Genomic DNA, 57,671 nt, shown 5'->3' with positions numbered 1-57,671 from the left:
GTGCCGATCTTTCCGACGGAGAGGGTACTCAGGTGCTTGGGGAGGCCGGCCATGCTCGTCTGGTTTTCGGAACGGAGCCAGGGCATTGCCAGCAGGTGGCGCGCCGTCTCCGTCCTGGAGCGGCACGCGGCCAGACGGGACCTCGCCTCCCTCAGGGTTCGTCGCAGGTGGCGTCGTTCGCGTGCCAGAACGCTCAAGCGCTGCAGGGCCGAGTAATAGCAGGTGAGCTGATCATCTTGTGGAAGGGAGTCGATCTGCCGACGGGTCTCCTCGATCTCCGTGTCGTTGTGGCGCAGGGCGGCTTCACGTTCGAGGCCCGACTCCATCCCGTATATGATTTCGTTACGAGCGCGCATCACCGATGCGAAAAGGAGTCTGTTCGCCTCCCGTTTCGCGGTCAAGATCGACTGTAGTTCACGTCGCATGTCTTCCAGTTGCGACTCGAGCGCTTCTATTTCACTCACTTTTCTATCGAGTCGTTGCTGAAGGGATGACGCTTCGGCGGACAAGCTCGCCTCGTCTGTCTCTCCAGTCGCGATCCGTGCAAAATAGCCCGAGTTCAGCAGGGCCCGATCGTGGGGATCGGTCCTGCGGAGCCACGACTCGATCCATTCGCTGTTGTTCCGTTGGTTCCACTCGCTCATCCCACCGCGCCAATGAGGCAGCTTCTCCCGGAGAATGTCCACCAGATCGTCCGGTATCAGCGCTGAGGCCAGGGAGAGAGGGCTGTAGAGCGATCCCAGAAGCGTTCTGAGTCGATGAGCGGCGGTCTTGTCAGCTCCGTCCTCCCAGGATTCAGGCGCGAACGTGGCCACCTTGTCCTGATACAGGATGGATGGAATCAGCCATTCCAACGGCGGGCTGACGTCCGGCTCCCAGAGTGCGGTGATGAGTTCACGCATGAGTAGATCGAAGCACGTACGAGGCAGCGCCGAGACCGTGTTGCACGAGTCCGGCCTGTCTGGGAGGGGGCCGACTCGGCCTGCTTCCTCCGTCGTCAGTAGCGGCCTCTCCGGTTACTGCAAGCGACGCCGAGAGGCTGTAAATCCTGACCGCAGGTTGGCCGCACTGGTCAAAGGTGGGATCCCGGCGACTCGAGGTGAGACAGGATGAACGTTAGGAGGGGTACCCCTCGCCGGAGGGACACCCTTCGTGCCAGCGAGCACACGCGGTTGCACTGTCCTGACATCCACGGGTGACATCAAGGCCCGCCGGACGCCAGCACTCCTCGGTGGTCCAGCACAGCCAGTGTGGCCGGGCAGCTCGCCAGCAGAACCAGGCAGCGATCGAACTCCCAAGGCGGGTGTCGCACCTATCTGCGGCGCCGGATGTACCAAGCCGCCACCAGTACGATGAGAATGGCAACGGCGAAGGCCCACACGGTTGTTGCGCCGTGGTACGAGCGGTAGGCGATTAAAGCAAGCATGTTCAGGCGGATACCCCGGGCGTGCGGGCTTCAGCCGACCCGTGTCGCCCGCGCCTCTGTCGAATGCGTGTCGAAGGCGCCGAAATTTCGCGCTTCGCCTCCGAGAAGCGCCAGGTCAGAGGAGATGCGCCAGTGATCTCGCCAGGCGCCTTCCAAACGCTCGGTCGTTTCGGAACGTGTCACTGCCGTGCCACATCGTGTGGTCAACCACGGTCAACGACGGCTCGCTACAGTCGAGATGCGCCGTTCACCCGGGCTGGCGCTACGGCGGTAGTGACCTGGACGGACACGCAGACGACCATGTCCGCCCTTACAAGGCGGCTGTCTCCCTCAACGCACGAGCGCCCTCCCGGGCCGTCCTGGGGCCGTGGAAGGGCGCTCGATGGTGACCAACGTCGACAGGTGCCGACAGCTCGGCAGCAGGTCAGAGCGGTGATCGATTGGACGGCCGCAGGTCACGGCCGCCCTTGATCAGTTGTGGCTGTGCAGGACCTCGTTCAGGCCGCCCCAGACCGCGTTGTTCGGGCGGGCCTCGACGGTTCCGGTGACCGAGTTGCGGCGGAAGAGGATGTTCGAAGCCCCGGACAGTTCGCGGGCCTTGACGATGTCGCCGTCGGGCATCGTCACGCGCGTCCCGGCGGTGACGTAGAGGCCGGCCTCGACCACGCACTCGTCACCGAGGGCGATACCGACGCCCGCCTCCGCGCCGACGAGGCAGCGCTCGCCGATGGTGATACGGACGTTGCCGCCACCCGAGAGGGTGCCCATGGTGGACGCGCCGCCACCGATGTCCGAACCGTCGCCGACGACGACACCGGCGGAGATGCGGCCTTCGACCATGGAGGTGCCGAGCGTGCCCGCGTTGAAGTTCACGAAGCCCTCGTGCATGACGGTCGTGCCCGCGGCGAGGTGCGCGCCGAGGCGGACCCGGTCGGCGTCGGCGATACGGACGCCCTTGGGCACGACGTAGTCCGTCATGCGCGGGAACTTGTCGATGGAGGTCACCTGGAGGTGCAGGCCCGCGGCGCGCGCGTTCAGCCGGACCTTCTCGACGTCGTCGACGGCGACCGGACCGAGCGAGGTCCAGGCGACGTTGGTGAGCAGGCCGAAGACGCCGTCCAGGTTCTGGCCGTGCGGCTCGACCAGGCGGTGCGAGAGAAGGTGCAGGCGCAGGTACGCGTCGTGCGCGTCGAGCGGCTTGTCGTCCAGGGACGCGATGACCGTGCGGACCGCGACCACCTCGACTCCCCGGCGGGCGTCCGGGCCGATCGCCTGCGCCGCTCCCTCGCCGAGCAGTTCGACGGCCCGCTCGGCGGACAGCCGCTCGGTGCCGGCCGGACCGGGCTCGGCGGACAGCTCGGGGGCGGGGAACCAGGTGTCGAGAACAGTGCCGTCGGCGGTGAGGGTGGCGAGCCCGGCGGCGACGGCGCCGGTGGTACGAGAAGCAGTCGTGTCGGTCATGAGTGCAACCTAACTTGACGGGGCCCGCCCGGGCGAACCGGGCTCGGGACGTCTCAGGAACCGGGCGTCCGGTCGCCGCCCGGGACCGCGCCCCTCCGCCCCGGGGCACCCCGGAACCACCGCCGCCGACCGGCCCGCCCCGGTCCTCGAACGCCGTCGCCGACCGCCCCACCCCGGGCTCGAACGCCACCGCGGGACCGCCCACCGCTCCGGACGCTCCAGGTGCGCCGGGTGCTCCAGGCGCACCCGGTCCGCCGGGCGCTCCCGGTACGCCCGATTCAGTCCAGCAGCGACGTCTTCGGCCTCAGTACACAGAACTCGTTGCCCTCGGGGTCGGCGAGGACGACCCAGCTGATGTCCTCGCCCTGTCCCACGTCCGCCCGGCGCGCCCCGAGGGCGAGGATCCGCTCGACCTCGGCGGCCTGGTCGTCCGGCGCGAGATCGATGTGGAGCCGGTTCTTGCCTGTCTTTCGCTCGCCGACCGGCACGAAGCAGAGCCCGGGCCTCGCGTGGATGTCGGAGCCGATGACGATCTCGTCCTCGGCCTCGAACAGCACCCGCCAGTCGAGGACTCGGCACCAGAAGCGTGCCAGCGCAGGCAGGTCGTGGGCGTCGACGACGAGTTGATGGAAGGAGATCGCCATGACCGGCAGTCTCCCCCGACTCCAGGACGCACGCCACCTGGATTCACCGGACCACGCACCGGTGCGTCCCCGCACACCCGGGCGCTCCCTTGCCGCTTCGGCGCCTGCCCGCCACCCGCGCACTTCAGCCGGGCCGCGGACCACCGGGCGGCCGGACCACCGGGCTACCGGGCTACCGGGCTACCGGGCTACCGGGCCGTCGACTGTAGACCACCGGACGGAAATCGAGGGGCGGTCAACTCCCGATCGCCGAAGGGCAATTACCGGAAACGTCGGACAACCCATCCGTCCGACCCGGGAATCCTTCGGCTACATCGGACAACTCCCCGATATCGCCAGGCGATTCCTCGATATCACTGAGGGAAACGACTGCTCAGAAGTCACCGGTTCCACTACTGTTTCACCAGTCGCGCACCGGGCCTCCATGACCACCCGCTCCGTGTGCTCGCGTCCTCCACCTCTCGCGTCGCCCGCTCGTACGCCTGCCCCCCTTTAGGAACGTGTATGCCCGAAGTGACGCCCGGGTCCGGGCCCGACCAGCCCGGTCCCTCCAGGGAGATAGCACCCTGGCGCCCCACCCCGCACGGCCCGCCCTACCCGATGACCACCGACCTCGTCCACGTGCCCAGGGCTCCCTGGGAGCCGGCCGGAGCCGATGACGGGGGCAGGTTGCCCGGAACGCGCCGGCTCTGGCTGGCCGGCGGCCTCGCGGTGGCCGTGACGATCGCCGCCGTGACCGCGGTCACCGTACAGGGCAATCGTTCTGACGACTCGTCACGGAATCGGGCGGACAACAGGACCGTCGCCGACACGACGAACCCCTTCGCCCCCGGTGCCGCCGCCCCCGGCGGGGCGAACACGGCTCCGCCGGGCAAGGACGCGTTGTCCTCGCCGGAGGCCACGGGCTCGGCGTCGGGGGATTCCACCGCAAGGGGTTCCGCCTCGCCGGAGCCTTCGGACCGGGGTTCGGACAGCCGGCCCGTCCCCGGAGCGTCGGCACCCGCGGCGTCGGGGACCGCTTCCTCGCCCCGGCCCGCCTCCTCGCGGAAGTCGGTCCAGGCGGTCAACTACCCCGACCGCTTCTGGCATGTGAGCGGCGGTACGGTCCGGCTCGACCCGGTGGGCCCGGACAGTTCGGCCGCGACCCGGAGCTCCGCCAGCTTCACGGTGGTCCCGGGACTGGCGCAGCCGGACTGCTACTCCTTCGCCACCACCGACGGCACCTACCTGCGCCACCGCGACTTCGTGCTGCGCGCCGACCGGGCGGACGGCTCCGACCTCTTCCGGAAGGACGCCACGTTCTGCCCCCGCGTGTCCCGCCGCTCGGGCGCCGTCAGGCTTGAGTCGGTCAACTACCCGGGCCGTTTCCTGCGCCACCGCGACTTCCAGCTCCGCCTCGATCGTTCCGAGAACAGCAGGAGCTTCCGGGCGGACTCGGCGTTCCGGCTGACGCGGGGCCTGGCCTGAGGTCCCGCGCTCCACGAGGAAACGCCGTGGGGCGGCACCCCGAAAGGTGCCGCCCCACGCGACGTGACCGCCCACCGAGGTCCCGGACCGCCGAAGCGGTCAGGTCCCCGACGCACCCCGGCATACCCCGACGTCCCGAAGCGCCCGAAGGCTCGGACGTCGACGCCGAAAGACTCCGGTGCCGAACGGCGCCGACACCGAAAGGCGCCGGAACCGAACGGACTCGTGCCGAGGGATCAGACGTTGAACCCGAGCGCCCTGAGCTGCTCGCGGCCGTCGTCCGTGATCTTGTCCGGGCCCCACGGCGGCATCCAGACCCAGTTGATGCGCAGCTCGTTGACGATGCCGTCCGTGGCGGACTTCGCCTGGTCCTCGATGACGTCGGTGAGCGGGCAGGCCGCGGACGTCAGGGTCATGTCGATCGTCGCGATGTTCGCGTCGTCGACGTGGATCCCGTAGATGAGGCCGAGGTTGACGACGTCGATGCCCAACTCGGGGTCGACGACGTCGTAGAGCGCCTCGCGGACCTCTTCCTCGGAGGCCGGCGTCGTCGTCAGGGTCCCGTCCGTCGTCGCAGCGGTCACAGCCGCAGCGGCGGTCTCGTCCGACGTCACAGCGGTCTCTTCCGATGTCACAGTGTTCTCGCTCATGCCGTCTTCCTCACAGCGGTCTCGGGCCCGTCGCCCAGAGCCTGGGCCGTCGCGTCCTTCCACGCCATCCAGCTGAGGAGGGCGCACTTGACCCGGGCCGGGTACTTGGAGACACCGGCGAACGCGATCGCGTCCTCCAGCACCTCCTCCATGGCGTCGTCGGGCTCGATCCGGCCCTTGGACTGCATCAGTTCCAGGAAGGTCTCCTGGATCTTCTGCGCGTCGGAGAGGTCCTTGCCCACCAGCAGGTCGTTCAGCACGGAGGCCGAGGCCTGGCTGATCGAGCACCCCTGGCCCTCGTACGAGATGTCCTCGATCCGCTCGCCGGCGTACTTCACCCGCAGCGTGATCTCGTCACCGCACGTGGGGTTGACGTGGTGCACCTCGGCGTCGCCGTCCCTCAGACCGCGCCCGTGCGGGTGCTTGTAGTGGTCCAGGATGACTTCCTGGTACATCGAATCCAGCTTCACGTTCCCAGCCAGCCCCTCAGCCGAAGAAGTTCCGTACGTGCTCCAGGCCGTCGACCAGAGCGTCGATCTCGCCGGGCGTGGAGTACAGGTAGAACGACGCTCGCGTGGTCGCAGGAATTCCGTACCGCAGGCAGACCGGACGGGCGCAGTGGTGCCCGACCCGGACGGCGATGCCCTGCTCGTCGAGGACCTGGCCCACGTCGTGCGGGTGGATGTCGCCCAGCGTGAACGAGATCGCGGCGCCGCGGTCCTCGGCCGTGGTGGGGCCGATGATCCTGAGGTCGGGGACCTCCGCGAACCGCTTCACCGCGTACTCGGTGAGCGCGTGCTCGTGCGCCAGGATCTTGTCCATGCCGATCGCGGAGAGATAGTCGATCGCCGCGCCCAGACCGACCGCCTGCGCGATCGGAGGGGTGCCGGCCTCGAACTTGTGCGGGGCCGGCGCGTACGTCGACGAGTGCATCGACACGGTCTCGATCATCTCGCCGCCGCCGAGGAACGGCGGAAGGTCCTCGAGGAGTTCCTGGCGGCCCCAGAGGACGCCGATGCCCGTCGGACCGCACATCTTGTGACCGGTGAAGGCCACGAAGTCGGCCTGGAGCGCCTGCACGTCCATCGGCATGTGCGGCGCGGCCTGCGAGGCGTCGATGCAGACCAGGGCACCGACCTCCTGAGCGCGGCGCACTATTGCCTCGACCGGGTTGACCGTGCCCAGGATGTTCGACACCAGCACGAAGGAGACGATCTTCGTCTTCTCCGTGATGATCTCGTCGATGTTGGACAGGTCGAGGCGTCCGTCGTCGGTGAGGCCGAACCACTTCAGCTTCGCGCCCGTGCGCTGCGCCAGCAGCTGCCACGGCACGATGTTGGAGTGGTGCTCCATCTCCGTGATGACGATCTCGGTCTCGTGGTCCACGCGGTAGGGCTCGTCGGCCCAGCCCAGCATGTTGGCCACGAGGTTGAGCGACTCGGAGGCGTTCTTGGTGAAGATCACCTCGTCGCGGCTCGGCGCGTTGATGAACGCGGCGACCTTGTCGCGCGCGCCCTCGTACAACGCCGTGGCCTCCTCGGCGAGCACATGCACACCGCGGTGGACGTTGGCGTTGTAGCGCTCGTAGTAACCACTGAGGGCGTCCAGTACCTGGCGCGGCTTCTGCGAGGTCGCCGCGTTGTCCAGGTACACCAGCTTCTTGCCTTCGTGGACCTGTCGGTCCAGGATGGGGAAGTCCTTGCGGATCGCCTCGGTGTCGAGGAGGCCCGGCAGTTGCGTCACGCTGATACGCCACCCTTCGCGTCGACGGCGTACGACTCGTAGCCCTCGTTCTCCAGCTTGTCGGCGAGCTCGGCGCCGCCGGACTCGACGATGCGGCCGCCGGAGAAGACGTGCACGAAGTCGGGCTTGATGTAGCGCAGGATGCGCGTGTAGTGGGTGATGAGCAGGGTGCCCACCTCACCGGTCTCGCGGACGCGGTTGACGCCCTCGGACACGACGCGCAGGGCGTCGACGTCGAGGCCGGAGTCGGTCTCGTCGAGGATCGCCATCTTCGGCTTGAGCAGCTCGAGCTGAAGGATCTCGTGGCGCTTCTTCTCGCCGCCGGAGAAGCCCTCGTTCACGTTGCGCTCGGCGAAGGCCGGGTCCATGGAGAGGCGCTCCATGGTCTCCCGGACCTCCTTCACCCAGGTACGCAGCTTGGGCGCCTCGCCGCGGACGGCGGTGGCGGAGGTGCGCAGGAAGTTGGAGACCGAGACACCGGGGATCTCGACCGGGTACTGCATCGCCAGGAACAGGCCCGCGCGGGCGCGCTCGTCGACGGACATCTCCAGGACGTCCTCGCCGTCGAGGGTGACGGTGCCGCCGGTGATCGTGTACTTCGGGTGACCCGCGAGCGAGTAGGCGAGTGTCGACTTGCCGGAGCCGTTGGGGCCCATGATGGCGTGCGTCTCGCCCTGCTTCACGGTCAGGTCGACGCCCTTGAGGATCTCCTTCGTGGCGTTGTCGGCCTCGACGGTGACGTGCAGGTCGTGGATTTCAAGCGTTGCCATGGGTTCCTCAGGACTCCTGGTTGAGGGAGACGAGCACGTCGTCCCCTTCGATCTGTACGGGGTATACGGGGACGGGGCGCGTCGCGGGAAGGCCGGACGGCTTGCCCGTGCGGAGGTCGAACGCGGAGCCGTGCAGCCAGCATTCGATCTGACAGTCCTCCACCTCGCCCTCGGAGAGCGAGACGTTCGCGTGCGAGCAGACGTCGTTGATCGCGAACACCTCCCCCTCGGTCCTCACGAGCGAGACCGGCGTGCCGTCGAGTTCCACCCGCTTCGGGGTGTCCTCCTCCAGCTCGCTCAGGCCGCAGACGCGCACGAAGGTGCCGGGCATCAGAGCGACGCCTCCAGCTCCTGGTCGATCTTCACGAGAAGGCGCTCTTCGATGTCGTCGACACCGATCTGCTGGACCAGTTCGGCGAAGAAGCCGCGGACCACCAGTCGGCGGGCCTCGTCCGCCGGGATGCCGCGGGCCATCAGGTAGAAGAGCTGCTCGTCGTCGAAGCGGCCGGTCGCGGAGGCGTGGCCGGCGCCGACGATCTCGCCGGTCTCGATCTCCAGGTTCGGCACGGAGTCGACGCGGGCACCGTCGGTCAGAACCAGGTTGCGGTTCATCTCGTAGGTGTCCGTGCCCTCGGCCGCGGCCTCGATGAGCACGTCACCGATCCACACCGCGTGGGCGCCGTCGCCCTGGAGCGCGCCCTTGTACATGACGTTGGACTTGCAGTGCGGGGTGTTGTGGTCGACCAGGAGGCGGTGCTCCTGGTGCTGGCCGGCGTCCGTGAAGTACAGGCCGAAGAGCTCGGCCTCGCCACCGGTGCCGGCGTACGCGACGCGCGGGTGCAGTCGTACGACGTCGCCGCCGAAGGTGACCACGAACGACTTGAAGGTGGCATCGCGGCCGATGAGCGCGTTGTGCTGGCCCACGTGCACGGCCTTGTCGTCCCAGTCCTGGACGGAGACGACGGTGAGCTTGGCGCCGTCGCCCAGGACGTAGTCGACGTTGGCGGCGAGCACGGCGTCACCGGTGTGGTCGATGACGACGACGGCCTCGGCGAAGGCTTCCAGCTCGATGACCTGGTGGCCGTAGGCGACCCCGCCCTCGCCGTGCACGGCGATCCGGATGGGCTCGGTGAGCACCGTCTCCTTGGGGACGGTGACGACACCGGCCTTCTCGAACGCCGAGAACGCCTGGGCGGCCACGCGGTCCACCGGGGTGCCGGCCCTGCCGAGCCGCGCGTCGCCGCGGGCGACCGTCTCGACGGTGACGCCCTCGGGGGCCTCCACGTCGATCCGTACGCCTTCGCCGGACGCGACGGCGGTGCCGTCGTGCAGCCCGCGCAGGCGCTCCAGCGGGGTGAACCGCCACTCCTCCTCACGGCCGTGGGGGACCGGGAAGTCCGCCACGTCGAAGGAGGGCGGCGCGCTCATGCGCGTGGCGACGGTCGACTCGGCGGCCACCGCGATCTGGCCCGCGGTGGTCGAGCCGCCGGGGATATTCTGAGCCTCAGCCATGGCTGTCGGTCTGCTCGCTTTCTTACGTGAGTGGCTTGACGGGGAGGGTGTTCGGCGTCAGCCGACCGACCCTTCCATCTGGAGCTCGATCAGCCGGTTGAGCTCGAGGGCGTACTCCATGGGCAGTTCCTTGGCGATCGGCTCGACGAAGCCGCGCACGATCATCGCCATCGCCTCGAACTCGGTCATGCCGCGGCTCATCAGGTAGAAGAGCTGGTCCTCGGAGACCTTGGAGACGGTCGCCTCGTGGCCCATGGACACGTCGTCCTCACGGACGTCGACGTACGGGTACGTGTCCGAGCGGGAGATGGTGTCGACGAGCAGCGCGTCGCACAGCACGTTCGACTTGGAGCCGTGGGCGCCCTCGCCGATCTCCACCAGGCCGCGGTAGGACGTACGGCCGCCACCACGCGCCACGGACTTCGACACGATGTTCGAGGAGGTGTTCGGCGCCATGTGGACCATCTTGGAGCCGGCGTCCTGGTGCTGGCCCTCGCCCGCGAAGGCGATGGACAGGGTCTCGCCCTTGGCGTGCTCGCCCATCAGGTAGACGGCCGGGTACTTCATGGTGACCTTGGAGCCGATGTTGCCGTCGATCCACTCCATGGTCGCGCCCTCGTACGCCACGGCGCGCTTGGTGACCAGGTTGTAGACGTTGTTCGACCAGTTCTGGATGGTCGTGTAACGGCAGCGGGCGCCCTTCTTCACGATGATCTCGACGACCGCGGAGTGCAGGGAGTCCGAGGAGTAGATCGGCGCGGTGCAGCCTTCGACGTAGTGGACGTAGGCGTCCTCGTCGACGATGATCAGCGTCCGCTCGAACTGGCCCATGTTCTCCGTGTTGATACGGAAGTAGGCCTGGAGCGGGATCTCGACGTGCACGCCCTTCGGCACGTAGATGAAGGAGCCGCCGGACCAGACGGCCGTGTTCAGTGACGCGAACTTGTTGTCACCGACCGGGATGACCGTGCCGAAGTACTCCTTGAAGAGCTCCGGGTGCTCCTTGAGGGCGGTGTCGGTGTCCATGAAGATGACACCCTGCGCCTCCAGCTCCTCGTTGATCTGGTGGTAGACGACCTCGGACTCGTACTGGGCCGCGACGCCCGCGACGAGGCGCTGCTTCTCCGCCTCCGGGATGCCGAGCTTGTCGTACGTGTTCTTGATGTCCTCGGGCAGGTCCTCCCAGGACTCCGCCTGCTTCTCCGTGGAGCGCACGAAGTACTTGATGTTGTCGAAGTCGATGCCCGACAGGTCGGAACCCCAGTTGGGCATGGGCTTCTTCTCGAAGAGGCGCAGCCCCTTGAGACGGAGCTTGGTCATCCACTCCGGCTCGTTCTTCTTCGAGGAGATGTCCTTGACGACGTCCTCGTTGATGCCGCGCTTGGCAGAGGCGCCGGCCGTGTCGGAGTCGGCCCAGCCGTATTCGTACTTACCCAGGCCCTCGAGTTCGGGGTGAGCAGTCTCCGTGGGGAGAGTCATGCGGGGTTCCTCCCGGCCGTGCTTGCAGATGCGTGATCAGTGGTTTGCGAAATCTTGGGGATGAACGTGGTGCACACCCCGTCGCCGTGGGCGATGGTGGCCAGCCGCTGGACATGCGTGCCGAGCAGCTGGGAGAAGAACTCCGTCTCCGCCTCGCACAGCTGCGGGAACCGCTCGGCGACATGGGCGACCGGGCAGTGGTGCTGGCAGAGCTGCTCGCCGACCGGCGCGCTGCGCGCCGTAGCAGCGTACCCGTCGGCGCTCAAGGCCTTGGCCAAGGCTTCGGTGCGCTCTTCGGGGGTCGCGGCCTCGACGGCCTCGCGGTAGGCGCCGGCCTGCGCGGCGATCCTGGCTCGGGCGAAGGAGAGGACCGCCTCGTCCCCGCCCTCGCGCTCGGCGATCCAGCGCAGCGCGTCCTCGGCGAGTTTGTCGTAGGACTGGTCGAAGGCGTCCCGGCCGCAGTCGGTCAGGGCGAACACCTTGGCGGGGCGGCCGCGCGTACGCGCTCCGTAGACCCGCTGCTCGCGTGCTTCCACGACGTCGTCGGCGACGAGCGCGTCCAGATGACGGCGTACGGCGGCCTGGGTCAGTCCCAGTCGGCCCGCGAGGTCCGCGACGGTCGACGGGCCGTGGTCCAGGATGGACCGCGCGACCCGGGTGCGCGTCGAGCGCTCTCCGGTCGCGAGTTCCTCCTGCGGGGCCCCCGCGGGGGTCTCCCGAGCCTCGCCAACGTATTTCACAACACCATTGTTGCGTAATTCCTCAGGCCCTGACAAGCCGCGCCCTCCGGGGTGGACGGTGCACTGCATCACTTAGGCATACCTAAGATGACCTGCGCGAACGATCTTTGATCGATCAATTCACTGGCGCCCCGAGGGGGTCTCGGGAAGACTCCGGGACCATGTCGACACCCCCTCCGACCGGCCCACTCGTCACGCGGGGCACCCTCGCGGCGGACCTGCGCACCCTCGGCGTACGCACCGGAGAAACGCTTCTTGTGCACTCCTCGCTCAGCGCCCTCGGCTGGGTGAACGGCGGTCCCGTGGCCGTGGTCCAGGGACTGCTCGACGCACTCGGTCCGGACGGCACCCTGGTGGTGCCGACACAGTCCGGCGACCTCTCGGACCCCGCCCTGTGGAACCGCCCGCCGGTGCCCGAGGAGTGGTGGCCGACCATCCGGGCGACCATGCCCGTCTACGACCCGCGCCTGACGCCCTCCCGCGGCGTCGGCGTCGTACCCGAGACCGTCCGCACCTGGCCCGGCGCCCTGCGCAGCGCGCATCCGGAGACCTCGTTCGCGGCCCTCGGACCGGGCGCGGCGGCCGTCGTCGACGGGCACGCGCCCGACTGCCGCCTCGGCGAGCGCAGCCCGCTGGCCCAGCTGGAGGCCGGCGGCGCCCGCGTACTGCTGCTCGGCGCGGGCTACGCCACCTGCACCAGCTTCCACCTGGCCGAGTACCGCGTCCCGTCACCCGTGGTGGAGGTCGGGAGGCCGTCCCCGACGGGCTGGGAGAAGGTGCGGGAGGTCTCGATCACCTCCGAGATGTTCGAGGAGCTGGGCTCCGACTTCGAACGGGACCGTCCCGTCGTACGCGGCACCGTGGGCGCGGCCCGGGCGCGGCTCTTCCCGGTGGCCGACGCGGTGGCGTACGCGCAGCGGTGGCTGCCGCTGCACCGGCCGCGGGACCTGTACGTCGAGACCGCCGCGGCCCCCGGCGGTTCCGCGCCGCGCGGACGTCCCTAGACTTGCTCCTCATGCGAAGCGAGCCCGTGGTCCAGGTCCAGGCCCTGGTGAAGCGGTACGGCACGAAGACCGCGGTGGACGGCCTCGACCTGGTGGCCACGGCGGGCATCACCGCCGTACTCGGACCCAACGGCGCCGGCAAGACGACCACGATCGAGACCTGCGAGGGCTACCGGAGGCCGGACTCCGGCATGGTGCGCGTCCTGGGCCTCGACCCGGCGAGACAGTCCGGGGAGCTGCACACCCGCATCGGCGTGATGCTCCAGTCCGGCGGCGTCTACTCGGGCGCCCGCGCCGACGAGATGCTCCGCCACGTCGCGAAGCTGCACGCCCACCCGCTGGACGTGCCCGCGCTCATCGAGCGGCTCGGTCTGGAGAGCTGCGGCCGGACGACGTACCGGCGTCTGTCGGGCGGCCAGCAGCAGCGCCTCGCGCTCGCCATGGCGGTCGTCGGCCGGCCCGAGCTGGTCTTCCTGGACGAGCCGACCGCCGGCCTCGACCCGCAGGCCCGCCGCGCCACCTGGGACCTCGTGCGCGACCTGCGGCGCGACGGCGTCTCCGTGATCCTGACCACGCACCACATGGACGAGGCCGAGCAGCTCGCCGACGACGTCGCGATCGTCGACGCGGGCCGGGTCGTCGCCCAGGGCTCCCCCGAGGAACTGTGCCGCGGCGGCGCCGAGAACACCCTGCGCTTCGGCGGCCGCCCCGGACTCGACGTGAACTCCCTGCTCAAGGCCCTCCCGCCGGACTGCACGGCGGCCGAACTGACACCGGGCGCGTACCGGGTCGGCGGCAAGGTCGACCCGCAGTTGCTGGCGACGGTCACCACCTGGTGCGCCCAGCACGGCGTGATGCCGGAGAAGATCTCGGTCGAACGCCACACCCTGGAAGACGCCTTTCTGGAGCTGACCGGCAAGGAGCTGCGCTCATGACCACCGCCGGTACCCACGTCCCAAAGCCGGGCGCCGCCCCGCTGTCCCGCATGATCGGCGCCCAGGCGGCGCTGGAGACGCGGATGCTGCTGCGCAACGGCGAGCAGCTCCTGCTCACCGTCGTCATCCCGACGCTGCTGCTCGTCCTGTTCGGCTCGGTCGACATCATCGACACGGGTGCGGGCGAGGCGGTCGACTTCCTGGCGCCGGGCATCCTGGCCCTCGCCGTGATGTCGACGGCGTTCACCGGCCAGGCGATCGCCACGGGCTTCGAGCGCCGGTACGGGGTCCTGAAGCGGCTGGCCGCCTCCCCGCTCCCCCGCTGGGCCCTGATGACCGCGAAGACGGCGTCGGTCCTGGTCACGGAGATCCTCCAGGTGATCCTGCTCACCGCGATCGCCTTCGCGCTGGGCTGGTCGCCGCACGGCTCCCCGCTCTCCGTCCTGCTGCTGCTGATCCTCGGCACCGCGGCGTTCTCCGGGCTCGGCCTGCTCATGGCGGGCACGCTGAAGGCCGAGGCGACACTCGCCGCCGCCAACCTGGTCTTCCTGCTGTTCCTGATCGGCGGCGGGGTGATCGTGCCGCTGGACAAATTCCCCGCGGGGGTCCAGGACGTGCTCGGGCTGCTGCCCATCTCGGCGCTTTCCGACGGGCTGCGGGACGTGCTCCAGCACGGCGCCGGGACGCCCTGGGCCGACCTCGGGATCCTGGCCGTCTGGGCGGTCGTGGGCCTCGGCGCGGCCGGCCGCTTCTTCCGCTGGGAGTGACCGGGCGGTCCACCCCGGGGCGGACCCTCGTGAACGCGTGCACAAGCGGCCGCCTACGATGGTGCGCGTGCCGAACCTGACCCGAGCCGACGCCCTCAGCGCGGTGCGCAACCCGCTCGCCCTCATCGCCGAACGCTGGACCCCGACCACCCGGACGGTGCGCCGTGCCGCGCTGGCCGCACTCGTGATGTCGGTGGTCATCGTGGTCACCGGCGGTGCCGTGCGGCTCACCGGTTCCGGCCTCGGCTGCCCGACCTGGCCCAGGTGCACCGACGACTCGCTCACGGCGACGCGCGAGATGGGCGTCCACGGCGCCATCGAGTTCGGCAACCGCATGCTGACGTACGTGCTCTGCGCCGCCGTCGGGTGGGCGATCGTGGCCGCCCGCGCGCAGAAGCCCTGGCGGCGGAGTCTCACCCGGCTCGGCTGGGCCCAGTTCTGGACCGTCATGGGCAACGCCGTCCTCGGCGGCATCGTCGTCCTGGTCGGTCTGAACCCGTACACGGTCGCGGCCCACTTCCTGCTCTCGACCGCGCTCATCACCGTCGCCACCCTCATGTGGCAGCGCGCCCGCGAGGGCGACGCGGCACCGCGGCCGCTCGTCGGCAAGTCGGTGCAGCAGCTCGTGTGGTTCCTGGTCTCCGCCGCCGTCCTGCTCATCGCGGTCGGCACGGTCGTCACCGGGGCCGGCCCGCACGCCGGCGACCCCAGCAAGGTCACCCGCATGAACGTCGACTGGGAGACCGTCACCAAGCTGCACGCCGTGCTGGCCTGGATCGTCGTGACGCTGACGTTCGCCCTCTGGTTCGTCCTCAAGGCGGTCGACGCTCCCCGGGGTCCTCTGACCCGTACCCGCGAGCTGTTCCTGATCCTGCTGTCCCAGGGCGTCATCGGCTACGTCCAGTACTTCACCGACCTGCCCGAGATCCTGGTCGGCCTGCACATGCTCGGCTCCTGCCTGGTGTGGATCGGGGTGCTGCGGGTGCTGCTGTCCCTGCGCGAGCGTCCCGAGGTCGTGGCGGATCTGCCGGGTCCCGCGACGGCCTCGGCGCTCACGCGCGCGTAGTCGCCCGGGGGCCCCGGCCCGCGGGCGTGCGCTCACGGCACGACCGGGCGAGGCGGGCGGGGGACGCACGGGCCCTCCCGGAGAGGGACGGCTTCGTCCAGGGGACGCCGCCTCACTCCACGGCGTACACCCGCCGCGCGTTGCCCGCCGCGATCAGCGCCGCCACCCGCTGCGCGTCGGCCAGCGACCAGGCCCCCTCGGAGACCCAGTTGCCGAGCACCCGTGCGAGCGCCTCGCGGAAGAGACGCGCTCCGATCACGTGGAGCTCTGGCAGGCCCTGCGCCCCGCTGGAGAAGAGGAGCTTCCCGAAGGGCGCCAGCTCCAGGATCTCGGCGAGGACGGCCGCCGCCCGCGCGCCGGTCCGCACGAGGGCGGCGCCCAGGTCGGCGTAGACGTGCGGGAAGGCCCCGGCGAGGTGGGCGGCGTGCCGGTGGTACGGGTAGCCGTGCAGGAGGACCAGGTCGGTGCCGAGGCCCGCGGTGGCGCGGGCGAAGTCGGTGAACAGGACGGGGTCGGTGCGGTCGATCCGCAGGCCGGGCTCACCGAGTCCGGCGTGCAGCTGGAGCGGCAGACCCGACGCGACCGCGATCCACAGCAGATGGCGGAGCAGGACGGGGTCGCTGAGGGTGCCGCCCACCCGGCGGCCCGCCAGCCAGCGGCCCGCCGCGCCCCGTACCTCGCCCGGCCCCGGCGGCTCGGGCGCGAGCGCCAGACCGTGCCGCACGCTCGCCACCGACGTGAAGGCCACGGCGTTCGCGGCGGCTCCGTGGACGGACTCGGCGAGGTTGGCGAGAAAGGACTCGACGGTTCCGGAGGTGTCGGCGACCTGTTCGGCGAGCAGTTCCAGGCGGACGATCTCGTGGGCCCGGGCGGCTCCCGTGGAGGCCATCTCGCCCGGCCCGGTCAGGTCGCCGGGCAGCCCCGTGTCGACGAGGTACGTGGTGATGCCGCTGCCGCGCAGGAGCCTGCGGCCCGATTCCAGCACCCCGAGCTCGCGGCGCCTGGCCAGGTAGCGGGCGGGCGTGCAGTGCGGTTCGAGTCCGAGCAGCGGAGGACACCAGCGTCGTACGGCGAACCCGGTCTGGGTGTCGAAGAAGGTGGTGCCCGGGGCCGGTGGCCCCTCGGTTCTGGCGAGCTGGGCCTCGAACGTGCCGAGGCCCAGCTCGGTCCGCAGTACGCCGTGGCAGTACTGATCCACCAGGGAAGGCGTTTCGATCATCCGGACTCCCCGCGACTGGACCGTTGCTTCTCAGGTCCTAACGGTCGAGCCGGGTGTCAGGTGTTGGTCCCGCACACCCCGTGCGAACAGCCGAGGATTCTCGGCCGTCCGTGCGACGGGTGACCCGTCAGCCGTTGGAGGGGCCTCCGACCTGGATGCCCGCCATGCGCTTCCACTCGTACGGGCCGGTCTTCACCTTGGCCGCGAACTCGCCGTCGAAGGCCTCGTGAACGGTGATCCCGGCCTTCTTCACGGCGCTCTCGGCGATCTCGTGGCTCGGGGCCACGAGGTCGCCCCAGCCGCCGTCCTCGCCGACGAGGACGATGCGGGCGCCGCGCTGGCCGATGTACGCGACCTGGGCCTCGGCCCCACCGTGCGCCTTGGAGAAGGCGGTGATCCGCTGGGCGAGCTTGGCGGCGGCGCGCTCGGTCTTGGGGTCCTGGACGGCGCCGGGGGTCTCGTCGATCTGCTGGGTGTCTGCCATGGCCAGGATGCTACCGACGGGTAGACCGGGCGGCGACGGGAGGGGTGCGTGGCCTTGACCACGCTCCGCGGGCTCCCAGTTTCACCCGGACAGGGGACACCCGGGTCACCCGCCGGGAGGAACCGGGCGTGTGCAGGCGCCGCGGGGCAGGCGGGAAGGTGACGACAGGACCTAGCGGAGGAAGGGGTCCACCGCGACGGCGACGAAGAGGATCGACACGTAGGTGATCGACCAGTGGAACAGCCGCATCTCCTTGAGCTTGCCGCCCGAGACCTCGGCCTTGGCGCGGTTCTGCAGACCGTGCGCCTCCCACAGCCAGAACCCGCCCGCGCCGAGCGCGACGGCGGTGTAGAACCAGCCCGTGTAGCCGAGCGGGGTGAGCAGCAGCGAGACCGCGACCATCACCCAGCTGTAGATGACGATCTGGCGGGCGACCACCTTGTTGCTCGCAACGACCGGCAGCATCGGCACGCCCACGCGCGCGTAGTCGTCCTTCACCTTCATCGACAGCGGCCAGTAGTGCGGCGGCGTCCAGAAGAACATGACGAGGAAGAGGATGACCGGCGCCCACGACATGGAGTTCGTGACGGACGACCAGCCGATGAGCACGGGCAGGCAGCCGGCGATGCCGCCCCACACGATGTTCTGCGAGGTACGGCGTTTGAGGATCATCGTGTAGACGACGACGTAGAAGAGGAGCGCTCCGAGTGACAGCCAGGCCGACAGCCAGTTGACGGCGAGACCGAACAGCAGCGTCGACACGACGGCCAGCGAGATGCCGAAGACGAGGCACTCCCGCGGGCTGACCATTCCGGTGACCAGCGGGCGCTGCGAGGTGCGCTCCATGAGGGCGTCGATGTCGCGGTCGATGTACATGTTCAGCGCGTTGGCGCCGCCCGCGGACAGGTAGCCGCCGAGGCAGGTGAGGAGGACCAGCTTCAGATCGGGCACGCCCTGCTGGGCCAGGAACATCACCGGAACCGTGGTGATCAGCAGCAGCTCGATGATCCGCGGCTTGGTCAGCGCCACGAACGCCTTGAGACGGGCCCCGAACGGCCGCTGACCCCGGCTGCTGCTCGTCCCGAGCACACCGGCTGGACGGGATTCGACGGCCGTCACGCACACCCCTGACAGAGACATCCCAGCGAGCCCCCGGATGAATTCCCCGTAAAGGCCCGCGCGTACCACGCCACTGTAGACGTTGCCCAGACCCCGGCATTCGCGGGGGTGGGCTCGTGTTGAGGAGTGCCTCTGGAAGAGCTGATCACCACTCGATTGAGCACTCGGACGAGCGGCTCCGTATTCACTTGCCGAACAAGGAACGAGCCAGTCGGGAGGCGGATCCCGATGAGTCCCGGCAGTCTGGAATGACTCGAAAAAACGCACGTACTCACGGGGGTAGGCTCGACAACGGCCGGGGCGCCCAGTGCACCGGCATTTCGACATGTGTGACATGTGGAGAGGAGCCCTGACTCAGGGTGAGCACCAAGCCGACCACCACAGACCTCGAGTGGACCGAACTGGATCAGCGGGCTGTCGACACCGCCCGCGTCCTGGCCGCCGACGCCGTACAGAAGGTCGGCAACGGCCATCCCGGTACGGCCATGAGCCTGGCGCCCGCCGCCTACACCCTCTTCCAGAAGGTGATGCGGCACGACCCGGCGGACACCGACTGGGTTGGCCGCGACCGCTTCGTGCTGTCAGCCGGCCACTCGTCCCTGACGCTGTACACCCAGCTCTACCTGGCCGGGTTCGGCCTGGAGCTGGAGGACCTGGAGTCCTTCCGGACCTGGGGCAGCCGGACCCCCGGGCACCCCGAGTACGGACACACCCCGGGCGTGGAGACCACGACCGGGCCGCTCGGCCAGGGTGTCGCCAACGCGGTGGGCATGGCGATGGCCGCCCGCTACGAGCGTGGCCTGTTCGACCCGGACGCGCCCCAGGGCGAGTCCCCGTTCGACCACTTCATCTACGCGATCGCCGGTGACGGCTGTCTCCAGGAGGGCATCTCCGCGGAGGCCTCCTCCATGGCCGGGCACCAGAAGCTCGGCAACCTGGTCCTGCTGTGGGACGACAACCACATCTCGATCGAGGGCGACACGGAGACCGCGGTCTCCGAGGACACCGCCAAGCGCTACGAGGCCTACGGCTGGCACGTCCAGCGCGTCGCCCCGAAGCCGGACGGCGACCTCGACCCGCACGCCATCTACAACGCCATCGAGGCCGCGAAGAAGGTGACGGACAAGCCGTCGTTCATCGCGATGCGCTCGATCATCGCCTGGCCCGCCCCGAACGCGCAGAACACCGAGGCCGCGCACGGCTCGGCGCTCGGTGACGACGAGGTCGCGGCCACCAAGCGCGTCCTCGGCTTCGACCCGGAGAAGTCCTTCGACGTCGCCGCCGAGGTCCTGGCCCACACCCGTCAGGCCCTGGACCGCGGTGCCCAGCAGAAGGCCGAGTGGGAGAAGGGGTACGCCGCCTGGCGCACCGCCAACCCGGAGCGCGCCGCCGAGTACGACCGCATCGCCGCGACCGAGCTGCCGGCCGGCTGGGAGGAGAAGCTCCCCTCCTTCGAGGTGGGCAAGGGTGTCGCCACCCGCGCCGCGTCCGGCAAGGTGCTGCAGGCCCTCGGCGCGGTCATCCCCGAGCTGTGGGGCGGCTCCGCCGACCTGGCCGGCTCGAACAACACCACGATCGACAAGACGAGCTCGTTCCTCCCGGCGGACAACCCGCTTCCGGAGGCGGACCCGTACGGCCGCACGATCCACTTCGGCATCCGCGAGCACTCCATGGCCGCGGAGATGAACGGCATCGCGCTGCACGGCAACACGCGCGTCTACGGCGGCACCTTCCTGGTGTTCTCCGACTACATGCGCAACTCGGTCCGGCTGTCGGCCCTGATGCACCTGCCGGTGACGTACGTCTGGACGCACGACTCCGTCGGTCTCGGCGAGGACGGCCCGACGCACCAGCCGGTCGAGCACCTGGCCTCGCTGCGCGCCATCCCCGGCCTCAACGTCGTCCGTCCCGCGGACGCCAACGAGACGGCGATCGCCTGGCGCGAGATCCTCAAGCGCTACACCAAGGTGTACGGCAAGGGTGCCCCGCACGGTCTCGCCCTGACCCGTCAGGGTGTGCCGACGTACGAGGCGAACGAGGACGCCGCCAAGGGCGGTTACGTCCTGTTCGAGGCCGAGGGCGGCTCGCCCGAGGTCATCCTCATCGGCACCGGCTCCGAGGTGCACGTGGCCGTCGAGGCGCGCGAGCAGCTCCAGGCCGCGGGCATCCCCACCCGGGTCGTCTCCATGCCCTGCGTGGAGTGGTTCGACGAGCAGGACCAGGCATACCGGGACAGCGTCCTGCCGCCGTCGGTGAAGGCCCGTGTCTCGGTCGAGGCCGGTGTCGGTCTCACCTGGCACCGGTTCGTCGGCGACGCCGGACGCATCGTCTCGCTGGAGCACTTCGGTGCCTCGGCCGACGCCAAGGTGCTCTTCCGCGAATTCGGATTCACCGCCGAGAACGTCGCCGACGTCGCCCGGGAATCGATCGCCGCAGCTCAGCGCTGACGCCGACATACGACACGTAGGAGATGGAATTTCCATGACAGACGCACTCAAGCGCCTCTCCGAGGAAGGCGTCGCGATCTGGCTGGACGACCTGTCGCGCAAGCGGATCACGTCCGGCAATCTCGCCGAACTGATCGACCAGCAGCACGTCGTGGGCGTCACCACCAATCCGTCGATCTTCCAGAAGGCGATCAGCAGCGGCGACGGCTACGAGCAGCAGCTCACCGAGCTCGCCGCCCGCAAGGTCACCGTCGAAGAGGCGATCCGCATGATCACCACGGCGGACGTCCGCGACGCCGCCGACATCCTGCGCCCCGTCTTCGACGCGACCGGCGGCCAGGACGGCCGGGTGTCGATCGAGGTCGACCCGCGGCTGGCGCACAACACGGCGGCGACCATCGCCGAGGCCAAGCAGCTGGCCTGGCTGGTGGACCGCCCCAACACGCTCATCAAGATCCCGGCCACCCGGGCGGGCCTGCCGGCGATCACCGAGGTCATCGGCCTCGGCATCAGCGTCAACGTCACGCTGATCTTCTCGCTCGAGCGCTACCGCGAGGTCATGGACGCCTACCTCGCCGGCGTGGAGAAGGCCAAGGAGCGCGGCCTGGACCTCTCGAAGATCCACTCCGTGGCCTCCTTCTTCGTGTCCCGCGTGGACACCGAGATCGACAAGCGGCTCGACGCCCTCGGCACCCCCGAGGCCAAGGCCGCCCGCGGCAAGGCGGGCCTCGCCAACGCCCGGCTCGCCTACGAGGCGTACGAGGAGGTCTTCTCCTCCGACCGCTGGACCGCCCTGGACCGGGCGCAGGCCAACAAGCAGCGTCCGCTGTGGGCCTCGACCGGCGTCAAGGACCCGGCGTACAAGGACACCCTGTACGTCGACGACCTGGTCGCGCCGAACACGGTGAACACCATGCCGGAGGCCACGCTGGAGGCCGCCGACGACCACGGGCAGATCACCGGCAACACCATCGCCGGCACGTACGCGCAGTCCCGCGCCGAACTCGACGCCGTCGAGAAGCTCGGGATCGCGTACGACGACGTGGTCCAGCTGCTGGAGGACGAGGGCGTCGAGAAGTTCGCGTCCGCCTGGAACGACCTGCTCAAGTCGACCGAGGCGGAACTGACGCGCCTCGCCCCTTCGGAGGGCTGAAATCTTGTCGAGCAGCAACCCGCTGCGTGACCCCGCAGACCGACGGCTCCCGCGTATCGCGGGGCCGTCGGGCCTGGTCATCTTCGGCGTCACGGGCGATTTGTCACGTAAAAAGCTGATGCCCGCGGTGTACGACCTCGCCAATCGGGGACTGCTGCCGCCGGGCTTCTCCCTCGTCGGCTTCGCCCGCCGCGAGTGGGCGCACGAGGACTTCGCCCAGGAGGTCCACGACGCGGTCAAGGAGCACGCCCGCACGCCCTTCCGCGAGGAGGTCTGGCAGCAGCTCGTCCAGGGCATGCGCTTCGTCCAGGGCACCTTCGACGACGACGACGCCTTCGACCGGCTGCGCTCCACCATCGACGAGCTGGACAAGGCGCAGGGCACGGGCGGCAACTTCGCCTTCTACCTGTCCGTCCCGCCGTCCGCGTTCCCGGTCGTGATCCAGCAGCTGAAGAAGCACAAGCTGGCCGACCAGTCGAACGGCTCCTGGCGCCGCGCGGTCATCGAGAAGCCCTTCGGTCACGACCTCAAGTCGGCCGAGGAGCTCAACGCGATCGTGCACGAGGTCTTCGCCCCGGACCAGGTCTTCCGCATCGACCACTACCTGGGCAAGGAGACCGTCCAGAACATCCTGGCGCTCCGCTTCGCCAACACGATGTTCGAGCCGATCTGGAACCGGTCCTTCGTCGACCACGTGCAGATCACGATGGCCGAGGACATCGGGATCGGCGGCCGGGCCGGCTACTACGACGGCATCGGCGCCGCCCGTGACGTCATCCAGAACCACCTGCTCCAGCTGATGGCGCTGACCGCCATGGAGGAGCCCTCGTCCTTCGACGCGGACGCGCTCGCCGCCGAGAAGACCAAGGTGCTCGGCGCGACCAGGCTGCCGAAGGACCTGGGCGCGAGCACGGTCCGCGGTCAGTACGCGACCGGCTGGCAGGGCGGCGAGAAGGTCGTCGGCTACCTCCAGGAAGACGGCATCGACCCCAAGTCGAAGACCGACACGTTCGCCGCGATCAAGGTCGAGGTCGACAACCGCCGCTGGGCGGGCGTCCCCTTCTACCTGCGCACCGGCAAGCGGCTCGGCCGCCGCGTCACCGAGATCGCGGTCGTCTTCCAGCGCGCCCCGCACTCCCCCTTCGACCACACGGCGACGGAGGAGCTGGGCCAGAACGCGATCGTCTTCCGCGTGCAGCCCGACGAGGGCGTCACCGTCCGCTTCGGCTCCAAGGTCCCCGGAACCTCCATGGAGATCCGGGACGTCTCGATGGACTTCGCGTACGGCGAGTCCTTCACGGAGTCGAGCCCGGAGGCGTACGAGCGGCTGATCCTCGACGTGCTGCTCGGCGACTCGAACCTCTTCCCGCGCACCGAGGAGGTCGAGCTCTCCTGGAAGATCCTCGACCCGATCGAGCAGCACTGGGACAAGCACGGCAAGCCCGCCCAGTACCCCTCGGGGACCTGGGGCCCGGTCGAGGCCGACGAAATGCTCGAGCGAGACGGACGGAGCTGGCGTCGCCCATGAAGACCGATCTCACGGACACCACGGCCAGCAAGATCAACAAGGCGCTCGTGCTGGGCCGCCGCGCCATCGGCACCCCCGCCGTGGGCATGGTGCTCACCCTCGTCATCGTCACCGACGAGGAGAACGCGTACGACGCCCTGAAGGCCGCCAACGAGGCCTCGCGCGAGCACCCCTCGCGCACCCTCGTGGTCATCAAGCGGGTCTCCCGCTCGCCCCGCGACCGCACGAAGTCGCGTCTCGACGCCGAGGTGCGGCTCGGGGCGGAGGCGGGCACCGGTGAGACGGTGGTGCTGCGCCTGTACGGCGAGGTGACCAACCACGCCCAGTCGGTCGTCCTGCCGCTGCTGCTGCCGGACGCGCCCGTCGTCGTCTGGTGGCCGGTGAACGCGCCGCTCGACCCGGCGAAGGACCCACTCGGCTCGCTCGCCCAGCGCCGCGTGACCGACACCTACGCCTCCGAGGCCCCGGTACGGGAGCTCAACGCCCGCGCCGACGCCTACACGCCCGGCGACACGGACCTGTCGTGGACCCGCATCACGCCCTGGCGTTCGATGCTGGCCGCGGCCCTGGACCAGGTCACCACCTGCGACGTGGACGCGGTCGAGGTGGAGGGCGAGGAGTTCAACCCGAGCTGCGAGCTGCTCGCGATGTGGCTCGCGGACCGGCTGGACGTCCCCGTCAAACGCTCGCTGTCCTCGGGCCCCGGCCTCACCGCGGTCCGGCTGGACACGAGTTGCGGCCCGATCGTCCTGGACCGGGCCGACGGCACGCTCGCGACCCTGTCCATCCAGGGGCAGCCCGACCGCGCGGTGGCGCTCAAGCGCCGCGACACGGCCGAGCTGATGGCGGAGGAACTGCGCCGTCTCGACCCGGACGACACCTACGCCTCGGCGCTGCGCTACGGACTCGACCGGCTGAACGCGACCAAGGACACCGCCGAAGCCGCCGCCCCGGGCGGCACGGCGACCGCCGTGAAGACGGCCCCTGCCGCCAAGGACTCCCCCGCGGGGGTGGCCGAGAAGGCGCTCGCCAAGAAGGCCGCGGCGGACAGGGCGGCCGCCGAGTGAACACTCCGCAGCTCGTCGTGCACCGCGACAAGGAGCTGATGGCCCAGGCCGCGGCGGCCCGGCTGATCACGAAGATCGTGGACGCCCAGGCCTCGCGCGGCCACGCCTCGATCGTGCTCACCGGCGGGCGCAACGGCAACGGGCTCCTCGCGGCGCTCGCCTCGGCACCCGCCCGGGACGCGGTCGACTGGGCGCGCCTCGACCTGTGGTGGGGGGACGAGCGGTACCTCCCCGAGGGCGACCCCGACCGCAACGACACGCAGGCCCGCGCGGCCCTGCTCGACGCGGTGCCGCTGGATCCGGAGCGGGTGCACCCGATGCCGGCGTCCGACGGTCCGTACGGCGCCGACGCGGACGCGGCGGCCCAGGCGTACGCGGCGGAACTCGCGAAGGCCGCCGGCCCGGAGAACCACGGTTCGGTTCCCGCCTTCGACGTCCTGATGCTGGGCGTCGGCCCGGACACCCACGTGGCCTCGCTCTTCCCGGAGCTGCCCGCGGTGCGGGAGACGGAGCGGACGGTGGTCGGCGTGCACGGAGCGCCCAAGCCGCCGCCGACCCGGATCTCGCTGACCCTGCCCGCGATCCGCCGCGCCCGCGAGGTGTGGCTGCTCGCGGCGGGCGAGGACAAGGCGCAGGCGGCCGCCATCGCCCTGTCCGGCGCGGGGGAGATCCAGGCCCCGGCCGCCGGCGCCCGCGGCCTCGCGCGCACCCTGTGGCTCCTGGACGCGGCGGCGGCGTCCCGGCTGCCGCGGTCGCTCTACCCGCCGGCTTCGGCCTGACCGCCTGACCGCTCCCGTTCCCTCGAAGGCCGGAGAAGCCCGCCCAGCGGCTTCTCCGGCCTTCGAGGTTCGGGGGTGGGTCGTCTTCGGGGGCCGTGTCCGGACTGCCGTCGACGTGATCGCCCGAGCCCTACGGGAAGCGGGCGGACTCCCACCGCCCGCTTCCCCTCATGCGGGCCTAACGACCGCGCAACTGCCGGTACTTGGCGACCAGGGCCTTGGTCGACTCGTCCAGACCGGGGACGTCGGCGCCTTCGGTGAGGGCGGGTTCGACGCGCTTGGCGAGGACCTTGCCGAGCTCGACGCCCCACTGGTCGAAGGAGTCGATGTTCCAGATCGCGCCCTGGACGAACACCTTGTGCTCGTAGAGGGCGATCAGCTGGCCGAGGACCGAGGGGGTCAGCTCGCCGGCGAGGATCGTGGTCGTGGGGTGGTTGCCCGCGAACGACTTGTGCGGCACCAGCTCCTCGGGCACGCCCTCGGCGCGCACCTCGTCCGGCGTCTTGCCGAAGGCCAGCGCCTGCGTCTGCGCGAAGAAGTTCGCCATCAACAGATCGTGCTGGGCGACCAGGCCCGGCAGCAGATCGGCGACCGGCTCGGCGAAGGCGATGAAGTCGGCGGGGATGAGCTTGGTGCCCTGGTGGATCAACTGGTAGTAGGCGTGCTGGCCGTTGGTGCCGGGCGTGCCCCAGACCACCGGTCCGGTCTGCCACTCGACGGGGTTGCCGTCGCGGTCCACGGACTTGCCGTTGGACTCCATGTCGAGCTGCTGGAGATAGGCGGTGAACTTCGACAGGTAGTGCGAGTACGGCAGCACGGCGTGCGACTGAGCGTCGTGGAAGTTGCCGTACCACACCCCCAACAGGGCCAGCAGGAGCGGCGCGTTGGCCTCGGCGGGAGCCGTGCGGAAGTGCTCGTCGACGAGGTGGAAACCGTCGAGCATCTCGCGGAAGCGGTCCGGACCGATCGCGATCATCAGCGACAGGCCGATCGCCGAGTCGTACGAGTAGCGCCCGCCGACCCAGTCCCAGAACTCGAACATGTTCGCCGTGTCGATCCCGAAGTCCGACACCTTCTCGGCGTTCGTGGACAGCGCCACGAAGTGCTTCGCGACCGCCTCCTGGCCGGCCTTCAGCCCGGTCAGCAGCCAGTCGCGCGCGGAGGTGGCGTTGGTGATCGTCTCGATCGTGGTGAACGTCTTCGAGGCGATGATGAACAGCGTCTCGGCCGGGTCCAGGTCCCGCACGGCCTCGTGCAGGTCCGCGCCGTCCACGTTCGACACGAACCGCAGCGTCAGACCTCGGTCGGTGAAGGAGCGCAGCACCTCGTAGGCCATCGCCGGACCGAGGTCGGAGCCGCCGATCCCGATGTTCACGACGTTCTTGATCCGCCTGCCGGTGTGCCCGGTCCACTCGCCCGAACGGACCCGCTCCGCGAAGCCCGCCATCTTGTCCAGCACCGCGTGCACGGCCGGCACCACGTTCTCCCCGTCGACCTCCACCACCGCGCCCCGCGGCGCCCGCAGCGCCGTGTGCAGCACCGCCCGGTCCTCGGTCGTGTTGATCTTCTCGCCCTGGAACATCGCGTCCCGCAGCCCGAACACGTCGGTGGCGACGGCCAGCTCGCGCAGCAGTCGCAGCGTCTCGTCGGTGACCAGGTGCTTGGAGTAGTCGACGTGCAGATCGCCGACCTGGAGCGAGTAACCCGAACCGCGCCCGGGATCGGCCGCGAACAGGTCGCGCAGATGGGTGTCCGCGAGCTCCTCGCGGTGCTTGGCCAGAGCGGTCCACTCGGGCGACTGGTTGAGCCGGGTACGGCTTTCTGCGTTCATCTCGGACTTCCGCCTTCTTTCCTGCCTGTGCTGCTGCGTACCTTGCCCCGCTGCCGGTCCCAACCTAATTGATCAGGGCTGGACGCGAGCTGTCGTGGTCTCGTCCTCCGGCTCGACAACAGATACGTCCCGCTCGACGGGAGGTATCAGCGCGATGACAGTGAGGCCGAAGAGCACGGCGGCCACGCCCCCATGGATTTCCTGGCCGCGCTGCTGCATCAGCGTGACCGGGCCGGCGTTCCCCACACGATCATCGCCCCGCGTGTCCCCGCGTGCGGCCGGCCCGGCACGTGCCCACCGGGGTCTCGACGGGGCGCGCCCCCGCCGAGGTCACACAGGGGGTGGTCGTCCACACCGCCCGCGGCACCCGGTGGCTCCGCAGGGCGCGTGGTCCTCCCTCGTCTCCGTACGCAGGTGCTCGCGCGTGGGCGCCCGCGCGCTCCGGCATCCGGCCCAGCGAGGCGGGCCACCAGCGAGCCCCGCACGGCGTCGAAGGCTGCCCCCACCGCGTGCCGTCGATCCACCCGGTCGGTACCTGACGCGACGCAAGGTCCGCGCCCGACACCGGGGTTCGGGCTCCGAACAGGCACCCCGGCGCACGACCGGGCGTTCGGGTGCGGAACCATGACCAGGAGCCCGCCGGCGGCGCTCGCGTCAGCCTTAGGTACCGGTGGCCGGCACCGTACGGGCGGCCCCGGGCGCGCGGGCACGGCTCGCGCGGATGGCCGGGCAGCGCACAGGCCTCGTGGGCACAGCGGTTCCCGTGACGGGGCGGTGCCCGTCCGCGAAGTCGCCGCGATGCCGTCGTGAAACGGCTCCGGCCAGGCACCCGTGGGGTGTCCGGCCGGTTCTCAAGTTCTAGATCTCGCCCCGCAGTTTGGCGAGCGCCTCGGCGAGGATCGCCTCGCCGTCCGCGTCGCTGCGCCGCTCCCGTACGTACGCGAGGTGCGTCTTGTAGGGCTCGGTACGCGGCGGGTCCGGCGGGTTGTCCCGGTCCTGTCCGGCGGGGAAGCCGCAGCGCGGACAGTCCCAGGTGTCGGGGACCTGCGCGTCGCTGGCGAAGCTGGGCTGCGTCTCGTGCTCGTTGGAGCACCAGAAGGAGATGCGCAGCCGCGGCGCGGACTCGCCGCGCTCGGCCTCGCCCATCGGCCCCGCCCCGACCCGGCTTCCTCGGATCGCGTTGCCACTTGCCACGGTCGTAACTCCCTGCGTGATGGTGCCGCGAAGCGAGTCGGCGTGACGCTTCGCTGCGAGCGCCTCAGTCTACGTAAGGCCCAACGCGCGTCCAGTGATTGGAGTTACATCCCACCCCTAGACGCAAGCCCCATGATAGGCGGCGCCTGAGGGCGCGTACCGGACATGGGGCCTTACGTGCGGAATGTGCTTGCGTAATGTGCAGTTGTGCTGTCGTACCGGTGTCGGCCGGTGATCAGTTGTTGATCTTCATCAGAATGCCGAGCACGACGATGCACGCGAACCAGAGCAGACCGAGCACCACAGTGATGCGGTCCAGGTTGCGCTCGGCAACCGAGGAACCACCGACGGACGACTGCATGCCGCCACCGAACATGTCGGAGAGGCCGCCGCCCTTTCCCTTGTGCATCAGCACCAGCAGCATCAGCAGCAGGCTGAAGACGATCAGGGCGATCGAGAACCCCAAAACCACGGCTGGACCAACTTCCTCGGAACTGGATGGACGACGGGGGTCCGGCGCAACGGCACCAGACCCCCGCAAGGGTACGACGAATCGCCGCTACCGCATACTTACTGGTCGCGGAACCGGACGATCTTGACGAACTCGTCGGCGTCGAGGGCCGCGCCACCGACCAGAGCGCCGTCGATGTCGGGCTTCGCCATGATCTCGGCGACGTTTCCGGACTTCACCGAGCCGCCGTACTGGATGCGGACCTGGTCGGCCAGCTCCTGGGAGTACAGCTCGGCGAGCTTGGCGCGGATCGCCGCGCAGACCTCCTGGGCGTCGTCGGCGCCGCAGACCTTGCCGGTGCCGATGGCCCAGACGGGCTCGTACGCGATCACGACGGACTCGGCCTGCTCGGCCGGCAGGTCCGCGAGACCGCCCTCGACCTGCGCAAGCGTGTGCGCGACGTGGTTGCCCGCCTCGCGGACGTCCAGCTCCTCGCCCACGCACAGGATCGGGGTCAGACCGTGCTTGTAGGCGGCCTTGACCTTGGCGTTCACGATCGCGTCGGTCTCGTTGTGGTACTGGCGGCGCTCGGAGTGGCCGATGGCCACGTACGTGCACTTCAGCTTCGCCAGCATCGCGCCGGAGATCTCGCCGGTGTAGGCACCGGAGTCGTGCGCCGAGAGGTCCTGGGCACCGTACTTGATCTTGAGCTTGTCGCCGTCGACCAGGGTCTGCACGGAGCGCAGGTCGGTGAAGGGCGGCAGGACGGTGACCTCACAGGCCTCGTAGTCCTTGTCCGCCAAGGCGAAAGCGAGCTTCTGGACGTGGGCGATGGCCTCGAGGTGGTTGAGGTTCATCTTCCAGTTGCCCGCCATCAGCGGCGTGCGCGTGCTCATCTAGGTCAGTCCTCCAGTGCGGCAAGGCCGGGGAGCGTCTTGCCCTCGAGGTATTCGAGGGAGGCGCCGCCACCGGTCGAGATGTGGCCGAATGCGTTCTCGTCGAAGCCGAGGGTGCGCACCGCGGCGGCGGAGTCACCACCACCGACGACGGTGAAGCCCTTGGACTCGACGAGGGCCTGGGCGACCGCCTTGGTGCCCTCGGCGTAGTCGGGGTGCTCGAAGACTCCCATGGGACCGTTCCAGAAGACGGTCTCGGCGTCGGCGAGCTTGGCTGCGTACAGGGCACCGGACTTCGGGCCGATGTCGAGGCCCAGTTGACCCTCGGGCATCCGCTCCGCGTCGACCACCGTGTGCTCGGTGGCCGCCTTGGCCTTCAGGTCCGGGAATCCGGGGGCGACCACGACGTCGACGGGGAGCACCAGCTCGACGCCCAGCTTCTCGGCGCGCTCCATGTACTCGGTGACGGCCGGGATCTGGTCCTCCTGCAGGAGGGAGCTACCGACCTCGTAGCCCTTGGCCTTGAGGAAGGTGAAGGCCATGCCGCCGCCGATGAGCAGCTTGTCGGCCTTGCCGAGCAGCTGGTCGATGACGGCGAGCTTGTCGGAGACCTTGGAGCCGCCGAGCGCGACGACGTAGGGGCGCCGGACGTCCTCGGTGAGCTTCTTCAGGACGCCGACCTCGGTGGCGATGAGGTAGCCGGCGTAGTGCGGCAGGCGGGCCGGGAGGTCGTACACGGAGGCGTGCCCCCGGTGCACGGCGCCGAAGCCGTCACCCACGTAGACGTCGGCCAGGGCCGCGAGGCTGTCGGCGAACTCGCCGCGCTCGGCGTCGTCCTTGGACGTCTCGCCGGCGTTGAAGCGGAGGTTCTCGATGACCGCGACCTGGCCGGGCTCGAGGCCGTTCACCGCGTCGTGTGCGGCGGGGCCGACCGTGTCCTGCGCGAACGCGACCGGCGCGCCGAGCAGTTCACCCAGTCGCTCGGCGGGCTGGAGGAGGGAGAACGCCGGGTCCGGGGCGCCCTTGGGGCGGCCCAGGTGCGAGGCGACGATCACCTTGGCGCCCGCCTCGGCCAGCGCCTTGACGGTGGGGAGGACGGCGCGGATGCGGCCGTCGTCGGTGATGCGGCCGTCGGCCAGCGGGACGTTGAGGTCGGCGCGGACGAAGACCCGCTTGCCGTCCACGCCTTCGGCGAGAAGCTCGTCGATCGTCTTCATAAAGGGACTCCTAGGGAAGGCTCTTCGGTACCGAGAGGGCTGGTCGATCAGGCTGGTCGACCGGGCTGCCCGACCACGCCGATCGATTCACTACGTGGCACAGGGCTCGGGCAGCGCGCTGCCCGAGCCCTGGCTCACATCGAGGTGCCTGCTCCGGGTACTAGAGCTGGCCGCCGACGAAGACCGTGAGGTCGACGAGGCGGTTGGAGTAGCCCCACTCGTTGTCGTACCAGCCGAGGATCTTCACCGTGTTGCCCTCCTGGACCATGGTCAGGGAGGAGTCGAAGGTGCAGGAGGCCGGGTCGCTGACGATGTCCGAGGAGACGATCGGGTCCTCGGTGTACGCCAGGAAGCCCTTGAGGTCGCCGTCCTCGGAGGCCTTCTTGAACGCGGCGTTGACCTCGTCCTTGGTGACCTCGCGCTGCAGCGTCACGACCAGGTCGGTGGCCGAGCCGGTCGGGACCGGGACGCGCATGGCGATGCCGTCCAGCTTGCCCTTGAGCTGCGGGAGGACCAGGGCGGTGGCCTTCGCGGCACCGGTCGTGGTCGGGATGATGTTCTCGGCGGCGGCACGGGCGCGACGCAGGTCCGAGTGCGGGAAGTCCAGGATGCGCTGGTCGTTCGTGTACGCGTGAACCGTCGTCATCAGGCCCTTGACGATGCCGAAGTTCTCGTCGAGAACCTTGGCCATCGGCGCCACACAGTTCGTGGTGCAGGAGGCGTTGGAGATGATGTTGTGGTTCGCCGGGTCGTACTTGTCCTGGTTGACGCCCATCACGATGGTGATGTCCTCGTCCTTGGCCGGAGCCGAGATGAGGACCTTCTTGGCGCCGCCGGCGATGTGCTTCTCGGCGTCGGCCTTCTTCGTGAAGATGCCCGTCGACTCGATGACGATGTCGACGCCCAGCTCGCCCCACGGGATGTCGGCGGGGTTGCGCTCGGACAGGACCTTGATGGTGTGGCCGTCGACGGTGATCGTGTCGGCGGTGTGCGACACCTCGGCCTTGAGGCGGCCCAGGATGGTGTCGTACTTCAGAAGGTGGGCGGTGGTCGCGGTGTCACCCAGGTCGTTGACAGCCACGATCTCGATGTCAGCACCCTGCTCCAGCAGCGCGCGGAAGTAGTTACGACCGATGCGGCCAAAGCCGTTGATGCCTACGCGGATCGTCACGAACCGATCTCCTCGTTAGGTGTGCCGGCTCAGTTGCCGGCGAGTTGTATGGGATGTCCCCGACCGCCTCCGACCCTACCTCCCTGAGACCTCCTGAGTGACATCGACTACGTCCATACACGGCAGGGCGGTCCGTACCCGCCAGTAGGGGTACGGACCGCCCGCACTGTTCATGCGATTGTCACGGACAGTCAGCCGCCCAGTGCCGAGAGCGCCTTCCCGATCAGGGCCGCGCGATCGGCCGCCGTGGTGACGTGTTCCAGGCCGAAGCCCAGCAGGACGGAGTCGTCCGTGGTGACCGCTCCGTACGTCTTGAAGAGTTCACCCGTGCGCGCCCAGTCCCGCAGGACGGCCGGGCTGCCCGCGGGCGGCCCGGGGACGCTCCAGGCGCCGAGGGACGACTCGAAGCCCTCCGTCTGGGTCGCGGTGCCGCCGACCACGAGGGCGGCGTCGTCGACGAGCAGGCCGTGGCCGCCCGAGCTCGGGTCACTGATGTAGGTGAACGAGAGCTCGATCGACTTGCCCGCGTAGGCGCTCAGGTCGAAGTTCACCTGCTGCCAGCCGCTGGAGGCGCCGGTGAAGCTGTTCCACGCGCCGCTGGTGCCGGTGGCGGCGCAGCCTCCGGTGTTCACGGTCAGGTAGTGCTTGATCCACGGGTGTTCCCTGGCGAGGAAGGCGGCCTCGCACTCGGTGGGAACGGTCGCCGAGGTGGCCCCGCCCGCCTCGGGAAGCGTGGTCCAGTCCTCGGCCCCGGTCGTGTGGACCTCGACGATCGCGTGGTCGTAGCCGGGTTCGGTGTCCCACAGGATCTGGGAACGGAGGGTCGGCTTGTCGGCGGCCGAGACACCGGTGAGGTCGATGGTGCGGGTGAGGCGCTTGTAGGCGTCGTCGGTGTGGACCGCGGCGGCCATGTAGGAGCCCGCGTAGGGCCCGTACGGGTTGACCGTCCCGGCGAACTGGCCCGCGCCCGAGCTGGAGGCGAACTGCGGGTACTGCGTGGCGGAGAGCGAGTCCGAGGTGACGCCGTAGGTGCCCGCCGCGTTCAGCGGGTTGCCGGGCGCGCCGGTGAGCGCTCCCGAGGCGCCGGTGAGCGCGCCCGAGCCGGCGAACCCGTTCGCGCCCGGGGTGGACGTACGGGAGTAGGCGCCCAGGTAGTACTGGCTGAAGTCGTTCGACAGGGTGCCCCCGCCGAGGTCGACGCTGCCCCCGGCCAGCTCGCCCGCCTCGACCAGCTTGCCGCCCTCGTTGAGGTAGGCGCGCAGCTGGAGCTGGGTGGCGTTGCCGGGCCGCAGGGCGCCCGTGTAGTGGACGACGGTCCCGAAGTGGCCGAGGACACCGAGCGCGTCCGGCGCGCCCTGGGTCGCGACGTCCCAGACGAGGGCCTTCTCGCCGTTGGCCTTCAGCGCGTCGACGTACGTCTGCGCCTGTGTGGCGGTCGCGCCCTCCTCGGCGACCACCAGGACGTCCGCCCGGGGCCGTTCGGCCACGGTGTACGTGAAGTGCGGTCCGGCGGTGGGCTTCCCGCTCCTGGTCTCGCCGGTGGCCCAGACCTCGACCTTGTCGCCGGGGCTGCCGTCCTTGACCTTGGCCCGGTACTCGTCGAAGTAGAGGTTGTCCTCGCCGCCGAAGGTCTCGCCGCCCTGCCAGGGCTTGAGCGCCATGTCCAGCGTGCGGCCGCCGTTGACCCGGTACTTGAGCTCCTTGTCGCGCACCGACCGGCGGGCGACGACGGAGACCTCCTGGTCGGCGCCGCGGGAGTAGGACGTCGAGAAGGCGGCCGGGGTGAAGTCGGGGGCGTCGATGCCGACCGAGGAGGAGGGCCGGTCGGGATGGGCCGCGGTCTCGGCGACGGAGAGCGCGAACGGGACGTTCTTCTCGAACTCCTGCTCGATCAACTTCTCGTCGTCCGGGAAGGTGAAGACGGAGGCGCAGTCCGCCGCGTTCCAGGCGTCGTCCGGGTCCTGGCCGGACACGGTCTGGCAGGTCGACATCTCGGGGGTGAACATCGCCATGCCGTTGACGTTGCCCGCGTGGCCGTCCGCCTCGCCGTTGGTGGTGTAGAGCTCCGAGGAGACCTGCGGGTGGTACCCGGGGACCGCCGAGTTCTCGGGGGTCCCGGCGAGTGCCTTGTAGAGCACGTCGTCCGGGGTCGGTGTCGCCACCTGCCAGCCGACTCCGTAGAGCAGGAGTTCGGCGGCGGAGTGGTAGTTGATGCCGTACGAGAAGCCGACGCGCTTCTCGAAGGCGTCGAGCGCCTTGGTCTCCGGCTCGGAGGCCGGAGTCGTGCCGCGGTAGGTCTCACTGGTGGGGTTCGGTGACGATCCCTCGTCGTCGTAGCCCCACTTGTAGGCGAAGTTCCGGTTGAGGTCGACGCCGTCACCGGTGGAGATGACACCGTCGCCGTTGACGTCCCGCAGGTTCTTGCGCCACTGGCGGGCGTCCTCGTCCTGGAACGTGTGGTCGTAGCCGTCGGGGTTGGCCGACAGGACGAACCACAGCTCCGTGGAGTCGACGATCTTCTTGACGCGCTTGTCGGTCGCGTAGTTGTCCAGGTAGTAGTGCATCAGCCGCCGCGTCATCTCGGGCGTGATCCACTCGCGCGCGTGCTGGTTGGACATGTACAGCACCGACGGCTTCGCGCCGTCCTTGGTCTTCTTCGCGCCCTTGGTCAGCTTGAGCGCGAGGATGTCCTGGCCGTTCACGGTCTTGCCGATGGAGACGACCTTGGTCAGCCCGGGGTTGGCCTCGCCCGTCCTGACGATCTCCTCCTGGAGGTTGCCCTTCCCGCTGTACGGGCGGAAGACCCCCTGGGCGGCGTCCGCGACCCGGTCCTCCGCCTTGGCGGACAGGGTGTGCTCGGTGAGGCCGACGCCCTGCTTCTCCAGCTTCCGGGCCTGCTGGTCGGTGACGTAGACCTCTACGGTGCTCCTGCCGTTCTTCCAGGTGGCGTCACCGAGTTCGTGACCGTCCTGGCCGGCCGCGAGCAGCAGGGGTACCTGCTGCTTCGTGACCTCCGCGCGGAACACCTTCACGGCGTTCGCGTCGGGCCCGGGTGAACCGCCGCTCCGCGCCTGGGCGACGGGCGCCATCGCCGCACCGCCCAGCAGGAGCGCGCCGGTAGCGAGGATCGCGCTCGCTCTTCGTCTCATGAGCCCCCCTTGCACTGGTTCGCCACAGCAGCGAACAGATGCCAGGCTCATGACACTTCATGGTCAAGTCAAGGGTGCCTCGCCGAAGACGAACGCCGGTGCCGATCTCCCAAGTGGGGTTCGGCACCGGCGTGGTGACCTTCCGTCAGGTTCTCCCGCACGCTTCTCACGTCGTGCCGAGGAAGCCGGTCAGCCCGCGAGGTTGTCCGCCATCTCCTCGGACAGGTTCGACTCGGTCCCGGGGACGCCGAGGTCCTGCGCCCGCTTGTCGGCCATCGCCAGCAGCCGGCGGATACGGCCCGCGACGGCGTCCTTGGTCAGCGGCGGGTCGGCGAGGGCGCCCAGCTCCTCCAGGGAGGCCTGCTTGTGCTCCATGCGCAGCCGGCCCGCGGCGGCCAGGTGCTCCGGCACCTCGTCGGCGAGGATCTCCAGGGCACGCTGGACGCGGGCCCCGGCGGCGACTGCGGCGCGCGCCGAACGGCGCAGATTGGCGTCGTCGAAGTTGGCGAGCCGGTTCGCGGTGGCGCGGACCTCGCGGCGCATCCGCCGCTCCTCCCAGGCCAGCACCGACTCGTGCGCGCCGAGGCGGGTCAGCAGCGCGCCGATCGCGTCCCCGTCGCGGACGACCACCCGGTCCACTCCGCGCACCTCACGGGCCTTCGCGGCGATCGAGAGCCGACGGGCGGCGCCGACCAGCGCGAGCGCGGCCTCGGGACCCGGGCAGGTCACCTCCAGGGAGGAGGAGCGGCCGGGCTCGGTGAGCGAGCCGTGGGCCAGGAACGCCCCGCGCCAGGCCGCCTCGGCGTCGCAGGTGGCCCCAGAGACCACCTGCGGCGGCAGCCCGCGGATCGGGCGCCCCCGGCCGTCCACGAGCCCGGTCTGGCGGGCCAGCTGGTCCCCGCCCGCGACCACGCGCACGACGTAGCGCGAGCCGCGGCGCAGTCCGCCGGGGGCCATCACGATCAGTTCGGAGCTGTGGCCGAAGATCTCCAGAATGTCCCGCTTGAGGCGGCGCGCCGCCATGGCGGTGTCCAGCTCCGCCTCGATCACGATCCGGCCGCTCACCAGGTGAAGGCCGCCGGCGAACCGCAGAACGGCGGAGACCTCCGCCTTCCTGCAGCAGGTCCGGGTGACGGGGAGCCGGGAAATCTCATCCTTCACCGCTGCCGTCATCGCCATGGGCCGATCCTTCCATGCATCCGAAAAATACGGTCGTACGCAGCGGCCAACAGCTCCGGGTCGTGCCGCGGAGATCCATCGGTCCGGGCCACCGGCGCCAGCTCGACCGCGGCGCCGAGCCGCTGGGCGGCGTCGGCGAGAGAGTCGCGGTCGGGCACGGCGGCCTCGTCGGCCAGCACCACGTCCAGGGCGAGTTTAGGGGCGTGTCGTCCCAAAACCTCCAAATGACGCTGCGGGGAGAACCCTTCGGTTTCTCCGGGCTGCGGGGCGAGGTTCAGGGAGAGTACCCGGCGGGCCTTCGTCTGGATGAGGGCGTCCAGGAGTTCGGGCACCATGAGATGCGGAATCACCGAGGAGAACCAGGAGCCGGGGCCGAGGACCACCCAGTCCGCGTCGAGGACGGCGGCCACGGCCTCGGGCACGGCCGGCGGATCGCGCGGCACGACGTGCACGGACTGCACCTCGCCGGGCGTGAGTGCCACGTTGGCCTGGCCCCGGACGGTGCGGATCTCCTCGGGCCGGTCCGGATCGTGCCCCTTGACCAGGGCCTGGAGCTCCAGGGGCACGGCGGACATGGGCAGCACCCGGCCGTGCGCGCCCAGCAGTCTGCCGACCAGGTCGAGGGCCTGGACGTGGTCGCCGAGCTGCTCCCACAGGGCCACGATCAGCAGGTTGCCGACCGCGTGTTCGTGCAGGTCGCCCTTGGACTGGAAGCGGTGCTGGATCACCCGCGCCCAGGTCTGGCCCCAGTCGTCGTCGCCGCACAGCGCCGCCAGCGCCTTGCGGAGGTCGCCGGGCGGGAGGACGCCCAGCTCGTCGCGCAGGCGCCCGCTGGAGCCCCCGTCGTCGGCCACGGTGACGACGGCGGTGAGGTCGCCGGTGATCCGGCGCAGCGCGGTGAGCGAGGCGGACAGCCCCATGCCGCCGCCCAGGGCGACGACCTTGGGCTGGGCGCCACGGCGGCGCGGCTTGGCGCCGCGCGCCGTGGCGGGCTGGGTGGCGCGGTACCCGGGGATCTCCCGGCGCAGCCTGCTCAGCCGCAGGGTGGTACGTCCGCTCACTCGCGCCCCATGTCCCGATGCACGATCACGGTCTCCACACCCTGGGAGGCGAGCCGGGCGGCGAGCTTCTCGGAGGTCGCCACCGAGCGGTGCTTGCCGCCGGTGCAGCCGACCGCGATGGTCACGTAGCGCTTGCCCTCGCGCCGGTATCCGGCGGCGATGAGCTGGAGCAGTTCGGTGTAGCGGTCAAGGAACTCCTTGGCGCCGGGCTGGTTGAAGACGTACGCCGACACCTCCTCGTTCAGGCCGGTGAAGGGGCGCAGCTCCGGGACCCAGTGCGGGTTGGGCAGGAAGCGCATGTCCACGACCAGGTCGGCGTCGACGGGAAGGCCGTACTTGAACCCGAAGGACATGACGGTGGCCCGCAGCTCGGGCTCCTCCTCGCCCGCGAACTGGGCGTCCATCTTGGCGCGCAGCTCGTGCACGTTCAGGCTGGAGGTGTCGATGACCAGGTCTGCGTCGCCGCGCAGCTCGCGCAGCAGCTCACGCTCGGCGTCGATGCCGTCCACGATGCGGCCGTCGCCCTGGAGGGGGTGCGGCCGGCGCACGGACTCGAAGCGGCGCACCAGGGCCTCGTCGGAGGACTCCAGGAAGACGATCCGCCGGGTGACCTGCTTGGCCTCCAGGTCGGCGAGCGACTGGCGGAGGTTGTCGAAGAACCGGCGGCCGCGTACGTCGACGACGACCGCGATCCGTGCCACGTTGCCCTGGGAGCGGGCGCCGAGCTCCACCATGGTGGGGATCAGGGCGGGCGGCAGGTTGTCGACGACGAACCAGCCGAGGTCCTCCAGACACTTGGCGGCCGTGGACCGGCCGGCTCCGGACATGCCGGAGATGATCACCAGCTCGGGGATGGCCGCGTCCAGGACTCCGGTTCCCGCGGTCTCGATGCCCGTACCCACTTGTGCTCCGTCTTCCCGTGGTGCTTCACGCTCCGCGTGATCCTCGCTCGGTTCCCTGTGTTCCACCTGGCCCTGCGCCAGGCGTTCCGCGTCACGCGCGTCGTTCTCGGTCATGTCTCCTGCCCCCGTCGCTCGTCCGAGGCGCCTGCGGTCACGGGCTCCTCCGCGGGGCCCGCCGTCGTCCCGGGCACCGCGTCTTCGTCGTCTTCCATGATCTCTCCAGTCGCCGTGTTCACGGCGGGTGCGGCCGGAGCCGCCTGGGCGAGGGCCACGGCGATGGTCTCCGCCGTCTTTCGGCCTATGCCGGGAACCTCGCAGATCTGGTCGATCGTCGCGGACCGCAGCTTCTTCACCGAACCGAAGTGTTTGATCAGTGCCTGCCTGCGGGAGTCGCCGAGGCCCGGCACGTCGTCCAGGGGGCCCGCCCTGAAGCGCTTGGCCCGCTTGGCCCGCTGGTAGGTGATCGCGAAGCGGTGGGCCTCGTCCCGGACCCGCTGGAGCAGGTACAGACCCTCGCTGGAGCGCGGCAGGACCACCGGGTCGTCCTCGTCCGGCAGCCACACCTCCTCCAGGCGCTTGGCGAGTCCGCACACGGCGATGTCGTCGATGCCGAGCTCTTCGAGGGCCCTCCGGGCGGCGGCCACCTGCGGCCGTCCGCCGTCGACGACGACGAGCTGCGGCGGGTAGGCGAAGCGCTTGGGGCGGCCGTCGTCCTCGGAGGAGGCGCTCACGGAGAACGGGTCGCCCGAGGCGGGGGCCTCGGGGACGATCCCCTCGCGGAGGGCGGCCTCGGCGGCGGTCCCGGGGGCGTCGGCAGCCGTCCCGGGGACGGCGGCACCCGAAGCCGCTTCCTCGCCGTCCGTCCACTCCCCGGTCCGCTCCTTCTCGAGGAGGTAGCGCCTGAAGCGGCGGGTGATCACCTCGTGCATGGACCGGACGTCGTCCTGACCGGCGAAGCCCTTGATCTGGAAGCGCCGGTACTCGCTCTTGCGCTGGAGCCCGTCCTCGAAGACGACCATCGAGGCCACCACGTCGTCGCCCTGGAGGTGCGAGATGTCGTAGCACTCGATCCGCAGGGGCGCACTGTCCAGATCGAGCGCCTCGGCGATCTCCTCCAGGGCGCGGGAGCGCGTGGTCAGGTCGGAGGCCCGCTTGGTCTTGTGCAGGGCGAGTGCCTGGAGCGCGTTGCGCTGCACGGTCTCCATGAGCGCCTTCTTGTCGCCGCGCTGCGGGATGCGCAGCGACACGTTCGACCCGCGGCGCGCGGTGAGCCACTCCTGGACGGGCTCCACCGGCTCGGGCAGCGCCGGGACGAGCACTTCCTTGGGGACGGAGTCGCCCGTCTCCTCTCCGTAGAGCTGCTGGAGCGCGTGTTCCACCAGGTCGCCCGTGGTGACCGCCTCGACCTTGTCCGTGACCCAGCCGCGCTGGCCCCGCACGCGGCCGCCGCGCACGTGGAAGATCTGCACGGCGGCTTCCAGCTCGTCCTCGGCGACGGCCATGAGGTCGGCGTCGGTCGCGTCGGCGAGCACCACCGCGCTCTTCTCCATGGCCTTCTTCAGGGCCACGATGTCGTCGCGCAGCCGGGCCGCGCGCTCGTACTCCATCTCCTCGGCCGCGGCCGCCATCTGCTGTTCCTGACGGCGGATGTACGTCCCCGTACGTCCTGCCATGAAGTCGCAGAACTCCTCGGCCAGCTCGCGGTGCTCCTCGGCCGGGACCCGTCCGACGCAGGGGGCGGAGCACTTCCCGATGTAGCCGAGGAGGCAGGGGCGGCCGGTGCGGGAGGCGTTCTTGAAGACGCCCGCGGAACAGGTGCGGACCGGGAAGACGCGCAGCAGCAGGTCCACGGTGTCGCGGATGGCCCACGCGTGCCCGTAGGGGCCGAAGTAGCGCACGCCCTTCTTCTTCTGGCCGCGCATCACCTGCACCCGCGGGAACTCCTCGTTCATCGTCACCGCGAGGTAGGGATAGCTCTTGTCGTCGCGGTACTTGACGTTGAACCGGGGGTCGTACTCCTTGATCCAGGAGTACTCCAGCTGAAGGGCCTCGACCTCCGTGGACACGACCGTCCACTCCACGGACGAGGCCGTGGTGACCATGGTGCGGGTGCGCGGGTGGAGGTTCGCCAGGTCCTGGAAGTAGCTCGCCAGGCGTTGGCGCAGGCTCTTCGCCTTTCCGACGTAGATCACCCGGCGGTGCTCGTCGCGGAACCGGTACACCCCGGGAGAGTCCGGGATCTGTCCCGGCTTGGGGCGGTAGCTGGAGGGGTCGGCCATGTCACACACCCTACTGGCGCGGGCCGACAGCGCGGTCGGCTCCCGGCCCGCCTGTGGACACAGGCCCGGGGACCGCACGGCCGCGGCTCCGGGAAGGTCGGCCCGCCGGAGTACGGCCGACGCCAAACCGCGGCCGACCGACGCCCGACCGGCGACTGGGCCCGTCCGGAGCGCCCCGGACGGGCCCCGCGACGGGTGCCCCCTCGCGGGCTCGGCCCCGGCCTCGGCGCAGGGCCCGCGGGACGCTCGGGACGAGCGCGACGAGGGCTCCCCCGCCGGCCGTCGCGGACACCGTCCCACCGAGGGGATCGACTCCGGTCGGCACCGCCTGTTCCGGCCCCTCGCGGTCGGTCACCGGGGTGATCGTCCGCGCGTCCGCCCGCCACGGTCGCCGGGGCGGCGCCCGGAGCGGCCGGGACCGCGGCGAGGGCGGCACCTCGTCGGCGTCGGGCGCATCGCGTTCGCTCCTGGACGGGGACGAACGGCGACGGAGCGCCTCCAGGGCTGCGACGAGGCATGTTGAGCATCAGGTGTTGTCGGGACTTGGTCAACACGCTTCAATGCGGGGGAACTCGGGGCGTGAACGGCGAAACCCGCGGGTGGACAGCCCCCGCGCGCTCACGGGCGGCCCCGACAACCCGCACGAACGGCCTGACCAGCCGTAGTGAACCTCCACAGAAAGGCCCCTGCATGCGGCACGGCACACAGCACGCGGACGTCGCCACGGCGGAACTGGAGACGGCCCTGCGGGGCGGCCCCTTCCATGTCGCACTGCGCGCCGCGATCACCGCCCGCGGCCTGCCGCTGCAACGCGTCCAGCATCATCTGTCGCGCTACGGCGTCAAGGTCGGGGTGACGAGCCTGAGTTACTGGCAGCAGGGCGCCCGGCGCCCGCAGCGGCCCGAGTCGCTGCGGGCCGTTCGCGCCCTGGAGGAGATCCTCCAACTGCCGGACGAGTCACTGATCAGGCTGCTGGCCAAGGCCGAGGAACACATGGGTCCACAGCGTCCGGCGGGGCGGTCCTACCGCTCCCTGGTGGAGGCGTCCAGCGTTCTCGAACGACTGCTGGCCGAGCTGGATTCACCGGTCGACGGCGGCCTGCACACGATCGGCCATCACGAGCGGGTCCGCATAGGCGCCGATCGCCAACTGCTCGGCCGGGAGTCGCACCACATAGTGCGCGCCCACAAGGACGGTGTGGACCGCTATATGGCCATCCACCACGGTGACCCTGGCTGCGCGCCGGAGCGTACGGCGGTGCGGGCTCTGGAGAACTGCCGTACGGGCCGGGTCCGCTGGCACCGCGACACGGGGGTGCTCGTCGCCGAACTGCTCTTCGACATCCGGCTGCGGGCAGGCGATACGTTCCTCTTCCGCTACGGCTTCGAGGACGGCACGGCCGGTTCGTCCAGCGAGTACGTCCGAGGGTTCGGCTTCGCCGGCGGACAGTACGCGCTCCAGGTGCACTTCGCCGAGAACGCGCTGCCCGTACGCTGCCACCGCTTCACCCAGCACTCGGCGGCCGCGCCGCGCAGCGGCCGCCAGGAACTGGCCCTGAGCGGACGTCATCACTCCGTGCACCTGGTCGAGCCGCGTGTGCGGTCGGGGATCGTGGGGATCGGATGGGACTGGGAGTGACCGTCCGCCCGGTCGCGGCGCGTCGGCCAGTCCGGTCCCGGTCCTGATCCGGCGCCCGCTCAGGCGCCGGGCCCCGCGACGATCTTCCCGGCCTTCGTCTCGACGGCCAGGTCGTGGAGCGGCACGGTGGCAGGCTCCCGCAGCACCGCGCCCGTCATGGCGTCGAACTCGCTGCCGTGGCACGGGCACACGAGCGTCGTGCCCGTCAGCTTGTTGATCGCGCACCCGGCATGGGTGCAGATCGAGCTGAAGGCCTTGAGGGAACCGTTCTCGGCGCGGCTGACCACGACGTTCTCGTCCAGGTACAGCTGAGCGCCACCCTTGGAGACCTCGCTCGCGGCGCCCAGGACGACGGGGGCGGTCGGCGTGGCGGGGGCTCCGCCTCCTCCGTCGCCGCCGGAGCACGCAGCGAGGCCGAGCCCGGCGACCGGAGTGAGCGCCGCCCCCCGCAGGACGGTACGACGACTCGCTGACGGACGGCCGGACATGGCGTCTCCCCTGGTCGAGGCGGTTTCGCGGTGATTCCGCCGGGCACGGCACGGGATGCCGCGCGTTGACCATACCGGCACAGAACCATCCATTCCACGCGGGGTCAGCCTCGCGGGGCCACGGACGTAAACGCTTGCGCAAACCCGTGCGTAAGCGTTTACGTCACCGTCGGACGGGATACGTTCGCAGGCGAACGGCCAGGTTCCGTACCGGCGCGAGCGCCGGGGATCCAGGAGAGGGGCGCCATGGCGACGATGGCCGATGTGGCCCGGCGGGCCGGCGTGTCCATCGCGACCGTCTCGCACGTCCTCAACGACACACGGCCGGTGCTGCCGGGGACACGTCAGGCCGTTCTCGACGCCGTCGACGAGCTGGGCTACACACCCAACACCCTCGCCCGTTCGCTCGTCACCTCCCGTACCCGGTCCATCGGGTTCGCGGTGCCGGCGACCGGCGACCCGTACTTCACGGAACTCCTCCAGGGCGTCGAGGCCGGTGCCCTGGAGCACGGCTACAGCCTGCTGGTCAGCGATCCCCACGACGACCCGGAGCACGAACTCGAGGTCGCCCGGGTGCTGCACGAACGCCGCGTGGACGGAATGATCATCGCGCCGTCGGCGACCCCGGACGCCCTCCTGCGCCATCTCGGCCGGCACGACGTACCCACCGTCCTGCTGGACCGGATCGTGGAACCTCCCGCCGGCAGCGGCTTCCGCCACGACCAGGTGTGCGCCGAGAACACCGGCCCCATGGCGAGCCTCGTCACCCACCTCGCCGAACGGGGACACCGGCGTATCGGACTGGTCGCGGGCCTGCCCGGACTCGGCACGACGGCCGAGCGGATCACCGGTTACCGGCACGGCCTCGCGGGCGCCGGGCTCCCCTACGACGAACGGCTCGTGGCGCTCGGCGGCTCGCGGGCGGAGACCGCCGAGGAGGCCGCCCACCGGCTGCTGGACCTCGGGGCGCCGCCCGGCGCGCTGGTCACCGCCGACCACACCATGACCGTCGGCGTACTGCGGGCCCTGCGCGCGCGGGGCCTGTCCGTTCCGGGTGACGTGGCGCTGTGCTGCTTCGGCGACTTCTCCTGGGCCGAGCTGTTCACCCCCCGGCTCACGGTGATCGCCCGGCCCGGCAGGGAGATCGGCGCGAAGGCCGTCCGGCTGCTCCTGGAGCGGCTGGCGTCACCGCGCCGCGCGAGCCGCACCGTCCGGCTGCCCTCCGCCTTCGTCCACCGCACCTCGTGCGGCTGCCCCGAGGACCGCGCACGCCCGGGAACCCCGGAGTCACCGAGGAAAGGAACCGCTTCGTGATCGTCGTCGCCGGTGAGGCCCTGATCGATCTGGTGCCACAGGGCGCGGGTGCCCTGGCGGGCCTGCTGCCCCGTCTCGGCGGTGGCCCCTACAACACGGCGGTGGCACTCGGCCGCCTCGGCTCCCCCACGGCCTTCCGCTCCCGTGTCTCGCGCGACGCGTTCGGCGAGGCCCTCCTCGACGGACTGCGTGACGCGGGAGTCGACGTCTCGGCCGTGCAGCGCGGCGCCGAGCCGACGACCCTGGCCGTCGCCACGATCGGAACGGACGGCTCCGCCGCGTACTCCTTCTACGTGGAGGGCACGGCGGACCGCCTCTTCTCGGCCCCGGACCGGCTCCCCGGCACCGTGCGGGCGGTGTCCTTCGGTACCTGCTCCCTCGTGCTCGAACCGGGCGCGAGCGCCTACGAGGAGCTGATGCGGGTCGCGGCCGCGCAGGGCGTCTTCACGGCGCTCGACCCGAACATCCGTGCCGGACTGATCCCCGACCCGGACGCCTACCGTGCCCGGTTCAGGAGCTGGCTGCCGTCGGTGTCCCTGCTCAAACTCTCCGAGGAGGACGCCCGCTGGCTCGGCGGCACCCCGCGCGAGTGGCTGGCCGCCGGCCCCTCGGCCGTCGTGATCACCCAGGGCGGCGACGGTCTCACCGCGTTCACCCGGGACGGCTCGGTCCACTCCGTGCCCGGTGAGCCGGTCGACGTCGTGGACACCATCGGTGCCGGTGACACCGTGAACGCGGCCCTGCTGCACGGCCTGGCCGCGCGCGACGCCCTCTCCCCGGCCGCGGCTCAGGGACTGGGCCCCCGGGACTGGACCGACCTCCTGCGCTTCGCGGCCCGCGCGGCGGCCGTCACCTGTTCCCGCGCCGGAGCCGAACCGCCGTACGCCTCGGAACTCGGCGACGGATAGCACCACCCGACACCCGCTTCCCGCTTCCCGCTTCCCGCTTCCCGCTTCCCGCTTCCCGCCCCGCGATACCCCCGACCCGTGGCGGCGGCGACCGGTCCCTCGACGCACCGCGCCCCACGGGAACGTTCCGTGGGGCGCGGTGCGGCGCGAGGTCCGGGGCCTCGCCTGCCCGGGTGCTTCGTCGGCGTGGGTCCTCGAGGCCGTCCGATCGGACGGACAGGCGCGCCGGACCGATGGAGTCAGGCCTTGCGAGCCCGCGTGGTCTTCTTGGCCGCCGTCGACTTCGTGGCGGTCTTCTTGGCCGCGGCCGTCTTCTTGGCGGCCGTGCCGTCGACGGTCCTGGTGGCCGTCTTCTTGGCCGCCGTCCCGGCCGCGACCGTCTTCTTGGCGGCCGTCCTGCGCGGTGCCTTCACGGAAGCGGCGTCGCTGATCCGGTCGGCGCCGAGCACGTCGCGCAGGAACTTGCCGGTGTGGCTGGCCGGGACACCGGCCACCTCCTCGGGGGTGCCCTCGGCGATCACGAGACCGCCGCCGTTGCCACCCTCGGGGCCCATGTCGATGACCCAGTCCGCGGTCTTGATGACATCGAGGTTGTGCTCGATGACGATGACCGTGTTGCCCTTGTCGACCAGGCCGGACAGCACCGTGATGAGCTTGCTGATGTCCTCGAAGTGCAGACCGGTGGTCGGCTCGTCGAGTACGTAGACGGTGCGGCCGGTGGAGCGCTTCTGGAGCTCGCTGGCGAGCTTGACGCGCTGGGCCTCACCGCCGGACAGCGTCGGCGCGGACTGACCGAGCCGGACGTACCCGAGGCCGACGTCGTTGAGGGTCCTGAGGTGGCGGGCGATCGCCGGCACCGCCTCGAAGAAGCCGAGCGCCTCCTCGATCGGCATGTCCAGGACCTCGGAGATGGACTTGCCCTTGTAGTGGACCTCCAGGGTCTCCCGGTTGTAGCGCGCCCCGTGGCAGACCTCGCAGGGGACATACACGTCCGGCAGGAAGTTCATCTCGATCTTGATGGTGCCGTCGCCGGAGCAGTTCTCGCAGCGGCCGCCCTTGACGTTGAAGGAGAAACGGCCGGGCAGATAACCCCGCACCTTCGCCTCGGTCGTCTCGGCGAACAGCCTGCGGACGTGGTCGAAGACTCCGGTGTACGTCGCCGGGTTGGAGCGGGGCGTACGGCCGATGGGCGACTGGTCGACGTGCACGACCTTGTCGACGAGGTCGTCGCCCTCCACCCGGGTGTGCCGCCCCGGTACGTTCCTCGCGCCGTTCAGCTCACGGGCCAGGTGCGTGTAGAGGATGTCGTTGACCAGGGTCGACTTGCCGGAACCCGATACGCCGGTGACGGCCGTGAGGACACCCAGCGGGAAGGACACGTCGATGTCCCGGAGGTTGTTCTCACGGGCGCCGTGCACCGTGAGCCTGCGGCTCGGGTCGGTGGGGCGGCGGACGTCCGGGGTCGCGATCTCCTTCTTGCGCGACAGGTACTGGCCGGTCAGCGACTCGGGGTTGGCGAGCAGTTCCTTCAAGGGACCGCTGTGCACGACCTTGCCGCCGTGCTCTCCCGCGCCGGGGCCGATGTCGACGACCCAGTCGGCGACCTTGATGGTGTCCTCGTCGTGCTCGACGACGATGAGCGTGTTGCCCATGTCGCGGAGGCGGACGAGGGTCTCGATCAGCCGGTGGTTGTCACGCTGGTGCAGGCCGATGGAGGGCTCGTCGAGGACGTACAGGACGCCGACGAGTCCGGAGCCGATCTGGGTGGCCAGCCGGATGCGCTGGGCCTCGCCGCCGGACAGGGTGCCGGCCGCGCGGTTCAGCGACAGGTAGTCGAGGCCGACGTCGACCAGGAAGCGCAGTCGTTCGTTGACCTCCTTCAGGACGCGCTCGGCGATCTTCTTGTCGCGGGCGTTGAGCTTGAGCTTGCCCAGGAAGTCCGCGCAGTCGCTGATGGACATGGCGGCGACCTCGGCGATGGACTTCTCCATCACGGTGACCGCGAGAACGAGCGGCTTCAGGCGCGTGCCCTGACAGGTGGGGCAGGGCACCTCGCGCATGTAGCCCTCGAAGCGCTCGCGGCTGGCGTCGCTCTCGGACTCGCTGTGGCGCCGCTTGACGAACGGGACGGCTCCCTCGAAGGGCGTGGTGTACACGCGCTCCCGCCCGTAGCGGTTGCGGTAGCGGACCTCGATCTGCGTCTTGTGGCCGTGGAGCAGGGCCTTCTTGGCGCGCTGCGGCAGACCCGCGAAGGGGATGTCGGTGCGGAACCCCAGCGCGTCGGCGAGGGCGCCGATCAGCCGGCCGAAGTAGTCCTTGGTGTGGCCGTGCGACCAGGCGTGGATGGCGCCCTCGTCCAGGGACTTGTCCTCGTCCGGGACGATCAGCTCGGGGTCGACCTCCATGCGCGTGCCGATGCCGGTGCACTCGGGGCAGGCGCCGAAGGGCGAGTTGAAGGAGAAGGAGCGGGGCTCCAGCTCCTCGAAGGACAGGTCGTCGTACGGGCAGTACAGGTGCTCCGAGTACATGCGCTCGCGCTCGGGGTCGTTCTCGGGGAGGTCCACGAAGTCGAGTACGACCATGCCGCCGGCCAGGCCGAGGGCGGTCTCCACGGAGTCGGTGAGGCGGCGCTTGGCGGAGTCCTTCACCGTGAGGCGGTCGATGACCACCTCGATGGTGTGCTTCTCCTGCTTCTTCAGCGTCGGCGGCTCGCTGAGCTGGATCGTCTCGCCGTCGACCCGGGCACGGCTGTACCCCTTGGTCTGGAGGTCGGCGAAGAGGTCGACGAACTCGCCCTTGCGCTCGCGCACCAGCGGCGACAGGACCTGGAAGCGGCTCCCCTCCGGGAGCTCCAGGACCTTGTCGACGATGGCCTGCGGCGACTGGCGGGAGATGGGACGGCGGCACTCGGGACAGTGCGGTTTGCCGATACGGGCGAACAGCAGCCTGAGGTAGTCGTAGACCTCGGTGATGGTGCCGACCGTCGAGCGCGGGTTGCGCGAGGTCGACTTCTGGTCGATGGAGACGGCCGGGGAGAGACCTTCGATGAAGTCCACGTCCGGCTTGTCCATCTGGCCGAGGAACTGCCGGGCGTACGAGGACAGGGACTCCACGTACCGCCGCTGGCCCTCGGCGAAGATCGTGTCGAAGGCGAGGGAGGACTTGCCCGACCCCGACAGGCCCGTGAAGACGATGAGCGAGTCGCGCGGGAGGTCGAGCGAGACATTCTTCAGGTTGTGCTCGCGCGCTCCACGGACGATGAGACGGTCGGCCACGCCGGTCCGCACCTTTCTTGAGAGAAGTGACAGGGGCCGCAGGCCCCCGTCTTCTCAGACTAGGGGGAGCCACTGACAGCGCCGGTTGCTTTCCCTGGTTCACAACAATCCCGGACCATCCAGCATGCCCGACGCCACCGCCGAGCGTATAGCACGTGCATTCGATTTGCGGGGGTGGCCGACCACCTTCACCCGAACGTGTGGCAGGGCTAGGGTCGACCTCATGATTGATCATGTGCGCGACCTGGCGTCTGTACGTGACGCGACGGAGCGGCTGCTCGCAGCGGCCGCCGAACTGGACAACGCCTCCGTGGCCGAGCCGTCACGGCTTCCCGGCTGGAGCCGTGGGCACGTCCTCGCCCACGTGGCCCGCAACGCGGACGCCCTGGCGAACGTCCTGGAGGGGCGCCCCATGTACGCCTCCGCGAGCACCCGGGACGCCGACATCGAGCGGGACGCCCCGCGCCCCCTGGACGTACAGCTGGCGGACCTGCGCGAGAGCGCGGCGCGCTTCGAGGAGACAGGAGCGGCTCCCGCGGACTGGTCCCGCACGGTCGAGCTGCGCAACGGCGTCACGGACTCCGCCGCCCGCGTGCCGTTCCGGCGGTGGGTCGAGGTGGATCTGCACCATGTGGACCTGGGCATCGGATACGAGCTCGAGGACCTGCCGGAGGAGTTCGTCACCCGGGAGATCGACTTCCTCGCGGAGCGGTTCGGCGGCCACAAGGACGTGCCCTCGACCGCGCTGAACACCGGCGACGGCCGGCTGTGGACCACGGGCGGGGGCGCCGAGGGCGGGCCAGTCGCGGTCCGGGGCTCGGCGGCCGATCTGCTCGGCTGGCTCTGCGGCCGCCGCGACGGCACCGGCCTGACCGTCGACGGCGGCCCCCTTCCGGCTCTTCCTCCGCTATAGGCTGCCGTCATGACGTACAGCGGAGCGGTGAAGGTCGGCGGCCCTGCCGACGTGCACGAGCTGCAGAACCTGATGATCTCCAAGGTCGCGGTCGGCCCGATGGACAACAACGCCTATCTGCTGCGCTGCCGGGCCACCGACGAGCAACTCCTGATCGACGCGGCGAACGACGCCTCGACCCTGCTCACCCTGATCGGTGACGACGGCATCGCGTCCGTCGTCACCACCCATCGGCACGGCGACCACTGGCAGGCGCTCGCCGAGGTCGTGGCCGCCACCGGCGCGCGCACCTACGCGGGCCTGCACGACGCCGACGGCATCCCGGTGCCGACCGACGTCCCCCTCCAGGACGGCGACACGGTCAAGGTGGGGAACGTGGAACTCACCGCCCGGCATCTGGTCGGGCACACGCCGGGCTCGATCGCCCTCGTCTACGACGACCCGCACGGTCACCCGCACGTGTTCACCGGTGACTGCCTCTTCCCGGGCGGGGTGGGCAACACGTTCAAGGACGCGGCGGCTTTCGCCAGCCTCATCCACGACGTCGAGACCCGGATCTTCGACGTACTGCCGGACGAGACCTGGGTCTACCCCGGCCACGGCAACGACACGACGCTGGGCGCCGAGCGCCCGCACCTGCCGGAGTGGCACGCCCGAGGGTGGTGATCGCGGTCCGGCACACGGGGCGCGGCGCCTCGGGCACGCGCCCCGTGTGAACCGGCCGCACGCGCCGGTGTCCCGCGCGCGCTCCCCGGTCCGTCAGCGGTGCAGTCCACTGAAGGCTGCCCGCACGGGATGACGGCTCCTGTGCGGTGGGACCGTCGGCCCGTCGGCCCGTCGTCCCCCGTCCTCGGCCGGCGGCCCCGGCCCGCCCGACTCTCCGGCCGTTCACGCCCGGCGGCCGGACCGTCGACGCGGGAGGTCCGTGCCCCGCGTCCCCGCTCCCTCCAGCCGTCCGGCGCGCACCTCGACGGTCAGGTGTCGGCCCGTCCCGTGCCCGCGAGCGTCGCCACCCGGTCCACGGCGAACGCGTACCCCTGGACGCCACAGCCCGCGATGACTCCGTCGGCCCGCAACGAGACGTACGAGTGGTGCCGGAACTCCTCGCGCTGGTGGATGTTGGAGATGTGCACCTCCACCACAGGAAGTCCGTCACAGGTGTTGAGCGCATCCAGGATGGCGACGGAAGTGTGCGAGTAGGCGGCCGGGTTGATCACGATTCCGGCGTGGTTGAGCCGGGCCTCGTGGATCCAGTCCACCAGCTCGCCCTCGTGGTTGGACTGCCGGAAGTCGACCGTTCCGCCGTGCGCCGTCGCCGCCTCGGCGCACAGCGCCGCCACGTCCGCGAGCGTGTCGGAGCCGTAGATCTCCGGCTGCCGCTGCCCGAGGAGGTTCAGGTTGGGCCCGTTGAGAATCATGATCGGGGCGTTGGCGAGGGTGCGGGGCACGTTTCCTCCGGTCCTTCGGGTCTGCCGGCCCGTCAGGACCGCTGCTCGGACCCGGTCTATCACGCTGCCTCGTCAGGGTGACGGCTCGCACCCTCTCACCGGGAACGGGCCGACGACGTCCCCACGGCGATCGCCGATCCGCAGACCGTCGCCCCCCCACACACGGAGCGATCGTCCGCGCCGGCGGCCCGGCCCGGCGCATCACCGTCACCGGCTGACACACGCCGCGCTCCCGGGCGCCCCCGTAACCCCGATCACTGTGGGTAGTTGATCCGGCATGCACGACGTACGCACCGTAAGGGCACCCTCCATGCTGCGGCTCGCGGCCGCGTCGCTCGCCGGGACGGCCATCGAGTTCTACGACTTCTTCGTCTACGGGACGGCGGCTGCGCTGGTTCTCGGGCCGCTCTTCTTCCCGACGTTCTCACCGCTGGCCGGGACGCTGGCGGCGTTCGGGACGTTCGGTATCGGTTTCGTCGCCCGTCCGCTGGGCTCGGTGCTGTTCGGGCACATCGGGGACCGGCGCGGGCGGCGGCCGGTTCTGATCGCCTCGCTGCTGCTGACCGGCTCCGCGACCGTCGCCGTCGGCTGCGTCCCGACGTACGACCGCATCGGTGTCGCTGCCCCCGTGCTCCTTCTGGTGCTGCGTTTCCTGCAGGGGCTCGGCCTCGGCGGCGAGTGGGGAGGGGCCGTGCTGCTGACGGTCGAGCACGCGCCCGCCGAGCGGCGCGGCTTGTGGTCGAGCTTCCCCCAGATCGGCCCCTCCCTCGGGTTCGTACTGGCCAACGGCGTGATGCTGGCGCTGTCGGTGACACTGTCCGACGCTCAGTTCGCGGCATGGGGGTGGCGGGTTCCGTTCTGGGCGGCGGGGGTGCTCGCGGTGGCGGGGCTGTGGCTGCGCGGTTCGCTCGTGGAGAGTCCCCGGTTCCTGGAGTTGGGGGACCGCGCGCGCGTGCCGCTCGCCGAGGTGGTGCGCGACCACTGGCGGCTCGTCCTGCTGACGGCCGGCGGACTCGCCGTCGGATACGCCGTGTTCTACGCGGTGACGACCTGGGCACTCGCCTACGGCGTGGAGCAGCTCGACGTGAGCCGCACCGTCATGCTGACCTGCATCATGGCCGCCGTGGTGGTGAAGGGCTGTCTGACGCCTGTGGTCGCCCTGCTGGGCGATCGCTACGGGCGGCGGCCGCTGTGCATGGCCGGCTGCGCGGGCGCCGCGCTGTGGATGTTCCCGATGATCGGGCTGCTGTCGACGGGCGAGCCCCTGCTGATGTTCCTGGGCTTCCTGGTGGCTCTGATCGCGTTCATCACCATGTTCGCGGTGATCGCCGCGTATCTCCCGGAGCTGTACGAACCACGGGTGCGCTGCACGGGCGCGGCGGTCGGGTACAACCTGGGCGGCGTCCTCGGGGGCGCGCTCACCCCGATCGTGGCGACGGCGGTGGCGCGCGGGGATCGCGTGCCCTGGGGCGTCGCCGCCTATCTGACGGGGATCGCACTGCTGAGCCTCGGTTGTTTCGCGCTGCTGCCGGAGACCCGGCCAGTGCCTCGTCCGACAGTCGTACCGGCCACCGAGTGACGGCCGGTCAGGGGTTGATGGCCAGTTCCAGGTAGGCCGCGAACACGACCAGATGGACGCCCCCCTGGAGCGGGGTGGCCCGCCCCGGGACGACCGTCAGGGAACTCACCACGACGGTGAGCGCCAGCAGCACCATCTCGGTGGGGGCCAGCCCGAGAACGAGGGGGCCGGAGAGCCAGAGAGAAGCCAGGGCGACAGCGGGGATGGTCAGTCCGATGCTGGCCATCGCGGAGCCGAGGGCGAGGTTCAGGCTGGTCTGCACCCGGTCGCGGCGGGCGGACCGCAGGGCGGCGATGGTCTCGGGGAGCAGTACGAGAAGCGCGATGATCACACCGACCACGGAGTGCGGCATACCGGCCGCCTCGACCCCGGACTCGATGGTGGGCGAGACACCTTTGGCGAGGCCGACCACACCGACCAGGGCCAGGCCGAGCAGTCCCAGGCTGACGCGCGTCTGACGGGCCGACGGGGCGTCGGCGTGGTCGTCGGCGTCGATGACCTCACCCAGTCGGGTGATCGGCAGGAAGTAGTCGCGGTGCCGGACCGTCTGGGTGGTCACGAACAGGGCGTACAGGACCAGGGAGGCGAGGGCGGCGAAGGTGAGCTGCGCGGTGGAGAACTCCGGGCCCGGCTTGCTGGTGGTGAAGGTCGGGAAGACGAGACTGAGCGTGGCCAGTGTCGCGACCGTCGCGAGGGCGGCTCCGGTGCCCTCCGCGTTGAAGACGGCAAGCCTGTGACGCAGGGAGGCGACGAGCAGGCACACGCCGACGATGCCGTTGCAGGTGATCATGACAGCCGCGAACACGGTGTCGCGGGCCAGCGTCGAACTCTTGGCACCGCCGTCCGCCATCAGGGTGACGATGAGGGCGACTTCGATGATCGTGACCGCTACGGCGAGGACGAGGGAGCCGAAGGGTTCACCCACCCGGTGGGCGACGACCTCGGCGTGATGCACCGCCGCGAGCACCGAGCCCGCGAGGACCAACGTCACCAGGGCGACGACCGCGGCGGGCAGGTCGCGCCCCCAGGTGAAGGCCAGCAGCACCACCGCGATCACGGGCACCACGACGGTCCACTGCCTCGTGAGCGACCTGAGCCGAGCGATCATGACGCGATCGTCGCAGTCGGCGGCGCGCCCCGCATTCCGGCGGTACGGGGCACGTTCCGGGGCTGGGCGACGGAGTCCGCCTCCAGGAACGGACGGCCGCTTCGGCTCGGGCGACTCCCGAACATCGCGGTCGGTCAAGCGTCGTTCGGCCTGCCGGCCGAGCGGACGCATGTCGTGCGTCCGCTCGGACTCGAAGTCGACGATCCGCGCGGACCTCGTGGACTCCACCGCCCCGCCCGGGCGTTCCCGGTCGGGACGCCCCCGGGATCCGGACGAGCATCGGGAGCGGTGGTCGGCAACGCGCCACGCACCGCTCCCGGGGGAGGTCGTCCCTGCCCTCGCCGACGTCGTCAGACGTCGACGCTCTCCTTCTGAGCGCTCTCGGTCCGCTCGCGCGCCGCCTGCTTCCTGGTGGCGGCCAGGCTCGTGATCGTGGTGACGACGAGGACCGCGCAGATCACGCCGAGCGAGACCGGGATGGAGATCTCGGGAACGTGGACGCCGGACTCGTGGAGCGCGTGCAGGACGAGTTTGACGCCGATGAATCCGAGGATCACCGACAGGCCGTAGCTGAGGTGGACCAGCTTCTTGAGCAGGCCGCCGATGAGGAAGTACAGCTGTCGCAGACCCATCAGCGCGAACGCGTTGGCCGTGAAGACGATGTACGGGTCCTGGGTCAGGCCGAAGATCGCGGGGATCGAGTCGAGCGCGAAGAGCACGTCGGTGGTGCCGATCGCCAGCATCACGACCAGCATCGGCGTCATGACGCGTTTGCCGTTCTGCCGGATCCACAGTTTGGTGCCGTGATAGCGGTCGGCCACGCCGAACCGCCGCTCGGCGGCCTTGAGCAGCCGGTTCTCCTCGAACTCCTCGTCGTCCTCGTCGGCCCGGGCTTCCTGGATCAGCTTCCAGGCGGTGTAGATGAGGAACGCGCCGAAGATGTAGAAGACCCACGCGAAGTTCGCGATGATCGCGGCACCCGCGGCGATGAATATCGCCCGCAGGACGAGGGCTATGAGGACACCCACGAGGAGCACGCGCTGCTGGTATTTCGAGGGCACCGCGAACTTCGCCATGATCAGGACGAAGACGAAGAGGTTGTCGACGCTCAGCGACTTCTCGGTGATGAAGCCCGTGAAGAACTCTCCGGCCGGCTCGCCGCCGGAGAAGAGGAGCAGTCCGAGTCCGAACAGTCCGGCGAGCGCGATCCAGACGACGGTCCAGATTCCGGCTTCCTTGATGGACACGTCGTGCGGCTTGCGGCCGATGAAGAAGTCGACCGCGATCAGTGCGGCCAGCCCCACGATGGTCAGGACCCACAGGGTCAGGGAAACATTCACTGCGCCTCCGGCAGTTCGTAACGGCAGATTTCAGCGTCGTCGCCACCGGAGGTCTCTTCCATCCGCGGCTGCCGGGGCGCTGGGTGCGCCCGGAGCCCGCAGACCGACGCCCCGGGATCTGGTCGATCCGTATTGACGGGTGCGTCGCAGCAGGTAGGGAGTACTCCCCTCCGTATGGAAAAAGAGTACCCGAATCACCAAGGAAAGGTAAAGGAGTCGGTAAAGAAAAGTACAAAACACCTGGTCAGAGCACTTTACCGATGCTTGACAGAGCGGCTTGAGCCCTGTCGGGAAAGTAAAAAAGGGGTCGGTGTCAGCGGTTCCAGGACCGGCGGGCAGCCGCCACCTGCGCGAGGACCTGCTGGAGCACCTGGCTGTTCGTGGGAACGAGCGCGGGTTCGTACGTCCACGCATGACCGATCCACGGGTCGGCGAGATGGTCGTCGGGCACCGGCGTGATCCGCAGCAGCGACCTCCAGAGGGGGTCGAGCAGCGGTCCGTACGCGGCCGCGTCCTCGCGGTCGGCCACCATCATCAGGTGGACCCCCACGGCCGGCCCCTCGTCCGCCAGGTAGCGGAGCTGGGTCACGGCGCGGTCGTCGAAGCCGTGCGGGAAGTCATTGACGATCAGCACCTGCTCGGCGGTGTCGAGGCCCGGGGGCAGCGAGTCGGCCGCTCCCCCGCGCAACGCCATCTGCACCAGGTCGACGCGCTGGGTGAGCCGGGTCAGTACGTCCGCGACGCCCGCGGCACCCACGGCGGGCGGGCTGTGGAGCACCCCGGACTGCACCAGGGGAGCCAGGGACGAGGCCGCGGCACCGGCCGGATCGATGACGTGCACGGTCAACTCGCCCACGGGATAGACCGCGAGCAGCCGGGCCGCGTTCGCCACGGCGGTGTCCATGGCGAGACGGCGCAGCTGGCCGGAGTCGGCGAGCGTGCCGTCCAGCGAGGCCCGACCGCTGTCGATCCACAGACCGCGCTCCAGTGGGAGGCGCACCAGCATGGGGATGCTCAGGTTCTCGCTCTCGGACAGGCTGAGGTCGCCCAGCCGCACCGCCATGGGCACTTCCATGGGGACGCGGTAGCCGTGCCAGACCGGGTTGTCCCAGCGGGCGTAGGCCAGCGGCAGCGCGGGCTCCACGACCTCGGCCTCGGCCGTGAGCTGGGCCAGGTCCCGGTCGAGGACGGCCCGGGCCTGATCGACCAGGAGCGCGTGCTTGGCGCGGGCGGCCTCGCGCGCGGCGTCACCCTGACCACCGATCCGGCTGCGCGGGTCGGAGAGGACGTGGTCGAGTTCCTTCTCCATGCGCGAGTCGGCGAAGTCGACGGCGCTGCGGTACGCGGCGACGGTCCTGGCCAGGTCTTCGAACATCCCCCACACCTGGTTGTACAGCCGCTCCTCCATGGACCAGCCGGTCGCGTCTCCCGCGACCGGCTGGGCGGGCTGCCCGGGCTGCGCCGGGGGCGCGGTCGGCGGGGGCGGTGGCGGGGCGCCGGTCTGCCGGCCGGGGTGGCTGTAGTCGATCGAGCCACCGCCGGTGGTCGACGACGGCTGGGTGACGGACGAGGGGTCGGGCTGCGCGGGGCCCGCGGCGCGACCGGTCTGCGGTACGCCGGCTCCCTGCGGACCGGGCGTGCCGTACGGGGACTGCTGCGGTGCCGCGGCACCGGGGGTGCCGTGCGCTCCGGGTGCCGCGTACGGCTGGTCCGGTCCCGGCGCCGAGGTGGCCGCCTGCCGTGACCGGTCCGCCTCCGGGGTACGGGGCGGGGGCGCGGCCACGGCCCGGGCCAGGCCCTTCGCCACCGCGTCGTTGATGGTCCCCGCGAGTTGCCGGGCCTCGGGGAGCCCTTGGTCGGTGAGGAGTTCGGCGAGGCCGCCCGCGTAGCCCTGGCCGACGGCGCGGACCTTCCAGGCGCCCTGCCTGCGGTAGAGCTCCAGGGCCACGACGGCGGACTCGGCGTCCAGACCGGTGAGGGTGTAGCTGGCGATCTCCGAACCGTCGAGTCCGGTGACCGCGACGAAGGGGGCGGCGACGCCGCCGAAGCGGACCGGGCCGCCGACCCCGGTGGGCAGCGCGAGCAGCACGCTGACCCGGTGCACGGTCGGGGGCAGGGCCTCCAGGTCGAAGGCCAGACGATGATCGGCCGCCGCCTGTTTGGAGACCTCGAGCCCGGGCAGCGTGGGCGCGCCCGGGTGGGCCACCCACTCGACGCCTCGGACCATGCCCTGCTCGTCGCTGAGCGTGGCTCCTGCCACGATCGGCTTCCCGGCCGAGACACGGACCTCGAGACGGACCTGGGAGAGCGGGTGGTTCTGCCCCCTGACCAGCTCGGCCGTCATCGTCTTGTCCCCCTACGTCGCTTCGTGCGTGTGCGTCGGCTGCCTACAGGTGCGGCAGGATCGCGGGCATCAGGTCCTGGAACGTGCGGCCGTTGGCCGGCGTGCCGAGGGCCGTCATCTGCCAGCCGGTTCCGGCGCGGTGCACCTTCGCCATGATCTGGGCCGTGTACTGGCCGCCGCCCGCGAGCGTGTAGCGGGCGAGTTCCTGGCCGTTGGTCTCGTCGACGAGACGGCAGAACGCGTTCGTGACCTCTTGGAAGGTCTGACCGGTGAAGGAGTTCACCGTGAAGATGATCTGGTCGATGTGGACCGGGACGCGCTGCAGGTCGACGAGGATGGCCTCGTCGTCACCGCCCTGGCCCACGCCGCCGACCAGGTTGTCACCGGTGTGCCTCACCGAGCCGTCGTCGCTGACGAGGTGACGGAAGAACACCACGTCGACGGGCTGCTTGTCCGCGAACAGCACGGCGGAGGCGTCGAGGTCGATCTCCCGGGTGCGCGAGCCGAACAGGCCGCGCCGGGGGGC

At 70.3% G+C, this 57,671-nt stretch carries 49 protein-coding genes (2 of these 49 running past the window's edge); 16 read left to right on the top strand and 33 right to left on the bottom strand.

All coding sequences use genetic code 11. The features are described from left to right. The 3 genes from ACFYW7_RS05725 to ACFYW7_RS05715 all read right to left on the bottom strand — a co-directional run. Window positions 1–902, bottom strand: the 5' portion of a protein-coding gene (locus ACFYW7_RS05725; RefSeq protein WP_389498177.1) for a DUF6236 family protein. The gene continues 754 nt to the left of window position 1, outside the view; 902 of the gene's 1,656 nt are visible here — the first part of the coding sequence; its start codon is at window positions 900–902; its stop codon lies off the left edge, out of view. 995 nt (window positions 903–1,897) lie between these two features. Next, entirely contained in the window at window positions 1,898–2,887 is a 990-nt protein-coding gene (dapD, locus tag ACFYW7_RS05720; RefSeq protein ID WP_389498175.1) for a 2,3,4,5-tetrahydropyridine-2,6-dicarboxylate N-succinyltransferase, read from the bottom strand. Window positions 2,888–3,165: 278 nt separating this feature from the next. Beyond that, complete coding sequence (locus ACFYW7_RS05715) at window positions 3,166–3,531, bottom strand: VOC family protein (RefSeq protein WP_389498173.1); 366 nt, start codon at window positions 3,529–3,531, stop codon at window positions 3,166–3,168. A gap of 504 nt (window positions 3,532–4,035) precedes the next feature. Between ACFYW7_RS05715 and ACFYW7_RS05710 the strand changes: the two genes are divergently transcribed. Then, window positions 4,036–4,998, top strand: a complete 963-nt coding sequence (locus ACFYW7_RS05710; protein ID WP_389498171.1) for an AbfB domain-containing protein — start codon at window positions 4,036–4,038, stop codon at window positions 4,996–4,998. A gap of 236 nt (window positions 4,999–5,234) precedes the next feature. On the opposite strand, the gene ACFYW7_RS05705 is transcribed toward ACFYW7_RS05710, so the two are convergent. From ACFYW7_RS05705 to ACFYW7_RS05670, 8 genes are all read right to left on the bottom strand, one after another. Further along, a complete protein-coding gene (locus ACFYW7_RS05705; protein WP_389498601.1) occupies window positions 5,235–5,582 on the bottom strand; it encodes a metal-sulfur cluster assembly factor in 348 nt (115 codons plus the stop codon). A gap of 62 nt (window positions 5,583–5,644) precedes the next feature. Beyond that, the gene (sufU, locus tag ACFYW7_RS05700; RefSeq protein WP_389498169.1) at window positions 5,645–6,118 is read right to left on the bottom strand and encodes a Fe-S cluster assembly sulfur transfer protein SufU; all 474 of its coding nucleotides are present in this window, start codon (window positions 6,116–6,118) and stop codon (window positions 5,645–5,647) included. 16 nt (window positions 6,119–6,134) lie between these two features. After that, on the bottom strand, window positions 6,135–7,391 hold the full coding sequence (locus ACFYW7_RS05695; protein WP_389498167.1) for a cysteine desulfurase: 1,257 nt from the start codon (window positions 7,389–7,391) through the stop codon (window positions 6,135–6,137). Beyond that, a complete protein-coding gene (gene sufC, locus ACFYW7_RS05690) occupies window positions 7,388–8,161 on the bottom strand; it encodes a Fe-S cluster assembly ATPase SufC (protein WP_389498165.1) in 774 nt (257 codons plus the stop codon). Before sufC ends, ACFYW7_RS05695 begins: the two co-directional genes overlap by 4 nt. 7 nt (window positions 8,162–8,168) lie before the next feature. Further along, entirely contained in the window at window positions 8,169–8,492 is a 324-nt protein-coding gene (locus ACFYW7_RS05685; protein ID WP_389498163.1) for a bifunctional 3-phenylpropionate/cinnamic acid dioxygenase ferredoxin subunit, read from the bottom strand. Further along, entirely contained in the window at window positions 8,492–9,673 is a 1,182-nt protein-coding gene (gene sufD / locus ACFYW7_RS05680; protein ID WP_389498161.1) for a Fe-S cluster assembly protein SufD, read from the bottom strand. The genes ACFYW7_RS05685 and sufD overlap by 1 nt, the downstream gene beginning before the upstream one ends. A 57-nt stretch (window positions 9,674–9,730) precedes the next feature. Beyond that, the gene (sufB, locus tag ACFYW7_RS05675; protein WP_389498159.1) at window positions 9,731–11,152 is read right to left on the bottom strand and encodes a Fe-S cluster assembly protein SufB; all 1,422 of its coding nucleotides are present in this window, start codon (window positions 11,150–11,152) and stop codon (window positions 9,731–9,733) included. Continuing rightward, the gene (locus ACFYW7_RS05670) at window positions 11,149–11,892 is read right to left on the bottom strand and encodes a helix-turn-helix transcriptional regulator (protein ID WP_389498155.1); all 744 of its coding nucleotides are present in this window, start codon (window positions 11,890–11,892) and stop codon (window positions 11,149–11,151) included. Before ACFYW7_RS05670 ends, sufB begins: the two co-directional genes overlap by 4 nt. 161 nt (window positions 11,893–12,053) lie before the next feature. On the opposite strand from ACFYW7_RS05670, the gene ACFYW7_RS05665 reads away from it, so the two are divergent. From ACFYW7_RS05665 to ACFYW7_RS05650, 4 genes are read left to right on the top strand one after another with little or no spacing between them, the layout of a single operon-like run. Continuing rightward, window positions 12,054–12,896 (top strand): aminoglycoside N(3)-acetyltransferase, encoded by an 843-nt coding sequence (locus tag ACFYW7_RS05665; RefSeq protein ID WP_389498153.1) that lies wholly within the window; start codon window positions 12,054–12,056, stop codon window positions 12,894–12,896. Window positions 12,897–12,907: 11 nt separating this feature from the next. Then, window positions 12,908–13,831 (top strand): ABC transporter ATP-binding protein, encoded by a 924-nt coding sequence (locus ACFYW7_RS05660; protein WP_389498152.1) that lies wholly within the window; start codon window positions 12,908–12,910, stop codon window positions 13,829–13,831. Next, window positions 13,828–14,598 carry an ABC transporter permease gene (locus tag ACFYW7_RS05655; RefSeq protein WP_389498150.1) on the top strand — a complete coding sequence of 257 codons (771 nt, stop codon included), beginning with the start codon at window positions 13,828–13,830 and terminating at the stop codon, window positions 14,596–14,598. Before ACFYW7_RS05660 ends, ACFYW7_RS05655 begins: the two co-directional genes overlap by 4 nt. A gap of 58 nt (window positions 14,599–14,656) precedes the next feature. Beyond that, complete coding sequence (locus tag ACFYW7_RS05650; protein WP_389498148.1) at window positions 14,657–15,664, top strand: heme A synthase; 1,008 nt, start codon at window positions 14,657–14,659, stop codon at window positions 15,662–15,664. A 112-nt stretch (window positions 15,665–15,776) separates the two neighbouring features. Here the strand turns inward: ACFYW7_RS05650 and ACFYW7_RS05645 are convergent, their stop codons facing one another. From ACFYW7_RS05645 to ACFYW7_RS05635, 3 genes are all read right to left on the bottom strand, one after another. Further along, window positions 15,777–16,883 (bottom strand): amidohydrolase family protein, encoded by a 1,107-nt coding sequence (locus ACFYW7_RS05645; RefSeq protein WP_389498146.1) that lies wholly within the window; start codon window positions 16,881–16,883, stop codon window positions 15,777–15,779. Between the two features lie 127 nt (window positions 16,884–17,010). Further along, complete coding sequence (locus tag ACFYW7_RS05640) at window positions 17,011–17,367, bottom strand: hypothetical protein (RefSeq protein ID WP_389498144.1); 357 nt, start codon at window positions 17,365–17,367, stop codon at window positions 17,011–17,013. Window positions 17,368–17,538: 171 nt separating this feature from the next. Continuing rightward, the gene (locus ACFYW7_RS05635) at window positions 17,539–18,492 is read right to left on the bottom strand and encodes a heme o synthase (RefSeq protein WP_389498599.1); all 954 of its coding nucleotides are present in this window, start codon (window positions 18,490–18,492) and stop codon (window positions 17,539–17,541) included. Window positions 18,493–18,845: 353 nt separating this feature from the next. Between ACFYW7_RS05635 and tkt the strand changes: the two genes are divergently transcribed. The 5 genes from tkt to pgl are packed head-to-tail and all read left to right on the top strand — an operon-like array spanning window position 18,846 to window position 25,460. Continuing rightward, window positions 18,846–20,933 (top strand): transketolase, encoded by a 2,088-nt coding sequence (gene tkt / locus ACFYW7_RS05630; protein ID WP_389498142.1) that lies wholly within the window; start codon window positions 18,846–18,848, stop codon window positions 20,931–20,933. Between the two features lie 34 nt (window positions 20,934–20,967). Beyond that, on the top strand, window positions 20,968–22,086 hold the full coding sequence (gene tal, locus ACFYW7_RS05625) for a transaldolase (RefSeq protein ID WP_389498140.1): 1,119 nt from the start codon (window positions 20,968–20,970) through the stop codon (window positions 22,084–22,086). A 4-nt stretch (window positions 22,087–22,090) separates the two neighbouring features. Continuing rightward, window positions 22,091–23,614: a glucose-6-phosphate dehydrogenase gene (gene zwf, locus ACFYW7_RS05620; protein WP_389498138.1), complete on the top strand. Its 1,524-nt coding sequence runs from the start codon at window positions 22,091–22,093 to the stop codon at window positions 23,612–23,614. After that, window positions 23,611–24,681, top strand: coding sequence for a glucose-6-phosphate dehydrogenase assembly protein OpcA (gene opcA / locus ACFYW7_RS05615; RefSeq protein WP_389498136.1), 1,071 nt, complete (start codon window positions 23,611–23,613; stop codon window positions 24,679–24,681). Before zwf ends, opcA begins: the two co-directional genes overlap by 4 nt. Then, on the top strand, window positions 24,678–25,460 hold the full coding sequence (gene pgl / locus ACFYW7_RS05610; RefSeq protein ID WP_389498134.1) for a 6-phosphogluconolactonase: 783 nt from the start codon (window positions 24,678–24,680) through the stop codon (window positions 25,458–25,460). Before opcA ends, pgl begins: the two co-directional genes overlap by 4 nt. 178 nt (window positions 25,461–25,638) lie before the next feature. Here the strand turns inward: pgl and pgi are convergent, their stop codons facing one another. From pgi to uvrC, 12 genes are all read right to left on the bottom strand, one after another. Then, window positions 25,639–27,291 (bottom strand): glucose-6-phosphate isomerase, encoded by a 1,653-nt coding sequence (pgi, locus tag ACFYW7_RS05605; protein ID WP_389498132.1) that lies wholly within the window; start codon window positions 27,289–27,291, stop codon window positions 25,639–25,641. 72 nt (window positions 27,292–27,363) lie between these two features. Further along, a complete protein-coding gene (locus ACFYW7_RS05600; RefSeq protein WP_389498130.1) occupies window positions 27,364–27,537 on the bottom strand; it encodes a hypothetical protein in 174 nt (57 codons plus the stop codon). 612 nt (window positions 27,538–28,149) lie between these two features. Beyond that, entirely contained in the window at window positions 28,150–28,485 is a 336-nt protein-coding gene (locus tag ACFYW7_RS05595; RefSeq protein WP_189108633.1) for an RNA polymerase-binding protein RbpA, read from the bottom strand. 235 nt (window positions 28,486–28,720) lie between these two features. Continuing rightward, the gene (gene secG / locus ACFYW7_RS05590) at window positions 28,721–28,951 is read right to left on the bottom strand and encodes a preprotein translocase subunit SecG (RefSeq protein ID WP_366699331.1); all 231 of its coding nucleotides are present in this window, start codon (window positions 28,949–28,951) and stop codon (window positions 28,721–28,723) included. A gap of 104 nt (window positions 28,952–29,055) precedes the next feature. Continuing rightward, entirely contained in the window at window positions 29,056–29,832 is a 777-nt protein-coding gene (tpiA, locus tag ACFYW7_RS05585) for a triose-phosphate isomerase (protein WP_389498127.1), read from the bottom strand. 5 nt (window positions 29,833–29,837) lie between these two features. Continuing rightward, window positions 29,838–31,049 (bottom strand): phosphoglycerate kinase, encoded by a 1,212-nt coding sequence (locus ACFYW7_RS05580; RefSeq protein WP_389498125.1) that lies wholly within the window; start codon window positions 31,047–31,049, stop codon window positions 29,838–29,840. Window positions 31,050–31,209: 160 nt separating this feature from the next. After that, window positions 31,210–32,220 (bottom strand): type I glyceraldehyde-3-phosphate dehydrogenase, encoded by a 1,011-nt coding sequence (gene gap, locus ACFYW7_RS05575; protein WP_389498122.1) that lies wholly within the window; start codon window positions 32,218–32,220, stop codon window positions 31,210–31,212. A 191-nt stretch (window positions 32,221–32,411) separates the two neighbouring features. After that, the gene (locus ACFYW7_RS05570; RefSeq protein ID WP_389498120.1) at window positions 32,412–35,369 is read right to left on the bottom strand and encodes a M14 family zinc carboxypeptidase; all 2,958 of its coding nucleotides are present in this window, start codon (window positions 35,367–35,369) and stop codon (window positions 32,412–32,414) included. 189 nt (window positions 35,370–35,558) lie between these two features. Then, window positions 35,559–36,548 carry a DNA-binding protein WhiA gene (gene whiA, locus ACFYW7_RS05565; RefSeq protein ID WP_389498118.1) on the bottom strand — a complete coding sequence of 330 codons (990 nt, stop codon included), beginning with the start codon at window positions 36,546–36,548 and terminating at the stop codon, window positions 35,559–35,561. After that, window positions 36,539–37,609, bottom strand: a complete 1,071-nt coding sequence (gene yvcK / locus ACFYW7_RS05560) for a uridine diphosphate-N-acetylglucosamine-binding protein YvcK (protein ID WP_389498116.1) — start codon at window positions 37,607–37,609, stop codon at window positions 36,539–36,541. The genes whiA and yvcK overlap by 10 nt, the downstream gene beginning before the upstream one ends. Further along, on the bottom strand, window positions 37,606–38,625 hold the full coding sequence (gene rapZ / locus ACFYW7_RS05555; RefSeq protein ID WP_389498114.1) for an RNase adapter RapZ: 1,020 nt from the start codon (window positions 38,623–38,625) through the stop codon (window positions 37,606–37,608). The genes yvcK and rapZ overlap by 4 nt, the downstream gene beginning before the upstream one ends. After that, entirely contained in the window at window positions 38,622–40,790 is a 2,169-nt protein-coding gene (gene uvrC, locus ACFYW7_RS05550) for an excinuclease ABC subunit UvrC (protein ID WP_389498112.1), read from the bottom strand. Before uvrC ends, rapZ begins: the two co-directional genes overlap by 4 nt. Before the next feature lie 690 nt (window positions 40,791–41,480). Between uvrC and ACFYW7_RS05545 the strand changes: the two genes are divergently transcribed. Then, the gene (locus ACFYW7_RS05545) at window positions 41,481–42,428 is read left to right on the top strand and encodes a hypothetical protein (RefSeq protein ID WP_389498110.1); all 948 of its coding nucleotides are present in this window, start codon (window positions 41,481–41,483) and stop codon (window positions 42,426–42,428) included. A 59-nt stretch (window positions 42,429–42,487) separates the two neighbouring features. Here the strand turns inward: ACFYW7_RS05545 and ACFYW7_RS05540 are convergent, their stop codons facing one another. Then, window positions 42,488–42,916: a Rieske (2Fe-2S) protein gene (locus ACFYW7_RS05540; protein ID WP_389498108.1), complete on the bottom strand. Its 429-nt coding sequence runs from the start codon at window positions 42,914–42,916 to the stop codon at window positions 42,488–42,490. Between the two features lie 246 nt (window positions 42,917–43,162). On the opposite strand from ACFYW7_RS05540, the gene ACFYW7_RS05535 reads away from it, so the two are divergent. After that, entirely contained in the window at window positions 43,163–44,230 is a 1,068-nt protein-coding gene (locus tag ACFYW7_RS05535; protein WP_389498106.1) for a LacI family DNA-binding transcriptional regulator, read from the top strand. Further along, window positions 44,227–45,138, top strand: a complete 912-nt coding sequence (locus tag ACFYW7_RS05530; protein ID WP_389498104.1) for a carbohydrate kinase — start codon at window positions 44,227–44,229, stop codon at window positions 45,136–45,138. The genes ACFYW7_RS05535 and ACFYW7_RS05530 overlap by 4 nt, the downstream gene beginning before the upstream one ends. 239 nt (window positions 45,139–45,377) lie before the next feature. On the opposite strand, the gene uvrA is transcribed toward ACFYW7_RS05530, so the two are convergent. Beyond that, entirely contained in the window at window positions 45,378–48,413 is a 3,036-nt protein-coding gene (gene uvrA, locus ACFYW7_RS05525) for an excinuclease ABC subunit UvrA (protein WP_389498102.1), read from the bottom strand. A gap of 223 nt (window positions 48,414–48,636) precedes the next feature. On the opposite strand from uvrA, the gene ACFYW7_RS05520 reads away from it, so the two are divergent. Then, window positions 48,637–49,326 carry a maleylpyruvate isomerase family mycothiol-dependent enzyme gene (locus ACFYW7_RS05520; protein ID WP_389498100.1) on the top strand — a complete coding sequence of 230 codons (690 nt, stop codon included), beginning with the start codon at window positions 48,637–48,639 and terminating at the stop codon, window positions 49,324–49,326. A 9-nt stretch (window positions 49,327–49,335) separates the two neighbouring features. Then, window positions 49,336–49,992 (top strand): MBL fold metallo-hydrolase, encoded by a 657-nt coding sequence (locus tag ACFYW7_RS05515; RefSeq protein WP_389498098.1) that lies wholly within the window; start codon window positions 49,336–49,338, stop codon window positions 49,990–49,992. A gap of 308 nt (window positions 49,993–50,300) precedes the next feature. Here ACFYW7_RS05515 and aroQ read toward each other — a convergent pair whose 3' ends face one another. After that, window positions 50,301–50,774, bottom strand: a complete 474-nt coding sequence (gene aroQ / locus ACFYW7_RS05510) for a type II 3-dehydroquinate dehydratase (RefSeq protein WP_389498096.1) — start codon at window positions 50,772–50,774, stop codon at window positions 50,301–50,303. 277 nt (window positions 50,775–51,051) lie between these two features. On the opposite strand from aroQ, the gene ACFYW7_RS05505 reads away from it, so the two are divergent. Continuing rightward, window positions 51,052–52,353, top strand: a complete 1,302-nt coding sequence (locus ACFYW7_RS05505) for an MFS transporter (protein WP_389498094.1) — start codon at window positions 51,052–51,054, stop codon at window positions 52,351–52,353. 7 nt (window positions 52,354–52,360) lie between these two features. Here ACFYW7_RS05505 and ACFYW7_RS05500 read toward each other — a convergent pair whose 3' ends face one another. The 4 genes from ACFYW7_RS05500 to ACFYW7_RS05485 form a co-directional block, all read right to left on the bottom strand. Next, window positions 52,361–53,461 (bottom strand): calcium:proton antiporter, encoded by a 1,101-nt coding sequence (locus ACFYW7_RS05500; protein WP_389498092.1) that lies wholly within the window; start codon window positions 53,459–53,461, stop codon window positions 52,361–52,363. A 350-nt stretch (window positions 53,462–53,811) separates the two neighbouring features. Further along, window positions 53,812–54,801 carry a TerC/Alx family metal homeostasis membrane protein gene (locus ACFYW7_RS05495; RefSeq protein ID WP_389498089.1) on the bottom strand — a complete coding sequence of 330 codons (990 nt, stop codon included), beginning with the start codon at window positions 54,799–54,801 and terminating at the stop codon, window positions 53,812–53,814. Between the two features lie 313 nt (window positions 54,802–55,114). Continuing rightward, complete coding sequence (locus ACFYW7_RS05490; protein WP_389498087.1) at window positions 55,115–57,145, bottom strand: TerD family protein; 2,031 nt, start codon at window positions 57,143–57,145, stop codon at window positions 55,115–55,117. A 43-nt stretch (window positions 57,146–57,188) separates the two neighbouring features. Then, window positions 57,189–57,671: the 3' portion of a TerD family protein gene (locus ACFYW7_RS05485; RefSeq protein WP_389498085.1), read on the bottom strand. Its footprint extends 96 nt past the window's final position; only the last 483 of its 579 coding nucleotides appear in the window; the start codon falls outside the window, past its right edge — the gene reads right to left on this strand; the stop codon is at window positions 57,189–57,191.

The sequence above is a fragment of the Streptomyces sp. NPDC002580 genome (assembly GCF_042889485.1).
Classification (GTDB): domain Bacteria; phylum Actinomycetota; class Actinomycetes; order Streptomycetales; family Streptomycetaceae; genus Streptomyces.
The sequence above is the reverse complement of the archived record's forward strand: the minus strand, read 5'-3'. Positions and strand labels throughout refer to the sequence as shown.

Bases quoted from the DNA above. Each gene is read 5' to 3' on its own strand.
- dapD (WP_389498175.1), bottom strand. From the start codon at position 2,887: ATGACCGACACGACTGCTTCTCGTACCACCGGCGCCGTCGCCGCCGGG.
- ACFYW7_RS05715 (WP_389498173.1), bottom strand. From the start codon at position 3,531: ATGGCGATCTCCTTCCATCAACTCGTCGTCGACGCCCACGACCTGCCT.
- ACFYW7_RS05710 (WP_389498171.1), top strand. From the start codon at position 4,036: ATGCCCGAAGTGACGCCCGGGTCCGGGCCCGACCAGCCCGGTCCCTCC.
- sufC (WP_389498165.1), bottom strand. From the start codon at position 8,161: ATGGCAACGCTTGAAATCCACGACCTGCACGTCACCGTCGAGGCCGAC.
- ACFYW7_RS05685 (WP_389498163.1), bottom strand. From the start codon at position 8,492: ATGCCCGGCACCTTCGTGCGCGTCTGCGGCCTGAGCGAGCTGGAGGAG.
- sufD (WP_389498161.1), bottom strand. From the start codon at position 9,673: ATGGCTGAGGCTCAGAATATCCCCGGCGGCTCGACCACCGCGGGCCAG.
- sufB (WP_389498159.1), bottom strand. From the start codon at position 11,152: ATGACTCTCCCCACGGAGACTGCTCACCCCGAACTCGAGGGCCTGGGT.
- ACFYW7_RS05665 (WP_389498153.1), top strand. From the start codon at position 12,054: ATGTCGACACCCCCTCCGACCGGCCCACTCGTCACGCGGGGCACCCTC.
- ACFYW7_RS05660 (WP_389498152.1), top strand. From the start codon at position 12,908: ATGCGAAGCGAGCCCGTGGTCCAGGTCCAGGCCCTGGTGAAGCGGTAC.
- ACFYW7_RS05655 (WP_389498150.1), top strand. From the start codon at position 13,828: ATGACCACCGCCGGTACCCACGTCCCAAAGCCGGGCGCCGCCCCGCTG.
- ACFYW7_RS05650 (WP_389498148.1), top strand. From the start codon at position 14,657: ATGGTGCGCGTGCCGAACCTGACCCGAGCCGACGCCCTCAGCGCGGTG.
- ACFYW7_RS05645 (WP_389498146.1), bottom strand. From the start codon at position 16,883: ATGATCGAAACGCCTTCCCTGGTGGATCAGTACTGCCACGGCGTACTG.
- ACFYW7_RS05640 (WP_389498144.1), bottom strand. From the start codon at position 17,367: ATGGCAGACACCCAGCAGATCGACGAGACCCCCGGCGCCGTCCAGGAC.
- tal (WP_389498140.1), top strand. From the start codon at position 20,968: ATGACAGACGCACTCAAGCGCCTCTCCGAGGAAGGCGTCGCGATCTGG.
- opcA (WP_389498136.1), top strand. From the start codon at position 23,611: ATGAAGACCGATCTCACGGACACCACGGCCAGCAAGATCAACAAGGCG.
- pgi (WP_389498132.1), bottom strand. From the start codon at position 27,291: ATGAACGCAGAAAGCCGTACCCGGCTCAACCAGTCGCCCGAGTGGACC.
- tpiA (WP_389498127.1), bottom strand. From the start codon at position 29,832: ATGAGCACGCGCACGCCGCTGATGGCGGGCAACTGGAAGATGAACCTC.
- ACFYW7_RS05580 (WP_389498125.1), bottom strand. From the start codon at position 31,049: ATGAAGACGATCGACGAGCTTCTCGCCGAAGGCGTGGACGGCAAGCGG.
- ACFYW7_RS05570 (WP_389498120.1), bottom strand. From the start codon at position 35,369: ATGAGACGAAGAGCGAGCGCGATCCTCGCTACCGGCGCGCTCCTGCTG.
- whiA (WP_389498118.1), bottom strand. From the start codon at position 36,548: ATGGCGATGACGGCAGCGGTGAAGGATGAGATTTCCCGGCTCCCCGTC.
- rapZ (WP_389498114.1), bottom strand. From the start codon at position 38,625: ATGACCGAGAACGACGCGCGTGACGCGGAACGCCTGGCGCAGGGCCAG.
- uvrC (WP_389498112.1), bottom strand. From the start codon at position 40,790: ATGGCCGACCCCTCCAGCTACCGCCCCAAGCCGGGACAGATCCCGGAC.
- ACFYW7_RS05545 (WP_389498110.1), top strand. From the start codon at position 41,481: ATGCGGCACGGCACACAGCACGCGGACGTCGCCACGGCGGAACTGGAG.
- ACFYW7_RS05540 (WP_389498108.1), bottom strand. From the start codon at position 42,916: ATGTCCGGCCGTCCGTCAGCGAGTCGTCGTACCGTCCTGCGGGGGGCG.
- ACFYW7_RS05535 (WP_389498106.1), top strand. From the start codon at position 43,163: ATGGCGACGATGGCCGATGTGGCCCGGCGGGCCGGCGTGTCCATCGCG.
- ACFYW7_RS05520 (WP_389498100.1), top strand. From the start codon at position 48,637: ATGATTGATCATGTGCGCGACCTGGCGTCTGTACGTGACGCGACGGAG.
- ACFYW7_RS05515 (WP_389498098.1), top strand. From the start codon at position 49,336: ATGACGTACAGCGGAGCGGTGAAGGTCGGCGGCCCTGCCGACGTGCAC.
- ACFYW7_RS05505 (WP_389498094.1), top strand. From the start codon at position 51,052: ATGCACGACGTACGCACCGTAAGGGCACCCTCCATGCTGCGGCTCGCG.
- ACFYW7_RS05500 (WP_389498092.1), bottom strand. From the start codon at position 53,461: ATGATCGCTCGGCTCAGGTCGCTCACGAGGCAGTGGACCGTCGTGGTG.
- ACFYW7_RS05490 (WP_389498087.1), bottom strand. From the start codon at position 57,145: ATGACGGCCGAGCTGGTCAGGGGGCAGAACCACCCGCTCTCCCAGGTC.